This is a genomic window from Streptomyces sp. NPDC048258, assembly GCF_043201995.1.
GTDB lineage: Bacteria > Actinomycetota > Actinomycetes > Streptomycetales > Streptomycetaceae > Streptomyces.
Genome location: NZ_JBICZH010000024.1, coordinates 56,410 through 111,556 on the forward strand (window position 1 = coordinate 56,410; position 55,147 = coordinate 111,556).

The following is a 55,147-nucleotide window of genomic DNA, read 5'->3' on the forward strand; positions in this document are numbered from 1 at the left end:
GCTCGCGACGCCCGTACCCGCTGGCTCCGGCGGCTCCTCGCGCAGTCCGGCACGAGGAACCGGCCCGACGCCGACGCGGTCGCCGCCCACATCGGCGAGCGCGATCCGGCGCCCACCGCCGGAGGTGAACCCGAGGCCCGTTCGTCCGCGGCCGGTGTCCTCGGCCGGCCGTAGTGGTGCAGCCGCCCGGGGCCCCGGGCAGCAGCGCGGGGCCGCCACCCGATGCGGTGACGGCCCCGTCCGGCGGCAACGGACGGTGTCGGCGTCAGCCGCTGGGGGCGGCCTTGTCCTCGGGGCCGCAGGGCGCGGTGATACAGACCCAGGAGTCGCTCTTGGGCTGCTTGACGCGGGTGTCCGAGCCAGGTCCGCCCTTGTGGCGGTTCTTCTCGCCGATCCGGGGGCCGCCCTGGCCGATGGGGTTGACCTGGTCGCCGGAGTCGTCCTTGCCCTGGCCGGGCCCGATGCGGATGTTCCCGTCCCCGTCGCGGACGATGAGGAGGAGCGTGGACTTGTTGTCGGTGCCGCCCTGGTCGTCGGTGGCCGCGACGCTGTCATCAGCCACGACCGCGTGCGGTGCCGTCGGGACCGCGGCGAACGCGCCGGTCGGAACCAGCACGCCTCCCGCGACCACGGCGGTCGAGGCGGCCAGCATAAGGAATCGCGGTTTCCGGAACGGGTGCGTCATGGGAATCTCCTGGGGTGCGGGGGGGGTGAAGGGGTCCGTCCAGTAAGCCCCGCCCGTCCCACCCCGGTCACGCCCCTGAATCCCGTGGCTTGACACACGCCCTTCACCGCGTTCTCCGCCGTCCCGACCGGCGAGGTGGTGACCAACGACTTCCCTCAGATCACGATCGACATGTCGCTGGAGTGGACGCCCTACCACCGCGACGGAGCGCCCGCGCTCTACCCGCCGGCGCTTCGGCCGCAGATCGACGCGGTCGACCGGGTGGTCTGCCGGGACGTGAACAACGGCGTCTACCGGGCCGGGTTCGCCGGGTCCCAGGAGGCGTACGCCGACGCGTACGAGCGGCCGTTCACCCGACTCGACCGGCTCTCCGCCCGGCTCTCGCAGTGCCGGCGGGCCCCGACCTCTCGGGATGGCTCGCACCGCACCACCGCGCCGCTCCGGGCGGACGGCCCTTCGGCCACGGCACCCCGCCGGAACCGGTCGTTCCCAGCGAAACGGTGCCGGCCGGCCATACCCCGCTCACCTCCGCAGGTGGCAGGTGAAGAACGACCGTATGAGATCGCGCACGGCGGGCACGGTGACGCGCGGATCGGCCCGGCCCATCATGGCGGCGCGTCCGGAGGCGGTCATCAGGCCGGCCGCTTGGAGCTGGGGGACGAGGGCCGCGTAGTCGGTGAAGACCCAGTGCGCGGTGTCGTCGAGCTGCCGCCGGGCGACAGGGCCCGCGTGAGCGAGGAGCGCGCCCCAGGACCGGTCCAGCCGGGCGTCGCGGAAGCCGTCGGTGCCGACCAGGAGCAACGGCCGGTCCGTCCCCTGCCGGGCCACCGGCAGGAGTTCGCCGTCCATCTGGTCGAGATACCCCTCCAGGTCGACGGCGGCGGCGATCCGCCGGTCCTCGTGGAACGCCTGTGCGGCCGCGGTGCCGCCCGCGGAGTGCCCGTAGACGCCGACCCGGTCGAGGCCGAGGGCGTCGAGAACGAAGCGGAGGTCGGCGACGCGTGTGTCGATCATGGTGCGGAAGGTGGCCGCGTCGGGCGGGCCGTACAGCGCGGTGTCCCGGATGCGTTTGCGGCCCGGCCGCTCGTCGGGGAACTCCACCTCGCTCGCGTCCCCGGGATGATCGACGGTGAGGACCGTCCAGCCGTGGGAGGCGAGGTCCACCGCGAGGGAGCTGCCCATCGTACGGGCGTCGCCGCCGCCGGGGCTGTAGAGCAGCACGGGGCGACGGCCGGGCAGGGGCGGGGCGCCGACACGGGCATGGGTGAGAGTGGCCGCCCAGTCGACTCCGGCGGCCGGTAGCGGCGGGTGGATCCGGGGGCCGATGTCGGTGAAGAGTGCGGCGGCGCCCGGGGTCAGCTGCGGGGCGCGCGGGTAGCCGCGGCCGGGTACGGCCGGCCGCAGGACGGTGACCATGAGCTCGCGTACGCCGATCCGGGGCTCCCACGGGTCGTTTCGGGAGGGGTCGACGAGGTGGAGCGTTGTGGCACCGACGGGGTAGGGCCCGGTGGGCGCCGGCAGACGCAGGACCGGCGCGGCGGCGCGGGCGGCGGAGGCGGAGGCGGGCGCGGCCGGGACGGCGCCGAGCAGCGTGGCGGCGGCCCCGGCGAGGACGCCCTTGGCGAGGGAACGGCGACCGGGTGTGAAGGTATGGGTCATGGACGGCATCCTGGGGGCGGGATTTGCGCCGGAACGAAGGTTGCGGCCTGACCCGAAAGGCTGGCGCGGAGCGGGGAGTTGTGCATGATCCGGATCCATTTCACGGCGGACGATTTTGCCCGGGTGCGGTTCGCGCGGCGGCCCTCGCCCGTACCCGAGCTGCACGCCGCCCTGATGATGCTGGGCGCCCGGCATGAAGAGCTGCTGTTCGGGCGCTGGCGGAACCGGCTTCTGCGGGCTGTGCCGGGCGCGGTAGAGCCGCTCGCGGACCTGGTGCCGGACGGGGTGGCTCCCGATTTCCTCGATGTTCTCGGCGACACGCCGGACGAGGGGTTCGCGCTGATCAGGGCATCCCGCCCGGAGGTCGTACGGGCCGGGATCGAGCAGGTGCACGCGGGACGGCCGGCCCCGCCGTGGATCCGCGCCCTGCACCGCGGGGACACCGACGCCTGGCGGACACTGGGCCGGGCCCAACGGGCGGCCTACGAGACGGTCCTCGCGCCGGTGTGGCCCCTGGTCCAGGACCTGCACCGGGCGGAGTTCACCCGCCATGCCCTGGCCGTCGCCTCACACGGCCTCGGTGCCACCCTGAGCGACCTGGCCCCGGGGTCACGGGTGCGCGACGGAGTCTGGGAATGGCCCCTGCCGGGTGTCCCGGGTGTGCGGGAGGTCCGGCTCGGCGGGCGCGGGCTGGTCCTGCGACCGACCTTCCACTGGCGGCGCGGTCCGCTCCTCCAGGACCTGCCCGACCGTCCGGTGGCGCTCGCCTACCCGGCGGGCGTGGGGCTGCCGCCCATCCCGGACGGGGGCGGCCGGGCGGACGAGCCCCTCGCGGAAGTCCTCGGGCGCACCCGGCTCGCCCTGCTGCGCTCCTTGGACGAAGCCCGTACGACCACGGGCCTGGCCCGCCGTATCGGCGTCAGCAACGCCACGGCCTCCGCCCACGCCTCGGCCCTGCGCGCCGCAGGTCTCCTCACCACCACCCGCACGGGCCGGTCGGTGCACCACACGCGTACACCGTTGGCGGAACTGCTGCTGACCGGCGGCGCGGCCGACGGCTGACCGGCCGCGAGCCGGGGGGCAGCAAGGCCGACGGACTGCACCGCCGGCCCCGCGAGGCCGGGTCCGTCGGGTGACGGGCCCGGCCCGTCGGTGGGCGGTCGGTCAGACGCGGTCGGCTGCGATCAGGAGGTACTGGAACGAGCCGTCCTTGTAGGAGTTGATGAACGCCTCTTCGATGCCGGTGACCAGAGGAGACGTGGCCCGCAGCTCCCAGTAGGGCAGGGTCGCGGGAGTCAGGTCGATGACGGCCTGCGGTACGAGACGGTTGTCGACCATGGCGCGCATGTACTCCCGGCGGGAGTGGATGTTGCACTCGAAGTGCGCGTTGATCTGGGAGACCCACTTCGAGGGCTGGCCGTACCGCGGGTTCCAGCAGCCGGTGATGGTCACGTAGCGGCCGCCGACCGCGAGGATGCGGGAGTGCTCGGCGAAGAGGTCGTGCAGGTCGACGTACATGCTCGACTCGTTGTTCCACGAGGCCGCGGCCTGCCCGGTCTCGAAGGGCGTGCCGAGCATGTTGCAGACGCGGGCGTGGACGTGGTCCTCGATGCCGAGTTCGCGGGCGCGCTGGTTGGCGAAGTCGGCCTGCTTGGCCGACAGGGTGACTCCCTCGACCTTGCATCCGAAGCGCTGGTGGGCCATGACCATCGAGCCGCCGCGGCCGCAGCCGGCGTCCACGACCGTGTCGTCGCGCCCGATGTCGCCGAGGTGGTCCAGGAGGAGTTCGGCCTGCGCGGACTCCAGGCGGTGGAGCTCGGCGATCAGCTTCTTCTCGTATCCGCTGTCGTCGGCGTCGCCGAGAGCGGCGTGGTCGACGTCGCCGATGCCGTAGTGGTGGTGGTAAAGGCCGTCGACGTCGCCGAGACGCAGGTTCACGGGCCTCGCCTCGTGGTCCCAGTAACGGGCGATGTCCCCCTGGTAGGGCGTCGCCGGGGCGGGGATGATCACGGAAGTGCCGGCGGAGGTGCCGTTGGCGGTGGTGAGATCGGTGCCAGTCACGGATAAGTCCATCCTTACCAGAAGTCGGGCAGGCTGTAGCGATAGGTGTTGGTCTGGAGCCGGTAGTGGTTGCCGTCGACCCACACGGCGACTCCCGGCAGGAAGCGCAGCACGCTCGGGACGGGGCAAGCGGCGGCCAGGGCGGCGGCTTCGGCTTCGAAGTCGTGCATGAGGTCGTTGTGGACCTCGACCGCCTTGAGGTAGGCCTCCCGGTCGGAGATGCCCTCGCGTTCGGCGATCACCACGGGCAGGTTCAGGTGCCGGCCGGGGCTGGCGAGTTCCTTGGTGTAGGAGTACAGGTCGTTGACGATGGTGGTCGCGTTCCCGGCGAGCGCGATGACCCGCTGGATGTGGGGCCGGGCATGGAGGTCCGCCGGCAGTTCGTAGCCGCCGACGGTGTCGGTGATGGTGGGGCAGGGGCGGAAGTTGTTGAACTGGCGCATCGCCAGGTACTCCCACACCTCGGGAACGTGATCCGTCTGCGCCCAGGCGGCCTCGGCGAGGTACCCCAGGTGCAGACGGGCCATGTCGTGCCGGAACCGGTCGGCCTGGGAGGGGCTGGCCTCCCGGAGGAAGTACTCCATGGCGGAGCGGTAGGCACGCCGGGGGGCGTCCGCATGGAGCGACTCCGCCCAGTCCGGCTGGTACTCCTTCGTCGTGTGGAGGGGGTCGAGAGCGGTGTGCGCCAGCAGAAGCCGTCCGCCGAGGCCGATGGGCGAGCCGCCGTGGTCCTCGCAGTAGCAGTCGTCGACCGCGTTCTCGGCGACCATCAGCCGTGTGGCGAGCATCAGGTGCTCGATGCTGGGAGCGTCCGGATGGCAGGCGACCATGTAGCGCCCGACGTGGAAGCCGTCGAACTGGTCCTCCCAGTCCTCGGGGTACAGCTCGGCCTCGTCCAACGCCCAGGCCTTGATCCGGCGGCTGACCTCCTCCACCCGCGCCGGATCGGGCTCCGACACCGGGTGGTGGTAGAGACACGGGATCGGAATGCCCGCCACAGGTGGCACCGGTGCCTCGGGTTCCGAAGGCACCGGCGGCTCCGCAGGCCGGGCCAGGTGCAGGCTCGCCGTGCCCAGACCACTGCGGCCGCGCAGGATCCGCTCCAGGGCAGCGCTCGGTCGCCTCACCGCGGCAGCGCCCTCCCACACGTGCTGAGCGACCGGATCGCCACCCGGGCCGCCGTCGGGTACGGGCACGGCCCCCGCGGCGGGGACGGGGACGAAGGGCGGAGCGGGCGGGGAAGGCAGGGCGGAGCGCGCGCCGTCGGCGGATTGGACGCCGGAGGCGTGGGCGTGGGCGAGGACGTGGGGCCGTGCGCGATCAGGTGGATGTGCTCGGACGGGGCACCGCGCTCGACCAGCACCTCGCCGGCACGGAAATCGCGCTGGAGGCCGGCGAGCGCGGTCAGCACGTCCTCGTCGTCGAAGCCGCGCAGCAGGGCCAGTTCGCCGAGCTCGCGGGGGATCACCCGGACGGCGGCACCGTCCTGGACGAAGTCGAGGCGCCCGTCGCCGACGGTGTGGCTGAGCCGGCGGTTCACCCGGTAGGTGCCGCCCTTCGTCTCCACCCAGGGGAGCATCCGCAGCAGCCACCGGGAGGTGATCTCCTGCATCTGCGGGGCGGATTTGGTCGTGCTGGCAAGGTTGCGGGCGGCCGCCGTGCTCAGGCTGGACTGCTCGGGCGGCTCCAGCTGAGCTTCCGGGCTGGTGTCAACGGTCATCGGGCGAACTCTCCTTCATGAGGACGCGGTGATCGGCGGACATACGCGTCACCGGCGAAAGAAGGAAAAGGGGGTGAATATCCGGGAATGCATCCAGACTTCGGGAACAGTAGCGGCCGGTACGCCCATCCGACCCTGAGAGCCGTTGGCATTACCTCGATGCAGTGATCTTGCCCCGCACGGAGTTGCCGGGTGACCGACCGCATGCGGACTGTTCGAGAGGTCCTGGTCGGAGCGAGGATCTGGACCTCGCCGCCCGTGTCAGGCGGGGGACCGGGGATGTGCGATCGCCGGGTCACCCTGGGTCACCACCGTGGCCGGGCTGACCCGCGGGGGTCTGCGCACACTGGAAGCATGCCCGGGACGACTTTCGGCGGTACGGCGGAGCGTGAGGATCTGCTCTCCGCAGCTGCTGTCGAAGCCGTCGAAAGAACCAGAGCCTACGCCGGGAGTGTCTTTCTCCGTTCCCGCGACCGCCGGTCGATCGTGCTCGCCGCTGCGTGCGGGGTGCCGCCCTCCCTGCTCGGCGGCTGGCGCCTCATTCCGGTGAGCAGCCCCATCCCCGTTGCTGTGGCGTACAGCGCCGGGCGTACGGTCCACCTGGCCGACGCGGAGGAGACCATGCGCCGGTACCCCCAGGTCGCGGTGGCTCTGCCGCATTCCTTCGGCTCGTGCTCCGTGCCGGTGAGCGCGGGAGGAGAGACTTTCGGAACGCTGGCGATCGTCTGGGCGGCGTCCCCCGGGAGGGAAGGGCTTTCCAAGGCCGAGCGCCGCCGCGTGCGGACCATCGCCAGACGGCTCGGTGGTTCCCTCGCCGCCCTGCGGGCGCGGACCGGCGATCCCGTGGAATGCGACCCGGAGACGGTTCCCGTCGAGGTTCCGGCTCCCTCCGCGGCGGCCGTGGACGTCGGCTTGTTCGACTGGGACCTCGCCTCGGGCACCGTGACTCTGGACGATCAAGGCTGCGCGATCTTCGGCCTTGACCCTCGTACGTTCGACGGACGAGCCGAAACGCTCGCTGCCTGCCTGCATCCTGGCGATCTTGCCGCCTTCCGGGCTTGTGCTCGGGCGGCAGCCGACGAGGGCCGGCTCGTAGCGCGGCGTCTGCGCGTGCCGGATGACATGGACGGTGGCGGGAGGTACCGCACGGTCGAGCTGTGGGGCCGCGTACCGGAGGTCGACGACGCGTGGGCACGCACCCATCTGGTCGGCGCGGTCGTGGACGCTCGGGCCGGCCACGTGGCCGTCGCCGCGGTCGAGCGGCTGCGGGACGGGCTGTTCTCCCTCGCCCCCGACGGGCGGGTCACGTACGCCAACCACAGCGCCCTGAACCTGTTGGACGTCCCCCACGGCGCATTGCTGGGCCAGTGCCTCTGGGAGGCGCTGCCGTGGCTGTCCGATCCCGACATCGAGTACCGGCACCGCTCGGCGATGATCTCCCAGGCGCCGGTCTCCTTCCTGGCCTGTCCCTCACCCGACCGGTGGCTCGCCTTCTCCCTCCACCCCGCCCCGGACGGGGTGACCGGCCGGGTCGTGCCCGTCGGTCAACCGCCCCGGGGCTCGACGCCACCCGCCTCCCCGGCCCCGGCCTCGACCTCGACCTCGACCTCGGCCTCGACCTCGACCTCGGCCCCGGCCCCGGCCCCACCCGTCACGGCCCCGGCACGCATGGGCGTCATGTACCACGTGCTGCAGCTGGGCAGCGCGCTGACCGAGGCGGTCACCGCCCGCGAAGTCTGCGAAGTCGTCTCCGACCAGCTCCTGCCGGCCTTCGGAGGCCAGCAGCTGGCGATCTACGTGGTGCGCGGCGAAGCGCTGCACCTGCTCTTTCACACCGGCCGCCACGAGGACTTCCTCGACTGGCTGGAGGGCGTACCGCTGCACGCCCACCTGCCGGGCACGGAAACCCTGACCTCCGGCGCTCCGCTGTTCATCGAGTCGCAGCAGGACCTTGCCCGGAGCTACCCGGACATCCCCACGGGTGGGGTGAGCTCCTGGGCGTACCTGCCGCTGATCGCCTCCAGTCACCCGGTCGGCACCTGCGTCCTCGGCTTCGACGAGATCCATCAGTTCACCGAGAAGGACCGCGGCGTCCTGACCGCACTCGCAGGGCTGATCGCCCAGGCTCTGGAACGAGCACGGCTCTACGACTCGGAGTTCACCCTCGCGCGCGGCCTGCAGCAGGCGCTCCTGCCGCACCGGCTCCCGGTACTCCCGGGTATCCGTACCGTCATGCGCTATCTGCCCGGCACCAGAGGAATGGAGATCGGCGGTGACTGGTACGACGTCATCCCCACCGACAGCGGGGTCCGTCTCGTCATCGGGGACGTGGAGGGCCACAGCATCGCCGCCGCGGCCACCATGGCCCAGTTGCGCAGCGCGGTACGAGCCTTCGCGGCCGTGGGACATACGCCCGCCGATGTGATGGCGGGGGCCAACCGAACCCTCATCGACCTCGACCCCGGGCTGCTGGCCAGCTGCTGCTACATCCACCTCGAACCCCACAGCCACCACGCCCACGCCGTGACCGCCGGCCACCCCCCACCCCTGCTGCGCCACCCCGACGGGACGACCGACGTCCTTGACCTGGCCGTCGGCCCCATCCTCGGTGTGGAGCGCACGAGCGTCTATCCCGAAACCCGGATCACCCTGCCGCCTGGATCGGTCCTCGCCCTCTACACCGACGGCCTGGTCGAGGAACCCGCGGCCGACATCGACGTGGGGATCGACCGACTGCGCGCATCCCTGGCCCACACCCGTGCCGACTCACTGGACGAACTCGCCGACCGACTCCTGCACAACGCGCGCGGCTCCCCCTACCGGGCCGACGACATCGCCCTGCTGCTCACCGAGATCCGCGCACCGCACCCTGAGGCACACACCGGTGAAGCAGGAAGAGCGCAGCACTCCGGCGACCTGTAGCGGCAACGGCCGTACGGGTGGCTTTTGCTTCCGGAGCGGGAAGACTTGCCCCGCGTCCGTACGAGGGCAGGGCATCCGGAGGGGGAACCACAGTGAAGCTGGGACTCGCGGAAACCATCGCGGCATTGCGTACCGAGCTGAACGAGGCGGTCGCAGCGGCCGACGGCGGCGGCATCCGGTTCGAAGTCGGGCCCATCGAGCTTGAGTTCCACGTCGGAGTGACCCGTCAGGGCGGAGGAAGGACAGGGGTGCGCTTCTGGGTCGTGGAGATGGAGGCCGAGGGCTCGTACGCCAAGGAACAGGTACAGCGGATCACGCTCACACTTCAGCCTCCCGTGAACAGCCAGGGGGAAACCGTCAAGGTGTTCGACGAGAGTCACCAGAAGCCCTGACCGTGCCGACGGACGGGACGATGAACGGTGAACCTGACGGGTCACGCCGTGGAGGTACTGCGCCGACGCCCGGGCGGGGTCGGTGGATCCGTGTGGACCGTGGGCTCGGGCTACGCGGTCGGTGCCTCGTACGTGCTCACGGCCGCGCACAACGTGATGACCGGCCCCGCCCCGGACGAGGAGGTTCTGGTCCGCCGACTCGATCACCGCGAGTACAGGGCGACCGTGGTGGCCGCCGGGCCGCCGGGCGGGCCCGACATCGCCGTGCTCGACGTCGCCGCCGAGGACTTCCCCCGGCCCCCGTTCACGGTGGGCTTCGCCCGGATCGACCGGAGCGGGATCGGCCCCGTACCGGACTGCTGGGCGATGGGCTTTCCGGGGTTCAACACGCACCCGGCTCATGCTCCCGACCTGCCTCGGCTACGGGACAGCGTCGAGGTGTACGGCAGTGTCCTGCCCGGGTTCCACATCCGGCGCGGACTCCTGCACCTGGCGACCGGGGCCACCCCGCCGGCCCCGCCTGCCGGATCGGCGCGCAGGTCGCAGTGGCAGGGCATGTCGGGAGCCGTGGTGTTCGTACAGGATCCCGTGCACGGCCCGCTCGCCGTGGGGGTGATCTCCGGGCACCACGGTCCGGAGGGCCCTTCGTCGCTGACCGTCGTGCCGGTGACCGAGCTCGCCGCCCTCGACGACAGCCGCAGCAGCCGGTGGTGGCGGCAGCTCGGCCTCGGGACATGGGTCACGATCCGCCCGCGTTCCCCGTCCGGCCCCGCGCGTCCGGCCACCCCCACCGGCGGGCGGCTGGCGCTGGGCCGGCCCAGCGCTCATTTCACCGACCGCGAGCAGGAGGCCGCCGAGGCCACCGCCCTGCTCACCCGGGAGCTCGGCGAGTCGGTCCCGGTCGTGGTCCTGTACGGCATGGGCGGTGTCGGCAAGACCACGCTCGCCCGGCAGCTCGGCCACCGGCTGGGGTCCGTCTTCCCGTACGCACGTGTCCTGGTCGACCTCGGCGGAGCCTCCGAAGCGGCCGTCTCCACCGACGCCGCCATCGTCCAACTCCTCGGCCACCTCGGTGTGAAGCCCGACCGGATTCCTCACGAACCGGACGAACGGCGCCGTGAGCTCAGGCGCGTCCTGCGCCAGGGCCCCTGCCTCGTCGTCATCGACAACGCGGTGAGCGCCCGGCAGGTCGAACCGCTGCTTCCCGACGCGCCGGGCAGCGCAGCCCTTGTGACGAGCCGTTCGGCGCTCACGGCGCTCGAAGGGGCCGACCTCCTGCCGCTCGACCCGCTGCCCGATGACGAAGGACTGCGCCTGTTCGAACGGATGGTGGGCAGCCGGGTGGTCTCCCGCGACCGCGAGGCCTGCCGCTCCATCGTCTCGCTGGTGGGCGGACTGCCGCTGGCGATCCGGGTCACGGCGGCGGCCGCCGCCTCGCCGACGCTGCGCCGTCGTCCCCTGTCGGTCCTGGCTGACAGACTCGCCGGCAACAGAGCATCGTTACTCGGCCTACGGAGCGGAGACACAGGATTGCGCAGCAGTTTCGACCTCAGCTACCAGCTTCTACGGGAGGAGACCCAGGGCTTCTTCCGCTGTCTCGGCCTCCTGCCAGGTGCCGACTTCAGCGCCGAGGCCGCCGCCGGGGCCACCGAGCTGTCCGCGCGGCACGCGGAGGAACTGCTCGCCGAACTCGCCGACCAGCACCTGGTGGAGGTCCGGGGCGAGGCGGTCGCCCGGTACCAGCTCCACGACATGCTGCGGCTCTACGCGCGCGAACGGGCGGAGAACGAGGACCCCGAAGCGCACCGGAGGGCCACCCTGCGCGGTGCGGTCCGGTGGTACGAGCGCTCACTGGCCGCGTGGATGTCCTTGCCCGGCGCGCACGAACGGCCGCCCGAGGACGCGCTCGCCTGGTACGCCCAGGAGCACACCAACGTACAGGCAGGCCTGCGCGCCGCCCACGAGAGCGGCGAATGGGACCTGGTGACCGCGCTGGCGACGTCGCTGTACGGGCTGCTCGCGTACCGCGGAAGGTGGGAGGACCTCGAAGCCGCCAAGGCGTGGGCGGTGGAGGCAGCACGGGAACAGCGCGACCGCCCCGCCGAACTGGGCTCGCTCATCCATCTGGCCGAGGCGCGGCGCCTGCTCGGCCGCACCGACGGGATCGCCGTCCTGTACGAGCGGGCCCTGGAGATCACCACCGAGCTGGGGGACGACGGCCGCCGTGGCTGGGTGCTCACGCACTACGGCGACTTCGCGTGCCAGCTGGGCCGCCCGGAGCAAGGCATGCTCCGGTACGCGCAGGCAGGCCGTATCTACGACGCGCAGGGCGACACCGCGGCGCGGATCTGGCTTGCGGCCCACATCTCGGACGCCCAGTTGCAGAGTGGGCGTCCCGACGATGCCGTGCGTACTCAGGAGGAGGCACTGCGGCTGAGCCGGGGCCGGGACAATCCCGGCGAGGAGGCCTGGTGCGCGTGGCATCTCGCTCTCGCTTACGACGCGGCGGGCCGCTATCCGGAGGCCGAGAGCACGCTCGGCGCTGCGATCGCCTTCCACCGGTCCGAGCAGGACCGCGGCGCTCTCGCCACGATGCTCGTCGCCCTCGGCCGCGTCCATGAGCACAGCGGTCGGCCGGAACTCGCCCGCGAGGCGCTCCAAGAGGCACTCGCCCTCGTACGCAGCCTCGACGCCCCGAGCCGCGAGGAGGAGATCCGCGCCGAACTCGCCCGCCTGTCGTGATGCGGGATCTGACGAAGAGAAAGACGAAGACAAAGAGGAGTCCCCACTCCTTGCCACTCTCAACTTATAGCGCACCAGGGGGCTTGCGGCAAGATCCAGTTCGTGGTGCAGAATCGCGGACCGAGGTCAGAACTCCGCAAATTTAGGAGAATCACGAAGTGTGTTTTTTGTTGTCGGTTTATGGGTCGTGCGGTGCCGTCGACCCGATCGTGGGACGCGCGCTGCGGTTGCGAGCCCTCGACACCGAGGTGCGGGTGTGCGACCCGCTGGACGTCGCGGCGGCGACCGCGGACCGGAGCTGATGACATGAACTCTCTGACCACCAGCGCGTTCGAGCTTCCCGACCGCCTCTCCCCCAAGGCCGATCCGGCGCTGATCCACGGCGACGAGCAGCACTTCGCCGACATCGCGGAGAGCCTCGAGCAGGCGATCTCCGAACTGTCCGACCGCCTCGAAGCCGAGCGCAGGGCTCCCGGCGGCATCGGCCGGGAGGCGATGGAGCGGGACATGGAGATCCACCGGCTGACCGGTCGTCTGCGTGCCTTGCGTCGCTTCGGTCTGGACCTGTGCCTGGGACACATCGTCAGTGCGGACCATCCCGAGCCCGTGTACATCGGACGCCTCGGCCTCACCGACAGCACGGGGCGTCGGCTGCTGCTCGACTGGCGCTCCCCCGCGGCCGAGCCGTTCTTCGCGGCGACCCACGCCAACCCGATGGGTCTGGCGAGCCGCCGCAGGTACCGCTGGACCCGTGGCCGGATCAGCGACTACTGGGACGAAGTGTTCACCGCCGACGGACTCGAGGGGCACGCCGCGCTCGACGACCAGTCCGCGTTCATCGCCAGTCTGGGCAGCAACCGTTCGGCCCGGATGCGCGATGTGCTCGCCACCATCCAGGCCGACCAGGACGCCGTCATCCGGGCGGGATCCCGCGGCGCTCTCGTCGTCGACGGTGGTCCGGGTACGGGCAAGACCGTCGTCGCTCTGCACCGCGCCGCCCATCTCCTCTACTCCGACCCCCGACTCGGTCACCGTCGGGGCGGCGTTCTGTTCGTCGGTCCGCACCAGCCCTACCTGGCCTATGTCGCCGATGTCCTGCCCAGCCTCGGCGAGGAGGGTGTGCAGACGTGCACCGTGCGCGACCTCGTCGCCGAGGGAGCCGGAGCGGCGATCGAGACCGACCCGGACGTGGCCCGTCTGAAGTCGTCCGCGAACATGGTGAAGGCGATCGAGGCGGCCGTCGGCATCTACGAGGAGCCGCCCACCGAGGGGATCACGGTCTCCAGCCACTGGTCCGACATCTGGCTGAGCGCCGACGACTGGGCGGCGGCGTTCGAAGCAGTGGAACCAGGCACTCCGCACAACGAGGCGCGTGACCAGATCCGCGAGGAGCTGCTCACGATCCTGATGGACAAGGACGACAGCGACGTCGCGCCCGAGCTGCTCCGGAAGTCGCTGCTGCAGGACCGGGAGCTGATCAGGACCCTCAACCGTGCGTGGCCGATGCTCGAAGCCGGTGACATCGTCGGAGATCTGTGGTCGGTGCCCGCCTACCTCCGCAAGTGCGCTCCCTGGCTCGGCCCCGATGACGTTCGCGCATTGCGGCGCAAGGACGCCCAGGCCTGGACGGTGTCCGACCTGCCGCTCCTGGACGCGGCACGGCAGCGGCTCGGCGACCCGGAGGCGTCCGTACGCAAGCGCCGCCACGACGCCTCCGTCGCCGCCGAACGTGCGCGCAGGGCCGATGTCATCGACGGCCTGCTGGAGGCCGACGACGACGGCGAAGGCGCGGTGACGATGCTGCGCGGACGGGACCTGCAGGACACCCTGATCGACGAGAGCGCACTCCCCGGCACCGAACCGGACCGCCTCGTCGGCCCGTTCGCGCACATCGTCGTGGACGAGGCTCAGGAACTGACCGACGCGGAGTGGCAGATGCTGCTGCTGCGCTGCCCGTCCCGGAGCTTCACCATTGTCGGGGACCGCGCCCAGGCCAGGCACGGGTTCACGGAGTCATGGCAGGAACGGCTCGAGCGGGTCGGTCTCGACCGGATCAACGTGGCATCCCTGAGCATCAACTACCGCACGCCGGAAGAGGTCATGGCGGAAGCCGAACTCGTCATCCGAGCCGAGCTCCCGGACGCCAACGTGCCCACCTCCATCCGCAGCAGCGGCATCCCCGTCGTCCACGGATCCGTCGCGGATCTGGACGCGGTCCTCGACACCTGGCTCGCTGCGCATGCCGACGGGATCGCCTGCGTCATCGGCACCGGTGACATCGGCGAGGGCACGTTCCGGGCGAGGTCCCGCGTCCGGTCGCTGACCCCGGAGCTCTCGAAGGGGCTCGAGTTCGACCTGGTCGTCCTCGTCGATCCGGAGGAGTTCGGCAAGGGTGTCGAAGGAGCGGTCGACCGCTATGTCGCGATGACCCGGGCGACCCGGCAACTCGTCATCCTCACGAGCTCCTGACGAGCTCGGACAGCGGTGCCGGCGCTCGTACGCCCGGCACCGCACGTCGGCCGTGCGCGTCACGGATCCCGGGTCATTCCACGAAACCGCTGCACTGGGTGTGCTCGTTGCCCTGCGACACGCTGTACTTGGCGTTCTCCACGTTCAGCATCTGGAAGCCGCCGTCCTGACCGATGGTGAACTGCCCGCCCGCGGCGGTGGGCGAGGACAGGAACGCGGGCCCGGGCGTGAAGCCGCCGCCGGAGAGGTGCACCTTCCCGTTGTCCAGGACGCCGGAGATGGAGCAGGTGGCGGCGGGAACGGCAGCGGCCGCCGGGGCCCATGCGAGGGCGGCCGGCGCGACGAGGAACGCGGCGGCGACGAAGGGAGCGAGTGCGGACAGACGTGTGGTGCGGTTCATTGTTCTTCCTCCCAGGAGGAGAGATCTCCGTCCACTCCATCGTCTGCCCACCGCCCTCGGGCGTCGACCGGGATCCCCACGCCTACCGCTACGGTCCGCAACCATGTCGATACACGTCGTTTCCCGAAAAATGGGCGCGCCAGAATCCGGAAAGGGCCCTGAGCTGGCCAAACGCGCGTGAAACGCACATCTCGCCCTGGCCGGGTAGGTTCATAGGCGCGGGGTGCGGTCCTGGCCACCATGGCCGCGACGGGGGACCGCACCCCGCCACTGATCCCGAACGGACCTGGACTAGTACCAGTAGCTGAGCCCCGACTTGTACGGCGTCAGGCTCCGCTGCCCCACGACGCCGCGGTAGGTGTACCAGCCCCACTTCTTGCACATGGTCTGGTAGCTGAGGGTGTTGTGCGCGCCGGTCCCCACGCGAACGCGCGGGTAGATGACGTTGTCACCCCAGTCGCCCGTCGCCGGACCGCTCGAATAGGCGTCCACCCCCCAGTAGACACCGACCACCGAGCCGCCGGCCGGGCAGTTCCAGTTGCCGAAGTTCACCCAGACATTCCCCCCTGTCCACGCGCTCGCGGGTGCGGCGCTGAGTCCGACGATCCCGGCTGTCATCAGTGAGCCCGCCAGCACTCCACGAGCCTTCCGCCACAACGATCCAGGCATGGAACCTCCCCTACGCGGCTGCGCACCGTCGCGCACCTCGCCTTCGTGGGCAGAGCTTCCCACCGGAACCAGGTGATTGTCCGACTTACGAGGAGATTGATTGAAAGTCGAACAGATGGCCGACGGTCGATGGTTTGGCCTCCCTCTCTCAGAGGGATTCCCTGGCGACGTCCTCGGCCGCGCGGCTCTCCGCGGTGTGCGGGTCGAGTTCGCTCAGGGTCAGGAGGGACACGTCGTCACTGAGGCGCTTCTCCCATGCGGCGGCCATGGCCTCCTGCTGTTCACGGGGCAGCTGCCGCACTTCCTCCTGTCTGGCCGGGGCGAGGGCTTTGAGGAACCGCGTCAGGGGATCGGTGTCCATGGATACGTCCTTCGGGTCCGCGGCCGCGCGGACCGCGCGCCCGGTTGGTGGGTCCTGGGCATCCCTTCCCGGCACTTCGGCCGGGGGATGCACCGGGCGCCGCCGAGTCACCCTCCGGAGCCGCGCCCGCGGGCAGGGGCCGCACGGCTCAGTCGATCCCCACGGTGTACGCGGCCCGGTAGCCGGCGCCATCGGGTACGGGGGCCAGGGTCAAGGCGGTTCCGGAGTCCCGGTAGCGGTCGTCCCGGGCGTTGGGGTGCTCCGGCACCGGGCGGCGCGCGTAGGGCTGCTTGGCGTACAGCCGGCGCAGCAGGTCCTCGGGGAAGAAGAGCTGCGACGAGGTCTCGGTACGGGTGTCGGGGCGACGCACCTTGAAGTGGATGTGCGGGGCCAGTCCCGCGTACCAGCCGGGCACGATCGTGCGGAAGACGCACCTGCCCGCACTGTCGGTGACCTGCGTGCCGCGCAGGAACACGTCCTGGCCGCTCGAGTAGGTGCCTTGGGCGTCGGCATGCCACACGTCGATGGCGATGCCCTTGAGCGGACGGCACCCTCCGGAGACCCGGACCACGGTCAGGTCCAGGCGCAACGGCACGCCTTCGCGGCCGTCCGTGATGTCCGACCGGACCCGGTCGAGGTCCAGGTAGTACGGTCCGGTGCCCCACTCCGTGGTGAGGACACAGCCCGGAGTGGGCGTTCCCGGAGGTGGGGACGCGGGCTCCGAAGTCTGCTGCGGCGCCGTGCGCAGCGCCACTGCGGAAGTGCCGCAGGCCGCGGTCAGCGCGCCGACCGCGGCCGACCCGGCGGCCAGCAGCACCGCGCGGCGGGTGGTGGGGGAGGTTTCCTTCTCGGCCATGCACAGCCCCTCACACGTACTTCCGTCCTCGGGCCGCCGCCTGCGGACGGCCGCGACCACCGTGCCGGAACCCGGGGACACCGGCCACGGCCGACACGCTCCCTCACCCGGTCGGCAGAGAAGATCACCCTCGGGACACGCCCCGCGGGCTCCTGCCCGCGCATCGTGCAGGCCCCTCCCCTGCCGCCGGCCCGACCGGCCGCACCCGGTGGCGCAGCAACCGCTCCGCCGCGGGCTCAGGCGTGCCCGTCCGCCGAGTCGTAGCGTGGCCCCATGCAGACGATGCCGGTGTCCTGGACCGCCGCGAGCGCCCGCCGGATGGACCGGCAAGGACTCCTCGCCCCCGCCACGACCGCCGGGACCTCGCCCGCCGACATCGCCGGGCGGATGCTCGGCGCGCACGCCCAGGTGGCGTCCGCGGCGGAACTCTCCATCGCGCTACGCCTGGACGGCGCGACCCGCACGGACGTACGCGATGCGCTCACCGGCGCAGAAGGGCCGGCCCGAGGACAGAACCCTCGCGAGGGGCCGCGACCGGGCACGCTGGTCAAGACCTTCGGGCCGCGGGGCACCATCCATCTGCTGCCCGCCCAGGACCTGCCCTGGTGGACCGGGGCCCTCTCCGCCCTGCCCGCGCGCCCCAGCCCCTTCGGCCCCGAGGCCCGGATGACGGCCGCCCAGACGGACGAGGTGATCGCCGCGATCGGCGACGCGCTGACCGGCGCCGAACTGACGGTGGACGAGCTCACCGAGGCGATCGTGGCGCGGACCGGATCCTGGGCCGCGGACCCGGTCATGCCCGCCTTCCAGACCATGTGGCCGCGCTGGCGCCAGGTCACACACGCCGCCGCCCACCGCGGAGCGCTGGCTTTCGGCCGCGACCGGGGGCGCAGGGTCACGTACACCAATCCCGGCTGCACCCCCGCCTCCCCCACCCGGTCGCTTCACGAGCTTGTGAACCGCTATCTGCGCGCCTACGGGCCCGCCACCGCCGAGGACTTCGCCGCCTGGCTCGCCGCACCCAAGGGCTGGGCCGCCGAGCTCTTCGCCTCCCTCTCCCAGGAGGGGCGCATCGAGGAGACGGCCTTCGCGTCCGGCCGGGCATGGCTCGCCGCCGGGGACACCACCTTCCCGGACGAACCCGCGCGCGGCTTGCGACTGCTGCCCTACTTCGACGCCTACGTCGTCGCCGGCCGCCCGCGCGAGCTGCTCTTCCCCGGCTCCGCGGCCACCCGCGCCCTGGCCGGCGGCCAGGCCGGCAACTACCCGGTCCTGCTGGTCGGCGGCACGGTCGCCGGTGTCTGGCACCAGCGCCGTACAGGTCGGCGCATCGCGCTCACCGTGGAGCCGGTGGGGCGGCTGAGCGCGGCCCACCGCCGCGCACTGGACGAACAGGTCGAGCGTACGGGCGCGATGCTCGAGGGAACCGCGGAGCTCACCCTCGGCAAGGTCACCGTAGGACCCCACGCCTGACCCCGAGCCGACCCGCGCCCGGCGCCGCGGGACACCCTCCCTCCTTCGGTCGTCATCCCACCGGGTGCGCACCGGATGCCTACCGGCCCACGGCACGCCAGGCTGCGGTCAAGGGCAGCCATCACTGGACAGACGAGGACCGAACCATGTCCCATCTCCGGCACATCGGCGTCATCACCGGGGCGGCGCTGCTGCTGCTCACGGCCACGGCCTGCTCGGCCGGCAAGACCACCCTGGGCACACTCAGCTTCCGCGCCCACGACTCCCCGATCGAGGTCACGTACACGAACACCCCCGTCCAGGGCTGCCACAAGATCGGCCTCCTGCGCGGCGCGGCCCACGTGGAGAACAACAGCCACACCGACGTCATCCTCTACCGGACACCGATGTGCCAGAAGACCGAGGAAGCCGCCGGAATCTACGTCCCGCAGTCCACGTCGAACGTGACCGCCCCCCACACCCTGCCGTGGCGCAGCTTCACCGTCGTCCACTGACCGGCTCGCGGCCCGGTCCCGGCCCGTCTCAACTCTGGCGGGTGAGTGGGCCGGCCGGTCGGAACGGGCCGGCGAGGGCTGCCCATTGGAGCAGCATGATGGTTTTCGCATCGGCGATCGTGCCGTCGCGCACCATGTCGAGTGCGTCGGCGAAGGCGAGTTCGACGGTGGTGATGTCCTCGCCCTCGGCGGCGATTCCGGTCGCCCCGGTGGGGGTGTCCGCCGGGTCGTAGGGGGCGGCGTAGAAGTGCAGGCGTTCGGTGACGGAGCCGGGGCTCATGTAGACGTCGAAGACGTGCTCGGGAGTGCCGATGACGTGTCCGGTCTCTTCGGCTGCTTCTCGGCGGATCGCTTCGTGCGGGCTGTCGCCGTCGAGGAGTCCGGCGGCGGTTTCCAGGAGCATGCCGTCGGGGTGTCCGTTGACGTAAGCGGGCAGGCGGAACTGGCGGGTGAGCAGCACGGTGCGGTGGTCGGCGTTGTGGAGCAGGACCGTCGCCCCGTCGCCGCGGTCGTACGTCTCGCGCTGCTCGCGGCTGACGTGCCCGTCACCGTGCTCGTAGTCGAACGTGGTCTTGCGCAGGACGTACCAGTCGCAGGAGAGCACCTCCACGTCGCGGATCCGCACGTGCGGGTTGCCGGTCAGGTCGCGGCCGTGCCGGTCCAGGCCGGTGCGGCCGCGGCGGTCGGGGGTGTCGAGGCCGGCGGTCATCGGGCGGCCGGCACGTCGGCGAGACCGGTGTAGACGTCCTTGCCCTGGGCGCGGGCCTGGGCGACCATCCGGTCCGCTCCCTCGGAGGGGCCGCCGATCCGCAGAACGGCGTCGCAGCGGGTGAGCAGTTGCTCGGCGACGGGGTGGAAGATCTCGCGGAAGAGCGGGTCGCCGGGCCGGGTGCTCCCCGCGGCCTCCATCAGCGGCAGGGCGAGGGCCTCGCCGGTGACGGGGAGGTGCCCGGCGCGGAAGAGGACGAGGGCGGTCTGGTTCATCGCCCGGACATTGGCTTCGAGCTTGTGCGGGTCGTCGCCGGTGCCCGATCGGTAGGGACCGGCGACGAGGATCATCAGCGAGCTGGGTTCGGTGGCCACGACGGACACTCCTCGGTACGGGGGCGGGGACGAGGTTCAGGCCAGGACGGTCTCGACGCCCGCCTCACGCAGGGCGTCCAGGGTCTGCGGGCCGCTGGGATGTGTGCCGGCGTCTTCGGCGGCTCGGTCGGTGACGAAACGGTGCACGGCGTCGAGGGGGGCGACCCGGCTGAACGCGCGCACCCCGAGCTTCGTCGCGTCCGCCACCGCGACGGTACGGGCGGCCCGGGCGAGTCCGGCCTGTTTGACGGCGGCGTCGTCCAGGGAGAACTCCGACCAGCCGTGCTCGGCGTGCACACCGCCGATGGACATGACGAAGCAGTCGAAGGCCAAGGACTCCAGCGTGCGCAGCGCCAGCGGTCCGACGAAGGAACGCTCGCCGGGACGGGAGCGGCCGCCCACGACCAGGAGCTCGATCCCCGGCCGGTCTGCCAGGCAGACCGCGGCCTGAAGGCTCAGCACGGCGACCGTCAACGGGGCCCGGGCCGCCAGGTGCTCGGCGACGTGCACCGTCGTGGTCCCGGCGTCCAGCAGTACCCGCGATCCCGGCTCCACCAGCGCGGCCGCGGCGGCGCCCAGGCGGTCCTTGGTGGCGGCCTGCCACGGCTCCCGTGCCGCGAACCCGGCGTCCTCCGCCCGCGAGCGCGTTGCCACGGCTCCGCCGTGCACGCGGCGCAGCAGACCCTGGCCCTCCAGAACGTCGAGGTCCCTGCGCACGGTCATCTCCGACACGCCCAGACGCTGGGAGAGCTCCGACACGGAAACCCGGTCGGAGCCCTGCACCAATCGCAGGGTCAGATCCAAACGATTGGCGACACCCATGACTACTTTCTACCATCCTGACGTTCGAATGGACAATCACATGTGCGAAATCACCAGGACCGGATGGAGCCGCCCGGTGGGCTCGCGCTAGTGTTCGTGCGTGAGCCTTCATGTCGTGATGGGATTCGGGCCCGCCGGGGCGGCCACCGCTCGGCTGCTGGCCGAGCAGGGGCACTCCGTACGGGTCGTCACCACATCGGGCCGACGCCCGGAACCCGGCATCGAACACATCGCGTTGGACGCGACGGACAGCCGGCGGCTGATCGAGGCGTCGCGGGGCGCGGCCGCGATCTACAGCTGTGCGGCACCGCCCTACCACCGCTGGACGAGTGAATGGCCGCCGCTGGCCTCGTCGGCGTGCGCGGCGGCCGAGGCGGCCGGGGCCGCCCTGGTCATGCTGGGCAATCTCTACGGCTACGGTCCGGTGGACGGCCCCATGACCGAGAAGCTGCCACTCGTGGCGACCGGCCCCAAGGGAAGGGTGCGCGCCGCCGTGTGGGAGCAGGCGCGCAACCTGCACGAGCAAGGTCGTATCAAGGCGGTCGAGGTGCGGGCCTCGGACTTCTTCGGGCCGGGCGTGACCGACGGCGGGCACCTGGCCGCGCGGGTCATGCCACGGCTGCTGCGCGGCAAGCCGGTCACCACGCTCGGGGATCCGGACGCCCCGCACAGCTGGAGCTACCTCCCTGATGTGGCCAGGGCCCTGGTCGAGGTCGCGGGTGAGGAACGGGCCTGGGGACGGGCCTGGCACGTCCCGACGGGACCCGCGCTGACGACCCGGGAGATGGTCGACCGCCTTGCCGCTCGGTCCGGAACGGGCCCGGTCGCGGTGCGCGGGCTCTCGCCGGCAGTCCTGGGCGTCCTCTCGGTCTTCTCCCCCCTGATCCGCGAACTGAAGGAGATCCGCTATCAGTTCGACCGTCCGTTCGTCGTTGATTCAAGCGCTTACGAAGCGGAGTTCACGGTACGAGCCACCCCGGTCGATGAGCAGGTGAAGGCGACGGTGGACTGGTGGCGTGAGCGGCTCAGCGGAGCAACCGACGTCTGAACCAGCCGCCGAACACCTGCTCCTCGGCCCCGGCGGATCGCTGCTCGGCCCTCTCCAGGGCACGCTCGGCCTCCGCCCGCCAGGTCGCCGGGTCCGCGCGGGGCGGGGGCACGAACGGACCTCGCTCCGGCGCTTCGGCGGCGGCTCCGAAGAAGTCGCCGCCCTTGCGCTTGAAGTCGTCCGTTCCCCACGCGCGCCCGCGGCCGCGCGGGGGCACCTTCTGCAGATGGGGAATGTGCTTGGCACAGTGGATGTACGCCTCTTCGACGGCGATCTCCACCCACACCTGGGCCCGGCGGCCGGGCACGGCGTCGACCGCGAGCCCGAAGTGGGCCCGGCGCATGTCGTCATCGGCCACGATCCGTGCCCTGCCGTTGACGTGGAGCCCGACGCGGTCCCGGAGGAAGTCCACGACGAGGATGCCGACGTGGGGGTTCTCCTCGATGTTGCCGAGGCTGGCCTGGACACCGTTGCCCCGGTACTCGGGGTAGGCGAGGGTCCGGTCGTCGAGGACGTGGAGGAAGCCGGGCGGGCCGGCGCGGAAGGTGTTGTCGCACTCGCCGTGCCGGTCGGAGGTCGCCAGGAAGAACATCTCCTGTCGTGCCACGAACTCCCGCATCCGGGTGTTGAGCCGGTCGAGGACCTGTTCGGCGTAGAACGTGTCGGCGCGCTGGGCGGTGCCCGTGCGCTGCTGGACCAGGTGTTCGCCGTCACTGCCCGGACGTGTGGTGCGTACAGGCGCCACGTGCGGGTGGCCGGCCTGTTCGGATGTGCTCAATTCCTTGCCCCGACCAGTTCCTCGATGGAGTCGTGCCGTATGCGGTGCGTGGGCATGCCGATGCCCACCAGGGTGTCGACGCCGCGGCGGATCATGCCGGGCGGGCCGGACAGGTACGCGTCGTAGGTGTGCCATGGTCCGTACTGGCAGACCGCGTCCGGGAGTTGGCCGCACAGATTGCCGGCGAGGCCGTCGTCGACGACCGGACGGACCAAGAGCCAGGGGTGCGACTGCTGCATGCGGAGCATGGTGTCGATGTCGTACAGGTCGTGGTCGCGGCGGGCTCCGTAGAACACCTGGACGGAACGCCTCCGGCCGTGCTGGGCCACGTCCTCGATCAGGGCCTTGATGGGCGCGATGCCGGTGCCGCCGCCGAGGCAGAGCAGCCCGTTGTCGGTGCTGTGGTCCACGGTCATGGATCCGGCGGGGGGACCGAGACGGATCACGTCCCCCGGGCGGGCGCGGCGCACGAGGGCGCTGGAGACCCAGCCCGCCGGCACGGCCTTGACGTGGAAGGAGAGCAGGCCGTCGGAGCGGGGCGCCGAGGCGAAGGAGTAGTGCCGCCAGACGCGCGGCCACCAGGGCGTCTCCAGGGCCGTGTACTGCCCGGCGAGGAAGGGATAGGGCGCGTCGGGCCGGACCGTCACGACCGCGATGTCGGGCGTCCGCATCTCATGGGAGACCACCTCCGCCTGCCACCAGGCGGGTGCGCGCAGCTCGTCCTGGGCCGCCGCGTCGATCATGATCTGGGAGATCGCGGTGTAGGCACCCACCCAGGCGGCCTCGGTCCGCGGACCCCAGCTCCGCTCGGCGTACTGGGAGAGGGCGCCGATGAGGCACTCCCCGACGGCCGGGTAGTGCTCGGGAAGCGTGCCGTACTTCCGGTGCCCGCGGCCCAGATGGGTCAGGTACGCGGTCAGGGTGTCGGCGTCGTCCACATGTGTCGCGGCGGCGAGCAGCGCCTTGAAGAGGCGGTCGCGCTGGGTGTCCATCGCCGCGGGGAACAGGGCCCGCAGGTCCGGGTGCCGGAGGAAGAGCAGGGCGTAGAAATACGACGTGACCTTGTCGGCGATCGGCTCGATCTCGGCCATGGTGCGGCGCAGCAGCGCGGCGTCCGACGTGTCCTCGGGCGCCGTGGTCCGTCTGTCCTCCGCTGCCGGTACGGACTCGCGGGCTGCCGGTACGGACTCACGGACCGTCGGTACGGACTCACGGGCAGGGTCCGGGGGCGCGGCCGGCCCGGGCGACGGAGCAGGCGCGGGCGCCGGAGCAGGCGCGGGCGTCTCGGGTGCCGTACGGCTTCTGTCGGCACCGCTGCCCACAGGGCGTATCGGCGTGACGGGGCGGCTGGGTATTCGGTCCTCGACGTCCCGGTGCTGCGCGCCGGTCCCGGCCGTTCCCCTGCCCGGGCTCCGGCCGAACCAGCCCCCGTCCCGACTCGTTCCGCCGGAGCTGTGGCCATCGGCCGACGTGTTGGTCGGAGCATCCATCGGTTTGCCTCGCCTCGAACGTCTTTCGGTCGGTCTTCGGACGCGGAGTCCGAGTGTGCCCCGATTTCCCTCGCCCTATCGGAATTCCCGGCGATTCACACCCATCTCTTCAAAGCTGCTGACACATGCCGCACTTGATGCCTTGACGGGCATCCGGGCGGGCGAACGGGCTCGACCATACCCCGCCCGCGCGAATTCACGAACGCGCCCCTCAAGCATCAGTCCTGCGCCGGATTCTGGCTGGTCAGAGCATCGCACAGGTCAGGAACTCGGGTTTCGCGGGAAAGTTACCAATGAGTTGGACCGATGCCACAAGCCGTTCTCCACGCGGTTATGAGGGATGCGCCGAAGTGAACTCGCAGGGCGACCCGAACTCCTCACAGAGCTCTCGCGGGGTCTTCACATCTCCTCCCGTTCGACAAGGCCCGTCGGCAGTCACCCGCGGCGAGGGCCGGGCGCCGGCAGCCGACCGGCGGCCCGAGATCACGGTTTGGTCATGTACATGGGGGGCCCACGAGATGCAGAGTCGCTTAGGTTAGCCTGCCCTTATGATCTCCATACCTCTGGCCGCCGAGGCCGGCTACACCGTGCCTCCGCTGTGGCGCATCCTCACCAAGTCCGGTTACTTCATCGGCATGTCCGGAGCCATCGGCGCCACGGTGACCTACGCGGCGTCCATCCGCCCCGCCCTGCGCGCACCGGAGAACAACAGCGGTGACGTCGACGTCATGAGACGAAGAACGGCCGGGTACCTCGCCTGGGCGGGGGTGGTGCTGTTGGTCGCGGGCTACTTCCAGCTCGCCGCCCGCCTGGCCCGGGCCGGCAAGGGCATGCCGTTCGGTGACGCTCTCGCGCCGGGACGGATCTGGGACTTCCTGCTCGCGCCGGCGGCGAAGGGGGCCTGGGTCGCGCAGGGCACGATCTACCTGGTCCAGAACCTCGTACTGGTCCTCGCGTCCGTCGTCCTGATCTCGCTGTTCCTTCCCCGAGCGCGCCGGCACGTGAACGCCCTCGCGCTGACCGCCCTGCCCCTGAGCCTCGCGGTGACGCTCGTCGCAGCGGTTCCGGCCACCAAGCCGAAGGACGCGGACAAGTGGCTGGACCTCGTGTTCACACAGACCCACATCGTCAGCGGCGTGGTCTGGGTCGGCGGTCTGGCCCTGCTCGCCGCCCTCGCCGGCGGCCGCAGCCGGATGAGTGAGAACGCGGGCGCGCTGTGGGCCGACGTCTGGCGCCGCTTCGCCTTCGTCGCCCTGGTCTGTGTCGGCGCGGTGTTCACCTCCGGCCTGTGGATGAGCTGGAAGCACGTAGGCTCCATCAGCCAGCTCTGGACGACGACCTACGGACTCTTCCTGCTCGTCAAGATCCTGCTGGTCCTCGGCATGGTCGCGGCCGGCGGCGTCAACCAGTTCTGGCTCATGCCCCGTATCGCCCGGGCCCGCCGCGACGATGCCACGTCCTCCCTCCTGCACCTGACGCTGCGACACTTCCCGAAGGTGGTCTGGGCCGAGGTGGCCCTCGGGATCGCCGTCCTGGCCGTCGTCCCCTTCCTGGGCGGCTCGGCCCGTTCCGAGGCGGGCAGCCCCCCGGCCGTGTCGAGCGGCAGCGTCTTCGCCATGGGCGCCGTTCTCGTCCTCGCCCTCGCGGCTTCCCTCTACATCACGGTCAGGACCTCGGACGCGCTCGCGCGGCGCACGGCTGCGGCAACGCCTGCGGCTCCGGCTGCGGCTGCGGCGACGTCATGACGCCGGCTGGAACGCGGTGGAGATCATCGGCGGGTTGAGGCGCGCGAAGCCCTCCTGCCGCTCGTACGGGAAGTACGGGTACGGCGCCGGCTTGTGACTCGCCGCGTCGAGCCGCGCCGTCTGCTCGGCCGTCAGCGTCCAGCCGACCGCGCCGATGTTCTGGCGGAGTTGTTCCTCGTTGCGCGCGCCGATGATGACGGAGGACACGGTGGGACGCTGCAGCAGCCAGTTGATGGCCACCTGCGGAATCGTCCTGCCGGTGTCCTTCGCCACCTCGTCGAGCGCGTCGACGACGTCGAAGAGGTACGCGTCCTCCACCGGCGGCCCGTAGTCGGCGGTCTGGTGGAGCCGGCTCTCCGGCGGCAGCGCCAGGCCCCGGCGCACCTTCCCCGTCAGGCGCCCCCAGCCCAGGGGGCTCCAGACCATCGCGCCGACGCCCTGGTCGTGGCCGAGGGGCATCAGCTCCCATTCGTAGTCGCGGCCGACGAGCGAGTAGTAGACCTGGTGCGCCACGTACCGGGGAAAGCCGCCCTCGTCGGCCGCGGCGAGGGACTTCATCAGCTGCCAGCCCGCGAAGTTGGACACGCCGACGTACCGGATCTTGCCGGCCCGCACCAGCTGGTCGAGCGCGGAGAGCACCTCCTCGACCGGAGTACCGGCGTCGAAGGCGTGCATCTGGAAGAGATCGATGTAGTCGGTGCCGAGCCGGCGCAGGGCGTCCTCCGTCGCCTTGATCAGGCGCGAACGGGACGACCCGGCATCCCCCGGCCCGTCGCCCGTCGGCAGGCCGGTCTTGGTCGACAGGAGCACCCGGTCCCGCCTGCCCCTGATCGCCTCCCCCAGCACCTCCTCCGACGCTCCCGCCGAGTAGACATCAGCGGTGTCGAACATCGTGATGCCCGCTTCGAGGCAGATGTCCACGAGCCGGCGCGCCTCCTGCGCGTCCGTAGTACCCCAGGCGCCGAACAGCGGCCCCTGGCCGCCGAACGTGCCGGCCCCGAAGCTCAGAGCGGGAACCTTGAGACCGGACGCACCGAGCTGCCTGTATTCCATGACGAATCCCTCCAGCGAGCGTTAACAGCACCACAGACCCTTTAAGGTGGATACAACGTAACAGCGAACGACGACTAATGGAACCGGAGACCCGTTATGGCGACCAGAGATCCCGATCCGGGGACCGTACGTCCCGGGGGGCGTACGGCACGGGTTCGGGCGGCGGTGCTGCAAGCGGCCGGGGACACCCTGGCCGAGGCGGGCTTCCACGGACTGGATCTTGGCGAGGTCGCGCGGCGTGCCGAGGTGGGGAAGACGACCGTGTACCGCCGCTGGGGAACGGTGGCCGCCCTTGTCGCCGACCTGCTGACGGACATGGCCGAGCAATCGCTGCCGCACACCGAGACGGGCTCGCTGCTCGACGATCTCCGGGCCAACGCCGAGCTCGTACGGCGCACGTTGGCGGACTCCCGCCAGGGCCCGCTGTTCAAGGCGGTGATCGCCGCGGCCACGACCGACGAGAGGACGGCCGAGGCCCTGCACCGGTTCTACGAGGTACGCGTCACGGAGTGGGCGCCCTGCGTCCGGCAGGCCGTCGAACGGGGCGAGTTGCCGGCGGGCACCGACGCCGAAGAAGTGATCCGCGCGGTCTCGGCCCCGCTCTACTACCGGTTCCTGACCACCGGCGCCCCCCTCGACGAAGCCGCGGCGGAGCGGGCGGTACGAGCAGCCGTGGCTGCGGCGCGCGCGGGGGCCTTCACCTGAGACACCGTTCCCGGCGGGGAACGGAGCTCGTCGCGGTGCCGCCGCACGCGAAGATCTGATTTCGCCTCCTGCCTTCGAGGGGGCCTGCCAGGCTGGGGCAGAACGCGTGAGTTCTGTTTTCGGGAGGACCAGTTGACCACTCCGGAGGCCAAGGGGCCCAAGGTCCCGCCGTCGTACCCGCCGAGGACACCACCGCCGCAGAGGAAGCCGGTGGAGGCTCCCCGGCCGCAGCCGGCCACACGACCGACGGCCGGCTGAGCCCGCGCCGGCCCCGCATGGACGTCAGGAACCCGTGGCCGGTCCGACCGGATGCCGGCCCGGGCGGCGGGCTTCACCGCCCTTCGCGCGGTTGGTGATCACTCGCTCCAGGACCCAGAGCGCGTCGTCGCTGTCGCGGAGACGAGCAACTTCACCCGCGCCGCCGAGCAGTGCCTGGTCGTCCGGTCCGCGCCGAGTCACCAGATCGCCCGCCTGGAACGCGAGTTGGGCGCCAAGCTGTTCGACCGCACCAGCCGCCGCGTCCGGCTGACCCCCGCCGGCGAGGCGTTCCTCCCCGCGGCCCGTCAGGCTCTCGACGCAGCAGAACGAGCCCGCGCCGAAGTGGCGGCCGCCGTCGGGGAGATCCGGGGCCGGCTCGCCATCGGCGCCATCCCCACCGTCGTGGCGGTCGACCTCCCGGCTGCGCTGAAGCAATTCCACTCGCGCCATCCGGAGGTACGGATCAGCCTCCGCGCGGGCGCGAGCGAGGAGCTGATCGAGCGGGTGCGGCAGGGCACGCTGGACGCCGCCTTCCTGGGGCTTCCCCTGGGGGTACGCCCCGAGGGCGTACGCGGCCGCGAACTGGCGCGCGGTGACCTCGTCGCCGTGGTGGCGCCCGGCCACCCGCTGGCGGACAAGGAATCCGTGGGCCTGCGGCAGCTGCCGGACGAACCGTTCGTCGACTTCCCTCCGGGCACCGCTGCGCGGGTCCAGTCGGACGAGGCGTTCGCAGCGGCCGGAGTCCGGCGCGAGGTCGCCTTCGAAGTGACGACCGTGGACTTCATGGCTCGCCTGATCCGACAGGGCCTGGGCATCGGAATGCTGCCCGCCGCCTTCGTGTTCGAACTCCCCGATCTGTCCGTCCTCCAGCTCCGCGACGCTCCCGCCCGCGTGGAGCACCTCATCTGGAGTCGCTTCCCTCCCTCCCCTGCCGCCGCGGCCTTCATGTCCGCCCTCGGCATCCCGACGGCGGAGTCCTCCAGCTCGCCGGGCACGTGACTTCCCTGGTGGGTTCGGCGTCAGGTGCGGGGTGGATGGAGGGTCATGGTCCAGGTGTGGACGGTGTGCCGGCTCGGGCGACCGGGGTGCGGCTCGGCGATGACCGCGGTGATGTACTCGCCGTCGCGGCGCAGAGCCTCTGTGCGGCCGGAGGCTTCGTCGGACGCGGAGGGCAGGAGCTCCGCGAGGACCGTGGCGCCGAGTCCGCGGTCAACGGCGCGCAGCACCCCCGCGTCGAGGACGAGGATGGTGCCGTCCTCCAGGACGAGCGGACGCGGGGCCGTGGGGCTGGTCAGGTGCGGGCCGCGTTCGACGACGCCGCCGGGCAGCAGGCGGACCACCCGGCTGCCGGTCGGAATGTTGCGGTCGGTCTCGACGACCCGGATGCCGGTGCCGACGACGTAGTGGCCGTAGCTGCGCCAGGAATCGGTCAGGACACCGCCGCGGTCGTACTCCCAGGTGTCGAAGAAGTCGTAGCCCTCCAGGCCGAGCAGGAAGCGGCCGCCGCGGAGGGCCGCACCGCGCTCGCCGCGCAGTTCGGCGATCTGGGTACCGTCCGACAGGTCGAGCAGCAGGGCCGGGCCGAGGTGGCCCCAGGGGGTGTACTCGAGCGAGTCCGTGGTGACCAGGACCCGGCCTCCGGTGATGTGGGCGGCGTTGGGCCGGCCCTCGCAGTGGTGGGTCCATCGGGTGCGGCCCGAGGCATCGACGCAGCGGACGCGCCCCACCCCGCCGTGGATGCGCAGACCGTCCCGCGAGGCGAGCGGCCGGACGTCTCCGGCACCGTACTGCTCGTACGGCGGACGGCCGGTTCTCCGCGCGTGGCCGACCACGCTGACACGCCAGTGTGCGGAGAACGCCTCCGCGCGGCCGCCCTCCCCCAGGTTCACCATGACCGCGATGCTAGGGGGTGTCCGGGCCTGGCCGCTGCCTCCGCGAGGACCCGCACGGCCGAGATCCGCTGACGTACACGCGTTCCGGCCTGCGGAGTCAGGCAGCTCGGCGACGTCGGTAGTAGGCGTAGGTGAGGGCGAGCACGATCGGGCCCCACAGCATCGCCGGGCTGATGCACACACGCGCCAGGACCATCCACCACCCGTTGCTGAAGCCGATCTCGTGGAAGCCCAGCAGACCGAACCAGGCGAGCGGCATGGTGTCCCACATCGCGACCAGGCCCAGTCCGCCCAAGGTCGCGGGAATGATCGCGGCGAGCGGCGCGACCCGCCGGCCGCCGATCAGCGGCACCCGGTCCGGGACCTTCTCGCCCCACCCGCTGACCAGGCCGGTGCAGAGCAGGGCCAGTGCCTCGGTGAGCACGCTCAGCCCGAAGACGTACGGCGTGCCCCACCACGGGAACGGCGGTGCCAACGGATCGACCATGCCCATCGAGAAGTTGAAGGCGAACGGCAGCCGCCACAGGCAGTGCGGCAGGACGATGAACGGAAGGGCCTTCGCGAGTCGGAGCGCCCAACGCGGGACCGGACGCTCGGTGTCGCCCAGAGAAAGGTTGATCGGCATGAGTCCACCGTCGCCGAACCCCGGCAACAGGGCGTCGGCCGCGCGGACGATCATGCTCCCCCGCGCGGGGGAGGCGCGTGCGCGTGCGGCCGGTGACGGGCCGGCCGCCCCCTGAGCGGCGGCCGCGCGCCGCCCACGGCCTCCGGATCACGCAGCGACCGCCGGGCCCCCGGGAGTTCGACCGGCTCGCCCACGGCGCTCCGTCATACGCCTTCGCCCTGGACCCGGGCCTGGACCCGGACCCCGAGCGCCTTCTCCTCGGCATCCGCCAGCCAGAAGAACAGCGGCGACAGCACCAGTTCGACGACCGCCAGCACCACCTGGAACCAGTGCGGCCACCCGAGCACGGCCAGGGACAGCAGCCGCCCGAGCGCACCCAGCAGGAACACCCCGGCCAGCCATCGCACCGCCCTCGCGGGGATCGGCGACTGCCGTGCTGCCCAGAGCCAGCCGAGGCCGTACCCGGCGAAGACCGCACCGAGGAACCGACCAAGGCTGTCGACCGTCGGGCCGGCCGAACCCGCGCCCGGGATCGCGGCGTTGCCGAGCAGCACGTGGAAGAGTCCGATCGCCACGCAGGCGTACCCCATCGTCCGTACGAGCCCCCGAAGCACCTTGACCCTGGTCATGGTCAGCCACCGCCCCTCCGCTAGTAGACATGCGTCCACCAGGCTACGGTCAACTAGTAGACCCATGTCAAGTAACATGCCCCCGTGTCTCCCCGTCAGCGGCTCAGCCCCGCCGAACGCCGCGCGCAGCTCCTCGCCGTCGCCGCGCAGCTTTTCGCCGCGCACCCCTACGACGACGTGCTGATGGAGGACGTCGCCGTGCGCGCCGGGGTCTCCCGCGCGCTGCTCTACCAGCACTTCCCCGGCAAGCGCGACCTCTTCGCCGCCCTCTACCAGCAGGTGGCCGAGCAACTGCTCTCCAAGACACGGCTCGACCCCGCCGACAGCCTGGTCGAGCAGCTCGTCGAGGGCTTGGACGCCCATATCGAGTACTTCGCGGAGAACCGCCACACCGTCCTGGCGGCGAACCGGGTACTGGCCGGCGACCGCCTGGTCCAGACGATCATCGCCGACGAACTGGACGCCCTGCGCGAACGGTTGCTCGGCGTGCTGCCGCTCGCCGACGACGGCACCCGGGAGGCCGTGTCGGGTGTCCTGAAGAGCTGGCTGGTGTTCGTCCAGGTGCTGTGCGTGGACTGGCTCACCGAGGAAACCTGCACCCGCGTCGAACTGCGCGACGTGTGCATCGGCGCCGTGCTGGGCGCCATCCGGCCGCTTCTCGACGAAGACCCGGCCCCGGACTGGCCCCCAGCCCCACAGCCCGTACGGAACAGCACATGACCGAACCACCCGAGAGCGGTACGAAGTCCCACGTGAACGAACATATCCAGGTCTCGACGGTGCGCGTGTTCATCGCCCTCGCCCCGCCCGACGACGCGAAGGAAGAGCTGGCACGCGAGCTGCGGCCCGCCTACGACGCGTACCCGCGCATGCGCTGGAACCGCATCGAGGACTGGCACATCACCCTGGCGTTCCTCGGCGAACTCCCGGTGACGGCCGTTCCCCTCCTGCAGCCGCCCCTCGCCGACCTCGCGGCCACACGCCGACCCCTACGACTGGCCCTGCGCGGCGGCGGTCACTTCGACGAGCGGGTGCTGTGGAGCGGGATCGACGGAGACCTCGAAGGGCTTCACCTCCTCGCCACCGAGGTGCGCACCGTGGCCGAGGAATGCGGCGTCGCCTTCGAAGCCCGGCCGCTGCGCCCCCATCTGACGCTGGCCCGCGCCCGCCGCAACGATCCCTCCAGCACGGTGGAAGCCGCGGCCGCCCTCGCCGCGTTCACCGGCCGCCCCTGGCAAGCCGAACGCCTGCACCTGGTCGGCAGCAACTTCAGCCGCGGCCCCGGCCCCATCCGCTACCGCGACATCGAAGCCTGGGACTTCGGCGGCGGGGTCTGAAAGCCCCGTGGACGGTCAGTGCGGGAGTTCGACCGACAGGTACGGGGCCAGCGCCCGGAGGAAGTCCGCCGCGTCGAACATGGCGCCGGCCGAGGCCACGCCCGTCGTCCTCGTGCGCCCGGCCAGGATTCGCTCGACGGCCTCCACCGCCAGCGGTGCGGTGACGGCGTAGATGTCCTGGCCGCGCGCCGTGGCGCGGCGCTCGACGCCACCCGCCCTGACCAGGACGTCGACGACGAACGTCTGGTCCGACCGCCCCAGGGCGTCGACCGGCTCCGGCGCCGGCGTGCTCTCCTCGGCCAAGTCCCTCGCGGCTTCGACGGTCATGTGGGTGCGGACTTCGGGCACGGCCAAGTGGCTGGGAACGGTGACGACATCGGCCATGGTGAACTCCGCGATCACCGCTCGTCGGCCCAGCGGCTCCGGAAAGAACCAGTCCTGCTCCGATGCCTTGTCGTCGTGGTACTGCAGCGCGCCGTCCGCGAACCGCACCCGGCGGCCCGCGCGACGCTCATGCGACACCTGACCCGCCGCCCGGGTGCCCGGTGTGGGATGCCAGCTGGTCAGCCCGTACGCGACGTGCACCACGTCCGCGGCAGTCCACTCCCCCATCGCCGCGGTCACCAGCAGGTCACCCAGTCCACCGTAGAAGGCCATCGCCGGCACCACGGGGACGGCCGCCTTCCGGGCTGCTTCCGCATGGTCGGCGAACATCGAGACGTTCGCCTCGATCTCCGCCGCGACGTCGACGTACGGGATCCCCGCGCGCAGGGCTGCCTCGACGACCGGGCCTCCCGTCACCGCGAACGGTCCGGCGCAGTTGACGACGGCCGCCGCGCCGGCGAGGGCCCGGTCAAGTGAACTCGCGTCGTCCACGGTGGCCGGCCGCACCACCACACCCGGCCACTCGGCCGCCAGCACCTCCAACTGAGCCGCGTCACGGCCGGAGACGACAGTGGCCAAGCCACGCCTTCGCAGTTCGGCGACGATGAAACGACCGGTGTGCCCCGTCGCCCCGTAGACCACAACCGCAGCCGCTGTACTCATGGTTCCCCCGCATCTCGATGTGCTGACGAGTCCAGTCTCGCCGCGGGCGGGCCCCGGCCGTGATGGTCCGGAACGACAGCACACGTACACTTTCGGACATGCCCACTGTCGCGCTGCTGACCGCCGGTCACCTGCTCCACTTCGAGCTGGGGGTGGCCTACGAGATCTTCGGCAATCCCCCGCGCGAAGCCACGCAGGGCTGGTACGACGTACTGCTCTGCGGGCCCGGGCCGGTGCGGGTCGGCCCGTTCGTGGTCGAGCCCGACCACGGGCTGGAGCGCGTGATCGGCGCCGACACCGTGATCGTGCCCGCCTGCGCCGACATCGATGATCCGCCGCCGCCGGAAGTGATCGAAGCCGTACGCGCGGCCCACGCGGCGGGTGCCCGGGTCGCCTCCCTGTGCACCGGAGCGTTCGTACTCGGCGCCGCGGGCCTGCTGGACGGCCGGCGGGCCACCACCCACTGGGCGCACGCCGCGGAGCTGAGCGCACGCCATCCGCGGGCCGTGGTCGACCCGGACGTGCTGTACACGGACAACGGCAGCGTGCTCACGGCCGCCGGCAAGGCCGCCGCCGTCGACCTCTGCCTCCATCTCATCCACCTCGACCACGGCGCCGCCATCGCCAACTCGGTCGCCCGCCGCCTCGTCATGCCGCCACACCGGCCCGGCGGTCAGGCCCAGTTCGTGGCCACGCCGATGCAGGTCACGGGCGACCACACGCTGGCCCAGTTGCTCGCCTGGGTCCGGCAACGGCTGGACCAGCCGCTGACCGTGACCGACATGGCGCGGCAGGCGAACACGAGCCCGCGCAATCTCGGACGGCAGTTCCACTCGGTGATCGGGCAGACGCCGATCCAGTGGCTCATAGCCCAGCGCGTACGTCGCGCCCAGGAGCTGCTGGAGGCCACCGACGAGACGATCGAGGCGGTCGCCCTCGCCACCGGCATGGGTACCGCCACGACACTTCGGCGCCAGTTCAAACGGATCGTCGGGGTCCCGCCAGACAGCTACCGCCGCTCGTTCCACAACGGAGAGCCGGCCTGCACCTGATCACCGGCGGGTGGTGTTCGGCGGCCGGGGTCAGGCTCCGCAGAACGGCATGTTCCGCACGTATCCGCCGGCGTTCTCGTCGTCGGTTCCCAGGAGGGCGTCGGCGGACCCGGGCAGACACTCCACCCCCTCGACCTTGTACCCCGGGAACGTCCCGAGAACGGTCGGGGACGACGCGGGCGTGACCCGTACCCGGCCCGCGGCGGACACGGTCACCCGGCCCGCCTCGCTCACCGCGGAGTCGAACGGGCCGTCGTCACCGGCGTCCGCCGCCGAACTCACGATGATCCGGCCGGAGTCGGTCACCGAGATGTCGGAGATGTGCCGCGAGCCGTCGTCGGTCGGGTACGCCGCCCGGTAGGCCCGGCGCGTCACGGCGCCGAACAACGGCTGCCCCCACGGCGCGAACGTCAGGGGCGCCGCGTACAGCGTGGCGGGACGATCCGCGCCGGCTCCCCGGTCCGCCCACAGGGCGGCGAGCTTCCCGTTCTGGGCGACGACCGCAAGGCTCTCGAAGTCGTCGCCCTCGCCGATCGCCGGCAGCGGCGCGTAGTCGACGACCGTCGCCGTGGACCCGGTGACCTTCAGGCGGTAGACGATGCCGCGGCCGACGACCGCCAGGTACTCCCCCGGCATCCCGGGGATGGCTTCGACGGCCTCCAGGTCCTGGGGTTCCGCCCCGTCCCAGGTGATCGGGGAGATTCCGTCGGCGCCCTCCCGGTGGCTGATCCGGGACAGACGCGGCTGCCCGGACCGCTTGTTGTCGTGCACGACCAGCACGTGCACCCCTGCTCCGTCTTCGGTACGGCCTTCGAACGCCAGGCCGCTGACACCGCCGCGGGCGTCGCCGCCCACCTTCTGCCATTCGCCGGCCGCGCCCGCCGGGGCGGTGCCGAGCACCGTCACCAGCGCGGTCGCCGCGGTGAACCAGGCCATGCGCTGCAACATCGGGAGTTTCATCGGGCCGCCCGCCTTACCCGTCGGAGGACGAATCCGGGTGGACGGCCCAGCACGCCGGATCATCGTCACCTACTGAGCCGGGCCGCCCTCCAACCGATCAGGAATGGAGAAGCGTCGGCCCCCGAGCCGCAGCTAGCGTGAAGGCCATGGGCATCACCGCTCACGCGAGTGGTGGTCCGCCTCCCTCACCCCACCACTTCAGGAGTGATCATGACCAGCTCTTCCACCCAGGGGATCAAGACCGTTCTGCATCCCGTTTCCGACCTGGCGAAGGCCAAGGGCGTGTACGCCGCCCTGCTCGGCGTGTCGCCGCAGACCGACGAGTCCTACTACGTCGGCTTCGAGGCCGCGGGCCAGCACATCGGGCTGGTGCCCGGCGGTGCGGCGCAGGGCATGACCTCACCGGTGGCCTACTGGCACGTGCCGGACCTCGAGGCGAAGCTCGCCGAGGTGACCGCCGCGGGTGCCACCGTGAAGGAGCCCGCGCACGACGTCGGCGGCGGCCGCCTGGTGGCCACCGTCACCGACCCCGACGGCAACGTCCTCGGGCTGCTCCAGGACCGATGAGCCCCGGCGCCGGGGCCCAGAGGCTCCACGTGCCGAAGCGAAGGAAAACCGGACCTACTGCCTGAGACTGGTTGGATCGAGCCAGGCGACGCCGACGGAGACCGCGACGGGCGGCCCCGCGCAACGGATGGAGACACGATGAGCAAGGCCACGAGGACGGACACGCGGCCGCCTGCGCAGCACGTTGCCGACAGCCACGACCTGATCCGCGTGCACGGCGCGCGCGTGAACAACCTCAAGGACGTCAGCATCGAGATCCCGAAGCGCCGGCTGACGGTGTTCACCGGTGTCTCAGGGTCGGGCAAGAGCTCGCTGGTGTTCGGCACGATCGCCGCGGAGTCGCAGCGGCTGATCAACGAGACCTACAGCGCCTTCGTGCAGGGCTTCATGCCGACACTGGCGCGGCCGGAGGTCGACGTACTCGAAGGGCTGACGACCGCGATCCTCGTCGACCAGCAGCGGCTGGGCGCCGATCCGCGCTCCACGGTCGGCACCGCCACCGACGCCAACGCGATGCTGCGCATCCTCTTCAGCAGGCTCGGGAAGCCGCACATCGGCTCGCCCAACGCGTTCTCCTTCAACGTCGCCTCGGTCCGGGCGAGCGGTGCGGTCACGGTCGAACGGGGCGCGGACAAGACCAGGACCGTGAAGCGGACCTTCACCCGCACCGGCGGCATGTGTACGCGCTGCGAAGGCCGGGGCACGGTCTCCGACATCGACCTCACCCAGCTCTACGACGACTCCAAGTCGATCGCCGAGGGCGCGTTCACCATCCCCGGCTGGAAGTCGGACAGCTTCTGGACCGTGCGGGTCTACGCCGAGTCGGGCCTCCTCGACCCGGACAAGCCGATCCGCAAGTTCACCAAGAGGGAGATGCAGGACTTCCTCTACCGGGAGCCGACCAAGGTGAAGGTCGAGGGCGTCAACCTCACCTACGAGGGGCTGATCCCCAAGATCCAGAAGTCGTTCCTGTCCAAGGACAAGGAGGCGATGCAGCCGCACATCCGGGCGTTCGTGGAGCGGGCGGTCACCTTCACCACGTGCCCCGAGTGCGACGGCACCCGGCTCAGCGAGGCGGCCCGGTCGTCACGGATCGGCAAGATCAACATCGCCGACGCCTGCGCGATGCAGATCAGCGACCTGGCCGAATGGGTCCGCGGCCTCGACGAGCCGTCGGTGGCGCCGCTGCTCGCCGCGCTGCGGGGGACCCTCGACTCGTTCGCGGAGATCGGCCTCGGCTACCTCTCGCTCGACCGGCCGTCGGGCACGCTGTCGGGCGGCGAGGCGCAGCGCGTGAAGATGATCCGCCACCTCGGGTCCTCGCTCACCGACACGACGTACGTCTTCGACGAGCCCACCATCGGCCTGCACCCCCATGACATCCAGCGGATGAACGACCTGCTGCTGCGGCTGCGGGACAAGGGCAACACGGTGCTCGTCGTCGAGCACAAGCCCGAGGCGATCGCGATCGCCGACCACGTCGTGGACCTCGGCCCCGGCGCCGGTACGGCGGGCGGCACCGTCTGCTTCGAGGGCACCGTCGAGGGACTGCGGTCCGGCGGCACCGTCACCGGCCGCCATTTCGACGACCGGGCCGCGGTCAAGGAGGCGGTACGCAAGCCCACCGGCACGCTGGAGATCCGCGGTGCGACGACGCACAACCTGCGCGACGTCGACGTCGACATCCCGCTCGGGGTGCTCTGCGTCGTCACCGGCGTCGCCGGCTCCGGCAAGAGCTCGCTCGTGCACGGCTCGATCCCTTCCGGCGAAGGTGTGGTGTCGATCGACCAGGGCGCCATCCGCGGCTCGCGCCGGAGCAACCCGGCGACGTACACCGGACTGCTCGACCCGATCCGCAAGGCGTTCGCCAAGGCCAACGGCGTGAAGCCGGCGCTGTTCAGCGCCAACTCCGAGGGCGCCTGCCCCACCTGCAACGGCGCCGGCGTCATCTACACCGACCTGGCGATGATGGCCGGCGTCGCCACCCCGTGCGAGGAGTGCGAGGGGAAGCGGTTCCAGGCAGCGGTGCTGGACTACCACCTCGGCGGCCGCGACATCAGCGAGGTGCTCGCGATGTCGGTGACCGAGGCCGAGGAGTTCTTCGGTGCCGGCGAGGCGCACACGCCGGCCGCGCACCGCGTCCTGGGCCGGCTCGCCGACGTCGGGCTCGGCTACCTCAACATCGGCCAGCCGCTCACCACGCTGTCCGGCGGCGAGCGGCAGCGGCTCAAGCTGGCCACCCAGATGGCCGAGAAGGGCGGCGTCTACGTCCTCGACGAGCCGACCGCCGGACTGCACCTGGCCGACGTCGAGCAACTGCTCGGCCTGCTCGACCGGCTCGTCGACTCGGGCAAGTCGGTCATCGTCGTCGAGCACCACCAGGCGGTCATGGCGCACGCCGACTGGATCATCGACCTCGGCCCCGGCGCCGGCCACGACGGTGGCCGGATCGTCTTCGAGGGCACACCCGCCGACCTCGTCGCCGCCCGCTCCACCCTCACCGGCGAGCACCTCGCGGCGTACGTCGGCAGCTGACCCGCCCGCGCCGCCGCCCGTTGACCGTCAGGTGGACGGCTTCAGGTGGACGGCTTCGGACGGGTGGTGCCGGGAAGGCAGGTCACCTTCGGGTTGTACGTCTGGAACGCGCCCATGGGGTTCTTCTTCCAGAGCCACAGGTGCAGGGCGTAGTGGACCGGCTGGCCCGGGAAGTTGCCGCGCTGCGGGCCCTGGAAGGGGGTGTCGAACAAGGTGGGCCGGTCGTCGTCCGTCGCCGTGTCCTGGTCACGGTCGTAGACCAGCCACTGGACCCCGACGAGGCGTTTGCCCCCGTGCCCGTCGTCCTCGTAGAATAGTGCGGCGGGCTTCGCCGGGTCGAGGGAATTGTCGAGCGAGTGGTTGAAGTGCGGGTAGCCGAGCGCCCCCGGCCCCGCCCGGTTGGCCACGCAGTACTTGTCCGGCACGTAGCCGGCCTTCACCGCGTTGGAGTGCTGGTGGAACCGGGCGGTGGCCTCGTACGTGAGGGCGCGGGCGAGCGCGGCTTCGCCGGTATCGGCTCCAGCCGCGGGAGCGGCGACGAGCGCCAGGGCCAGCGAGGCAGCGGTCGTGAGGACCGGGGCGAGACATCGGACCATGCGCGGACTCCTTGGGGCGGGCTGGCTTCACTGGCAGCAGCCTGACCCGCGATCCGTCGGCCCGCCACACGGCCCGACGGCTCGGCTGACGGCCGGTCGGGTGACGGCGGACCGGGCCCCGCAGACCCCGTCGGTACGGTCGACCGCCGGGCCTGTCGAGCCCCCTCCCGATCCGGCCGGGGCAGCCCGGGACGGTGACGTACGCCGGAAACGGCTCACCCCATCGAGCCAAGGGTGGTTTCACGCCACGCTCCCGCAGGGAACCCGTGTGTCCGCAGAACTCGAGTGTCACGGAGGGTGCGGAACATGACGCAGGAGAACGCGGCACCGGACAGCGGCGGTGCGCCGCTGCAGGACCTCGTGTCGGCCGTGTCCAGGGGTGCGCCGGAATACCGGGCATGCCCCCACCCCGTCTACGCCGCGCTGCGCGAGCAGGCCCCGGTGTGCCTGCTGACGCCTCCGCACGGGGTCGACACCTATCTCATCACCCGCTACGAAGACGCCCGGGACGCCCTGTCGGACCCGCGCTTCAGCAAGGACATGCGTGGGGCCATCGACACGTACCACGCCGTGTACGGCAGCTTCTTCGACGCGCTCGACGACAACGTCCTGTTCTCGGACCCGCCCCGGCACACGCGGCTGCGCCGAGCCCTCCGCAGCGGCTTCACCCCCCGCCGCGTGGAGGAGATGAGGCCGAAGATCACCGCGATCGCCGAGAGCCTCCTAGGCGCATGCAGGAAGAGCGACACGGTCGACCTGATGTCGTCGTTCGCCTTCCCGCTCCCGATCGCGGTCCTGTGCGACCTGATGGGCATCCCCGAGGGGGACCGTCCCGAGCTCCTGGGCCACTTCGCGGTGGTGACGCGCGCGAGGTTCGATCCCCGGATGCGGGAGGAGCTGCAAGCGGCCGAGGAGTGGCTGCGGGACCGGTTGGCACAGCTCATCGCGTACACCCGCGCCCATCCGTCGGATTCGTTCCTCAGCGACCTCATCCAGGCGGACGAGGCTCTGGACGACGCGGAACTGACCTCGTCGTTGTGGGTCCTCTTCTTCGCCGGCCACAAGACCACCGCGTTCCAGATCGGCAATTCCGTGCTGGATCTGCTGCTCCATCCGGATCAGCTGGAGAAGCTCCGGAAGGACCCGCTGCTGATTCCGCAGGCGGTCGAGGAGATCGTACGGTTCGAGGGGTCCGTGGAGACGTCGACCTTCCGGTACGCGAAGGAGGACGCGGAGATCCGGGGAACGGTGATCCCCAAGGGCTCCCTCGTCCAGATCGCCATTTCCTCGGCGAACCGCGACCCCGAGAAGTTCGACTCCCCCGACGTCCTGGACGTGACACGCGAGGGACTCCAGGGCACGCACCTGGGCTTCGGCCACGGCACTCACTACTGCCTGGGCGCTCCGTTGGCACGGCTCGAACTCGAGATCGCCCTCTCCTGCCTCCTGCGGGAGTTCCCGGAGATGGAGCCGGCGAACACGGAGGACGGGAAGAAGGGGGCTTGGCTCACGGGGCCGGTGGCGGCATTCCGGGGGCTCCAGGAACTCCGGCTCGTCCTGGAACCGTCCCGGCCGGCCATGTCCCCCGCCCCGGGGTCCGTGCCCGCGATGACGTCCTCCGTCGCCGCGGTGGTCACCGTAACCTCCGCGACCTCTCCGACCTCTACGACCTCCGTGAACGCCGGAGACCGACCGACCACCAACTGACCGAGTGACCGACTGACCGACTGACCGACTGACCAACTGACCAACTGGCCCAGACCCGACGGACGGTGGATTTGGCATGACGGATTCCGCAAGCACTTCCAGGCTGAGTCTCCTCGGAACGTCGGCGGACGAGCCGCTGGTCTCTGCCGCACACGGCACACCGTCGAAGATCGACATGCATCAGCACTTCTGCGCACCGGAGTGGCGCGAGTGGGCCGGGCGCCACGGGCTGATCAAGCCCGAAAAACTGCCTCCGTGGTCACGGCTGGACACCGATGCCGCGGTCGGCTTCATGGACAGGGCGGGCATCGCGACAGCCGTCCTCAAGCCCATGCTGCCGGCGCGCTACCGTTCATCGGCACAGCTGCGTGAAGCGATCAACATCACGCTCCAGTCGGCGCTGGAGGTCGCGAGTTCCCATCCGGGGCGGTTCTCGTTCTACGTGCCGCTGTTCCTCGACGACCCCGACGCGTCGTCCTGGGCCGTACGTCGCGGACTCGGGCAGCTGGGCGCCGTCGGCGTGAACGTGACGGCCAACTACGGGGGCGTCTACCTGGGCGATCCCACCTATGACCGCGTGTTTCACGAGCTGAACGACCTTTCCGCCGTGGTCGACACCCATCCGCACAACCTCCCGGACGGCGCGCCCGGGGCGGTGACGGTTCCGGGCATTCCGAACTTCATGTGCGACTTCCTGCTGGACACGACGCGGGCCGCGGTCAACATGATCACCCATCGGACCCTCGACCGCTTCCCGAACATTTCCGTCATCCTGCCGCACGCCGGCGGCTTCCTGCCGTACATCGCGGGGCGCTTGGAGGCTCTCGGACGGTTCTGCGACCCGCCCCTCGAACCTGCCGCGGTACGCGACCACTTGCGACGCTTCTACTACGACACGGCGGGCCCGATGGCAGGCGCGGCAACGCTCCTCGACCACGTGCCCGCCGACCACATCCTCTTCGGCACGGACTATCCCGCCGCTCCCGCCGACACCGTCACGAACCTGGCGATCCCCGCTCTGGAGACGGACCCCGCCTTCAGCCCGGGGCAGCTGAAGGGGATCTACCACGACAACGCACTACGCCTGATTCCGCAGTTGGCAAGCGTCTGACCGCCGCCGGCCCGCGCATCAGCGGTGGATCCACCATTCCTCGTTCCCTCGAGGAACCGGGCCACGGCCCCTGCCCTCGTCCGCGCGACCGCCGACACCGCCACGTAGCTGCGGCCGGAGCTCGTACGTCCGAGGGCCACGTCGCCGAACGGGTTGAACGCCCAGCCGAATGCCGTTTCGACCGGGGAGTCCTGGGCGGGCGGCCTATAGCCGGAGGGGACCGTGCGCGGGATCGCGGGCAGTGGCCGCGGATCGTCCGACCGCCATGAGCCGTTGCTGAGGCGCAGCTGGTACACGAGGAGCTGAAGGCGGTGCGAGAGGGCGCAGACGGTCGCGACCAACGCAGCCGGTTTCTCGGCGCACGTGTAGTCGGGGCCGTCGCCCAGGGCCGTGACGAAACCGAGGTGGGCGCTCTTGAGCCGGGTCAGCCCAGGATCGTGTCCAAGGTCCCGGGGTGCGCGGGCGCAGCCGCCGCTCCGACCGCGGTGGCGGGGTCGCCCGCCGGGGGGGCGCCCGCCGGAGGGGAGGACCTGATCCGGAAGCGATCCTCGACCGCCTCCCCGGGCCGGATGACCGTGAAGCGCAGCAGCTCATCCATGGCGTTCTCCTGACCTGACCCGGCACGGGGAGTGAGCGACACGAGAGGCGGGCACGGGGGCCGGTGGGACCGCGGAAGCTCCGGCGGCGATCGAGGAGACATCGGTGGCGGCAGGCGAGGTGACGGACTGAGGAAAATCACCCGAGTGGGGGACGCCATTCACTGCGGAAACGGCACTGCACCGACATTCGCCGACGAAGCGCTGGACGCGGACGCATGCGCGGACCGCACGTCGTCCGCGATCGGTGGGACGACGGGGTCAGAAGTCACCGCTCCAGCTGCTGCCCGTACTGTCGGAACCCCAACTGTTGCCGGTGTTGTCGGAGTTGTGCCAGATGGCGGGATCGCCACTGCTCCCACCGGTCGCATCGCGTCGCCGCCGCCTCGGATAGGGGGAACGCGCATCCGGGCGCCCCGCGCCCCCGCCGGGCGTGAGGGTCCGAATGTGGCGGGCCCGCAGACCCGCGACGGCCGCCGCGACGCCGGCCACGCCGACGAGGGTCCACGCGACTGCCTTCTTCTGCATGCCCATGCCGTCCTCCGGAAGGTTCGAGTGGTCGGTCAACCAGCTGTGGTGCGCGTCCTCGACACCATGACGGCGATCGCGCCCCGGAGCAAGTGCCGCCCGTGGGCCACGGCTCGTTCGCGGCGAGGCCGTGGCGGACACGACGCGCCCCGGCTCGCTTCGCCGCTCTCACCCCGGTCCCCCGAACCGGGAAGACCGGCGACGGGCTCAGGAATCCGGGTGTGTGGCCACGTACTCGCCGGCCTCCCGCAGGGCCTGGTGTGCGGTGCGCCGGCCCATCATGACGCACAGCGTGTAGGCCGCGTCGTCGAGCGCCTGCCGGGCCTCCGCTCCGGACGGATCCGCCCGGAGCCGGGCATGGGAAATACGGAAACGATCCAGCACCTCGGTCACCCGGCCGAGGCCGGGCAGCAGCGCGCAGGACGGCTCGGTGACCGGGGCGCGGGCCGCTTCGACCGCCAGCCGCAGCGCACGCTCGATCCGCCGCGGCGGTTGCCCGCCTCGCGAACGCTCCACCAACGCCGTCACCATCTGCCGCGCCGTGACGGCGGCCATGCTCGCCGCCGCGTCGAGGATCTCCCGCGCCGCCGAAGCGGTGCACGGGGTCGCCGCCATGAGGATCCCGAGCGCCCACCCCGTCGTCGGCTCCTCGACGACAGGCCGTACGGGACTTCGACCAGCATCTGCGCATACTCCCACCGCGTCAGGTGGCCACTGCTCGGAAGCAGCAGGAAGCGTCACGTGCCATCTCCTCGTCTGGGCCGGGTCCGTGCTGGCAAGCAGTATGGGAGCTGCGCGCGCACAGGGGGACGCGGCACACCCACGCAGCGTGTCGAGTCCCCCCGGACAGTGAAGTCGCCGCGGTGGGGCGGGCAGGCGCACATGGACGAACCCGACGGCTGCGGACGGGATCGCCCGGCGCGGTGACACGCGGTGGTCGACGCGGACGACGTACAGTGCGCGGGCCGTCCTCGGACCCCGACGGCGGAGGACGGTGATGCCCCCATGAACGCGCGTACGGACACCGGCGATGGCCGCGACGCCGCCGCGGGAACGCAATACGACGCCGGCCCCTACGTCCCCCGCCGGGGCGGAATCGACGACCTCCGCCGAGCCGCCGCCTCGTGCCGCGGCTGCCCGCTGTTCGCGGAGGCCACGCGGACGGTCTTCGGAGCCGGGCCGCCGGAGTCCCGTGTGGTACTGGTCGGGGAGCAGCCCGGCGATCAGGAGGACCGCAAGGGCGAACCCTTCGTCGGGCCGGCCGGAGCACTGTTGCGCAAAGCACTGGACGAGGCCGGGATCGACGACGAACCCGTCTATTTCACCAACGCCGTCAAGCACTTCAAGTTCACCGTCTCCGAGCGCGGCAAACGGCGTATCCACAAGGCGCCGAACCTGCGCGAGATGAAGGCTTGCCGGCCCTGGCTCGCCGCGGAGCTGCGCCTCATCGAGCCCGAGCTGGTGGTGGCCCTCGGCGGTACGGCCGGCAAGGCGCTCCTCGGCAGCTCCTTCCGGGTGAACGAGCAGCGCGGCGTACTGCGGCCGATGCCCGCGCCGGACGCCCTGGGCGAGGATGCGGCCGAGCCGGGGCACGCGCAGCTGCTCGCCACCGTGCACCCCTCCGCCGTACTCCGTGCCGCCGACCGGGAGTCGGCCTATCAGGGCCTGCTCGCCGATCTGCGCGTCGCCGCGACGGCCCTGGGCTGATCCGGCGGACGCGCCTGGTCGGGCCGAAGGCCGGAGGGGTGGCGCGTGCGCCGGGGCCGACAGGGAAGGCGCAGGCGTATGACGCAGACAATTGCCCCACTACGACAGTTCGTACGGCGGCGACAGGAGCCCGCCGTCGCCCAGGCGCTCCGCTCCACCGCCGCCGCCGTCGTCTCGTACGTCGTCGCGCTCCAGCTCAGCAGCGAACCGGCGCCGCTCACCGCACCGCTCACCGCGCTGCTCGTGGTGCAGGTGACCCTCTACACCACGCTCACCACCGGGGTCCGCCGCGTCAACTCCGTCGTCGCCGGGGTCCTCATCGCGATCGGCTTCAGCGCCCTGGTGGGGCTGACCTGGTGGAGTCTGGGCCTGATCATCCTTGCCTCGCTCGTCATCGGTCGCGTGGTCAAGGCGGGCGAGTTCGTCCCGGAGGTCGCGATCAGCGCGATGCTGGTCCTGGGCGTGACCAGGGTGGCGGACACCGCCTGGGACCGGGTTCTGGAGACGCTGATCGGCGCCGCCGTCGGTCTTCTCTTCAACGTCCTGTTCGTTCCGCCCGTCTGGGTGCGGCCCGCCAGCGACGCCATCACCGACCTCGCCGCGCGCATGCGGACCCTGCTCCAGCACATCGGCGGCGAACTGGGCGGCAGCACGACGGTGGAGGAGGCGGCCGCCCGGCTGCACGAGGCGCGCCGCCTCGACAACGACATCGCCCAGGTCGACGGTGCGCTCAGGCAGGCGGAGGACAGCCTGCGGCTGAACCCCCGCGTGCGCGAGGGCGCCCTGTTCAGTCTGGTTCTGCGCACCGGGCTCGATACGCTGGAGATCTGCGCGGTCGTGCTGCGCGTGTCCTGCCGTACGCTCACCGATCTCGCCAAGGTGAGGGTGGAGCAGCCCCTTCTGCCGCCTGCCATCAGCGGAGCCCTGCACGACCTGTACGGCCACATGGCCATGGCCGTGGAGGCCTTCGCCGAGCTGATCACGGCGCAGGTCAGCGCCAACGCCGAGGAAGCCGAAGCCAGGCTGACCAAGGAGCTGAGCACGGCGCGCTCCAGCCGTGAGCGCCTCGCCGTGCTCCTGCTGGAACAGGTCCGCGACCATCCCGGGGAATGGCAGCTGCACGGGGCGCTGCTCGCCGAAGCGGACCGGGTGCTGGACGAACTCGGGGTCGAGAAGCGTTCGGAACGGCTCCTGGAGGAGCTCGACCGGCACGCGCGCGAGCAGCGGGAACGCTTCCCGCGCCTGCACGGGCTGGCCCAGCGCCTGCGCCGGGAGCCGTCCCGGTTCGAAGACGGTTCGGGCGGATAGCCGCGCGGCCGCGCGACGGCACGGGCTGCCGATCGGACCGGCCTCGCTCCCCCGGGCGTGACAGCGAGGGCGGCCTCGTTCGCCCCGGGCGTGACAGCGAGGGCGTCTCGCGCGCCTACGGCCGGGAGCCGGCTAGCTGCTCGGCCAGTTCGTTCTCCTCCGCGGCGTCGAGCGAGGTCTTCAGCACCGTGCCGCCGTGCCGCCGCATGGCTTCGGTGAACCTGTCCTCCGTGACCACCAGACCCATGATCGCCACGGCCGCCGACCCGGGCCTGAGGAGGTCCTGGACCCGGCCACGAAACCGCTCGTCGATGCCGGACTTGCCGAGCTTGCCGAGTAGCCCGCCCACCGCCGCGCCGGCCACGAGCCCCACGCCGGGCAGGAGGAACAGGACCCCGAAGACCATGCCCCACAGCGCCCCCGCCGCGGCCGACGGCCCGATGAGACGGCTCGGCGTGTCCACGTGCGTCTCGCCCTGCGCATCCACCGACACCACCGCCAGCCCGCTCACGCTGATGACGTGATCCCGGTGGAGCTCCTGCACGGTGGCGTAGGCCTGCCGGGCCGTCTCGGGATCGTCGTACCCGATCACCATCAGCTCCGACATGAACACCTCCCGGTTGGCGACTGGACCTCAACGCACGCTAAGCCTTCGTGGGGGCTCCGGCATCCCGCCACTGCGGGAAGCGCCGAACGACAAGGTCAGCGCCGGTCCTCAAGCTCCCGGTGACGCGGGAGGGGCCATGGGCGTCGTAGGCCGGAATGCCGATGGAGAACCGCCGTGACACGCTGAAACAGGGGATCCCGCCGGTCCCGGCACGCCAGGCCGGCTCTGCAACCCATGGAGATCGAAATGGCCAGTGACGCCAGCAGACCCCGAGCAAGCAGCGCACACCCGAGTCCCTGGCATGCGCCCACATCCGGTACCACCGTCCTGGCAGCATCCTTCATGATCTTCGGTGGCGCGATGGCGATCTTCGAAGGGATCGCGGCCATCGCCAAGGACGACCTGTTCCTCGCGACGCGCCACTACGTGTTCGAGTTCAGCCTGGCGGGCTGGGGCTGGGTTCACCTCATCCTGGGCATCCTCCTCGTCGTCGCCGGCTGCGCCGTGATCAGCGGAGCACTGTGGGCGCGCTTCTTCGGTGTCGCCGTTGCGGGGCTGGGCGCGATCGCCAACTTCCTGTGGTTGCCGTACTACCCCTTGTGGGCCTTGGTCCTGATCGCGGTCAACCTTTTCGTCGTCTGGGCCCTGTGCAGGGGCATGCACCGGGAAGCGGACGCGGCCTGACTCCTCGAACCGGCCGTGCCCCGGTCGTCCAGGCGGCCACCCCCTTCAGGGCAGGCGTGCCTGAGGTTCGTCCGGGCGTCTGCTCCGGCGGCTGCGCAGGATGGCCGTCCCGGCGAGGCCTGCCGCGACGAGGACGACGGCCGACACGGCGTAGGCCGCGTGGGTACTCGTCCGGGGGCGGTCGGGAGCGGTGGCGCGAGCGGCCGCGACGCGTGGCGTCCTGGATGACGCCGGCGGGAGCAGTGATCCGACCGGATCCACGTGTCCGGCCGCGGCGAACCCCCAGTCCAGCAGGGACCAGGCTTCCTCGTACACCGCGTTCCCGCCGCCCCGCTGAGGGTTCATCACGGTCACCAGGAGGGTGCGGCCGCCACGCCGGGCGGCCGCGATCAGCGTGTAGCCCGCCCGGGACGTGTAGCCGTTCTTGACACCGACGATCCCCGGGTACCGCCCCACCCCGTCTTCACCGGTCACCAGCCGGTTGGTGTTCTCGATGCCGTACGTCCAGGTGGGACTGCCGTCGCTGTGGGTGCCGCCGGGAAAGCGGGCGTCGGCGGTCGCCGCGTACGCGGCGAAGGCAGGGTCCGCAAGGCCCGTACGTCCGAAGACGGCGAGGTCGTAGGCGGAGGAGACCTGGCCCTCCGCGTCGTAGCCGTCCGGGGAGACGACGGTGGTGTCCCGTGCGCCCAGGACGCGCGCCTTGGCTTGCATCTGGGCCGCCGTGGCTTCCCAGCCGCCGTTCATCTCGGCCAGCACGTGCACGGCGTCGTTGCCCGAGCTGAGGAAGACGCCCCGCCACAGGTCCGCCGCCCGGTAGGTGTGATCTGCGGAAACACCCACCACACTGCTCCCGTCCGCCACCTCGTCCAGCTCGGCCTCGGTGACCGTGTGCCGGCTTGAGCCGGGCAGGTGCGGGAGCGTGGTGAGGGCGAAGAGGGTCTTGAGGGTGCTGGCCGGAGGCAGCCGGCGGTGTGCGTCGTGGGCCGCGAGCACCTCACCCGAGCGCACATCGGCCACCAGCCACGACAGGGCGGAGACATCGTCCGGCAGCTCGGGCGCTCCCTGCCGCGCCCGCACGTGGGTCCCGGAGCGGTGCAGCAGCGATGCGCTGACGGACGAGGGGGGTCGTGGCGGCAGCGGATCGGCTCGCGGGACGCCCACGGCCGTCGGTGCGAGGAGGACCGACGCACCGATGGCGAGAGCTGCCGCGCCGGAGCCGGTTCTGCGCCGAGAGGATCTGATGCTCATTCAGCCAGCGTAGAAACGGATCGGCCCGTCCGCAGCGACGTGTAAGCCGACCGGCGGTAGGTGGAACCGCCCCTCGGGCTCCCTTCGGACCTTCGGTGGGGCGTCATGGTGCCTTCGTGACCGCCGGGAGGAATTCGCCCGCGAGCGTGCGGTGCCACCACGTCCGGTTGCGGAGGAGTTCGCGCCGGTCGGTGAACCTGTAGCGGTAGAGGCGTGCGCGGATGCAGGCGGGTGGGGAGGTGGGGAAGGGGTTGCCGCGCAGGAGCTTGAGGGTGGCCGGGTCGTTGTCCAGGAGCCTTGCGACGAACGCCCCGAACCAGGGAGCCGCGTAGGAGGGTGAGATGGCGGCGAACCACAGCAGCCAGTCCAGGCGCAGGTGGTACGGGGCGACCTGCGCTGGGATGCGGCGTACGTCGCCGGGTTTGCCCTTGAAGCGGTACTCCTTCCACACCGTGTCCTCGGTGATCTCCCGCTCGTCGGTGCCTTCGATCACCACTTCGTGGCGGACCCGGCCGACGCTGCCGAAAGCGCCGTAGGTGTTGACCAGGTGAAGCGGGTTGAAGGACGCGTTCATCACCTGGTGCCGGGAGAGCAGGTTGCGGACCGGCCAGTAGCTGAGCACGGCCACGACCACGGTGACCGCCAGCACGGTGCCCTGGTACCAGGCGGGCGGGGCGGCCGGCGCCGGAGCCTGGGGCAGCGGCAGGACGTCGGCGGCCCGCCCACCGTCGATGGCGGTGAGCGCGAGCAGCAGGGCCAGCCAGTTGAGCCAGGCGAAGTTGCCGGACGCCACGAGCCACAGTTGCGTGACGACGATGACCCCGGCGGCCACGCTCGCGACGGGCTGCGGCGCGAACAGGGCCAGGGGGGCGGCGAGCTGGGCGAAGTGGTTCGCGGCGGTCTCCACCCGGTGCAGCGGCCCGGGCAGGTGGTGGAAGAGCCAGCTGAGGGGGCCCGGCATCGGCTGGGTCTCGTGGTGGTAGTACAGGCAGGTCAGGTCGCGCCAGCACGGGTCGCCGCGCAGTTTGATCAGCCCGGCGCCGAATTCCAGCCGGAACAGCAGCCAGCGCAGCATCCACAGCACCAGCACCGGGGGCGCCGTCCGGGCGTTGCCCAGGAAGATCGCCAGGAAGCCCGCTTCCAGCAGCAGTGACTCCCACATGAAGGCGTACCAGGTCTGGCCGACATTGACGATCGACAGGTACAGCGCCCACAGGAGTGCCCACAGGAGCATCGACGCCCACAACGGCACACGGTCGGCCGCGCCCGCCACCAGGGCGGCGGACAGCGCCGCACCCGTCCACGCGACGACCGCGAAGAACCGGTCGGAGTAATGGAAGTGGAAGATGCTGGGCGAGTGACGGAAGGGCACGGCCGCCACGAAACGCGGCACCGGGAGCATCCCCCGTGCGCCGATGAGCGCCCGGAACTGGTTGGCGGAGCTCAGGAAGGCGACGAAGTACAGGGCTGCCAGGCCACGCTGGAAGACCAGCCTGCCCAGCCAGTACGTGTCATCGGTGAACCACTCCACAGCAGTCCTCCTGTGGTGGCCCCTGCCCTCGGATCGCGCCGGTCATTCGGAAGCGGCGGTGCGCGCCCGTTCGGGTGGTTCGCTGACCGCGACCTGGGCCGGGCGCAGGAGGTGCTGTCCGACGCGGTAGCCGGGGCGTAGCACGGTGGTGCAGGTCGGACGGTCGACCTCGTCGGACAGCTCGTGTGTGACCGCTTCGTGGCGGGTGGGGTCGAACGGTTCTCCCGGGGTCCCGATTTCCTGCAGGCCGAGGGCGGCGAGCCGGGTTTCCAGCAGGGCGGCGACCGCCCGCAGGCCGGGGTCGGGGTCGCCGTACTCGCGAGCCTGGTCGATCGCGTCCAGCACGGGGAGCAGCCCGGCCAGGACGTTGGCGACGGCGATCTCCCGTATCGCGAGGCGGTCCCGCCGCACCCGCTTGCGGTAGTTGTCGTACTCCGCCTTCAGTCGCTGCAGGTCGGCGGTGCGCTCGGCGAGCCGCGCCTGGGGTGCGGTGGGCGACCCGTCCGTGTCCGGTGCGCCGGGAACTCCGGGCTCGCCGGCCCGCGCCTTCGTCTCCTCCCGCTCCGGAGGGCCCTCCGGTGGCCCGAGCCGGCGGGTGGCGGGGTCGATGCGCCGCTCGTCCCGGACCACGATGAGCGGTGGCTGCTTTCGCGGCCCGCCGGAACGTGTCGGGTGGCTCATCCCGTGCCTCCCTTCGGACTCTCGTCGTCGACGATCTCCGCGTCGACGACTTCCTCATCAGCGCTGGACGTCCCGGCGCCGGATGCCGGCCCGCCACCGCCCGCGGCGGCCCCTTGGGCGTCGGCGTAGAGTGCGGTACCGATCTTCTGCGCGGCCGTGGCCGCCTTTTCGGTCGCCGCCCGGATGGCGGTGGTGTCCTCGCCCTTCAGCTTCTCCTTCAGCTCGGCGACGGCGCCCTCCACCTCGGTCTTGAGGTCGGCCGGGATCTTGACCTCGTTATCGTGCAGGAGCCGCTCGGTCTGGTAGACGAGCTGTTCGGCGCTGTTACGGGTCTCGGCGGCCTCCTTGCGGCGGCGGTCCTCCTCAGCGTGCTGCTCGGCCTCGCGGACCATCCGCTGGATGTCGTCCTTCGGCAGCGAGGAGCCGCCGGTGACGGTCATCTTCTGCTCCTTGCCCGTGCCGAGGTCCTTGGCCGTGACGTGCATGATGCCGTTCGCGTCGATGTCGAAGGAGACCTCGATCTGCGGGACGCCACGCGGGGCCGGCGGCAGGCCGGTCAGCTCGAACATGCCGAGCTTCTTGTTGTACGCCGCGATCTCGCGCTCGCCCTGGTAGACCTGGATCTGCACGGACGGCTGGTTGTCCTCGGCCGTCGTGAAGATCTCCGACCGCTTGGTCGGGATGGTCGTGTTGCGCTCGATCAGCTTGGTCATGATGCCGCCCTTGGTCTCGATACCCAGGGACAGCGGGGTCACGTCGAGGAGCAGGACGTCCTTGACCTCACCCTTGAGCACACCGGCCTGGAGCGTCGCGCCCATGGCGACGACCTCGTCCGGGTTCACGCCCTTGTGCGGATCCTTGCCCGTCAGCTCCCTGACCAGCTCCGTCACGGCGGGCATGCGGGTCGAGCCGCCCACGAGGATGACGTGGTCGATGTCCGAGAGCTTGATCTTCGCGTCCTTGATCGCGTCGTGGAAGGGCCCCTTGCAGCGCTCCAGCAGGTCCGCGGTCAGCTGCTCGAACCGGGTGCGCGTGAGCTTCTCGTCCAGGTGCAGCGGGCCCTCGGCGGAGGCGGAGATGTAGGGCAGGTTGATCGAGGTCTCCGTGGCGGAGGACAGCTCGATCTTCGCTCTCTCGGCGGCCTCGCGCAGACGCTGGAGCGCCATCTTGTCCTTGGACAGGTCGATGCCGTAGCCGTTCTGGAACTGCTTCACGAGGTGGTCGACGACGCGCTGGTCCCAGTCGTCGCCACCGAGGTGGGTGTCACCGTTGGTGGCCTTGACCTCCACCAGTCCTTCGCCGATCTCCAGGAGCGACACGTCGAAGGTGCCGCCGCCGAGGTCGAAGACGAGGATCGTCTGGTCGTTGCCCTTGTCCAGCCCGTACGCCAGGGCGGCCGCGGTCGGCTCGTTGATGATCCGCAGCACCTTCAGCCCCGCGATCTCACCGGCCTCCTTCGTCGCGGTGCGCTGGGAGTCGTTGAAATACGCGGGAACGGTGATCACCGCGTCGGTCACGTCCTCACCGAGATACGCCTCGGCGTCCCGCTTCAGCTTCTGCAGGACCCGCGCCGAGATCTCCTGGGCCGTGTACCGCTTGCCGTCGATGTCGCCGGCTTCCGGGAAGCGCCAGTCCGACTCCCCGACGTGGCGCTTCACCGACCGCGCGGTGCGGTCGACGTTGGTGACCGCCTGCCGCTTGGCCACCTCCCCGACCAGGACCTCTCCGCCCTTGCCGAAGGCGACCACGGAAGGGGTCGTCCGGTTTCCTTCGGTGTTCGCGATGACCGTGGGCTCTCCGCCTTCCAACACCGCGACGACGGAGTTGGTCGTGCCCAGGTCGATCCCCACTGCTCGTACCATCGTCCGCTCCTCTCAGCGCCCGGTACCGGTATCCAGCGTCTCACCGTGGAACAGTCGGTGGCTGAACACGGCGAACCGACCCCTCCTCTATAGCGCTCCTCAATAAAGTTGACAAGACCTGACTCAATTCGGGAGTCAAACCTGCCGCGCCCCTCTTTCCTCCTGTTGGCCTATGTCCGTTGGCCTCTTTGGCCCAGGGGCACTCTCATGGATATCGGGCCGGCGTCTCGACCGGCCGCACCGGCAGAAAGGCACGCCCATGTACGAGATGCGCGCCGAGTCCACTCCCGGCCGATCCGAAATGCTCTGGCACGTCATAGCCAAGGACCCGGCAACCGGCACCCTGTGCGGCTACACCCTGGCTCCGGACCAGACCGTCACCGCGCTCCTGTCCGAGGGAGCGGCGGAACGCTATTGCGTTCCCTGCATGAGCGCCTTCCGCACCGCCATGGAAAGGCACACGCCGCCCGACGGGGCGAAGCTGCTTTCCTTCGGCGGGCCCTGACGCGATACGCGAGCGGCTCCGGGCACACGTCGCGCCGGCCGAGTCATCGACCGCATCCGCATGCGCACTCGACGCACACGAGCGGATGGCCGGCCGGCCGCGACTGCCCATGTCGTGTTCGACGTCGTACGCTGCCATAAAAGCGCTCCGAATGCTGTCGAGGCATCCGGCATCCGCTACGGCGGCATATCGATCACATAGGGCGACGCGAACTGTCGCGATCGCGATGGAAAAGCGTTGGAAATCCGAGAGGGGGCGAGAACAAATGATCACGGGACTTGCATTGGAGCGAGTGGAATTCACCTGCGGCCGGTGCTGGTACGAGTGGAGCATCGACTACGACGTCCAGCAGTACACGGATGATCAGGGCGGCGTCTGGGAGTACTTCTCGCGCGACGGCATCGCCGTGCCCTCCCCGTACACCCCCTCCGGAGCCTCTCCCTGCCCGGCCTGTGGCCGCCACTGGGTCGGCCGCCTCCTTGCCCGCAGGCTCATCCCCGCGGCGCCCGGACCGGACCACACGCCGCGCCAGGAGATCACGGACGCGGCCGGTCACCGGCCCGAGCGGCAGCACGCCCCGCTGCTCGGCGCCACCGCACACACCCAGCCGCAGCAGTTCGAGCCGCCCGCGATTCTCGGCAGCTGATGATCATCGGCGGCACGGCAGCGGCCAGGGACCGGTGTACCACCGGGGGGCGGGGGCAGCCGACCAGCAGGAACGGCTTCCAGCGGCAGGAGGAGCCATGACCCGACAGGTCCACGAGGTGATGACCGAGCGGCCGGTGGCCGTCGAAAAACTGACGTCGCTGGCGGAAGCCGCACGCCTCATGCGAGACGCCGGCATCGGGGACGTGCTCGTGGTGGACGAGGGCCGTCTGCGCGGCATCCTGACCGACCGGGACCTCGTCATCCGCGGCGTGGCCGAGAACAGGGATCCCGGGGAAACCACCGTGCACTCCGTCTGCAGCACCGAGCTGGTCACCGTCCGGCCCGGCGACGACGTCGACCACGCCGTCGATCTCATGCGTCGGCATGCGCTGCGGCGTCTGCCCGTGGCGACCGAGGACGGGGAGCTGGTCGGCGTCGTCACCCTCGGTGATCTCGCGGTCGAACAGGATCCGGGTTCCGCTCTCGCGGCGATCTCGGCCGCGGAGCCCGACAGCTGACCCCGAGTCGATCTCGGTGACCGACTCACCCGTACGGACGATCCCGTCCCGCGGAGACGACCCGGCAGCACTGTCAGCCCTGGTCGAGGTCACAGGCGCAGGACGACCAGCGCGGTGTCGTCGGTGATCCCGGCGGGCGGGATGAGGTCGGCCAGCAGGCCGTCGGCGAGGGTGTCGGGGTCGGCGGCCCGGTGCCGTGCGAGGGAGCCCGCGAGCCTCTGCATGCCGGTGTCGATGTCTTCGCGGCGGCGTTCGATGAGTCCGTCGGTGTAGAGGACGAGGACGGAGCCCTCGGTGAACGCGGTGTCCGTTTGGGGACGGGGAGCGTGTTCGGGGCGGGCGCCGAGTGGCGGGTCGGTGGCCTGGTCGAGGAAGGTGACGGTGCCGTCGGGGTGGCAGAGCGCGGGCGGGGGGTGGCCGGCGCTGCTGTAGGTGAGAGTGCGGCTGTTCCAGTCGATGAAGACGGACACGACGGTGGTGGATTCGGCGCCGTCGACGAAGCGGGCGTACAGGCCGAGCACTTCGAGTGCCCGGGCGGGGCCGTCGGCGACGCGGGAGGCGGCCGACAGTGCGCTGCGGAGCTGTCCCATGACGCCGGCCGCGCGTAGTCCGTGGCCCACGACGTCGCCCACGGCGATGGCGGTACGGGCGGCCTCGGGCAGGTCGACGATGTCGTACCAGTCGCCGCACACGTTCAGGGATCCGGTGGCGGGCCGGTAGCGCACGGCGGCCTGATGGTGGCCGAGCGGGCGGGGCGCGGGCAGCATCGCCTCCTGGAGGT

Annotated in this window: 53 protein-coding genes and 3 pseudogenes (2 of these 56 running past the window's edge); 26 read left to right on the top strand and 30 right to left on the bottom strand. The window is 71.2% G+C overall.

Annotated elements, in window-relative coordinates; translation table 11 throughout:
• Positions 1-48: pseudogene (locus tag ACGFYQ_RS35820) on the top strand (alpha/beta hydrolase) (its annotated part extends 971 nt beyond the left edge of the window); the annotation flags it as partial.
• A gap of 217 nt (positions 49-265) precedes the next feature.
• On the opposite strand, the gene ACGFYQ_RS35825 reads toward ACGFYQ_RS35820, so the two are convergent.
• Positions 266-685, bottom strand: a complete 420-nt coding sequence (locus ACGFYQ_RS35825; protein WP_393750436.1) for a hypothetical protein — start codon at positions 683-685, stop codon at positions 266-268.
• 120 nt (positions 686-805) lie between these two features.
• On the opposite strand from ACGFYQ_RS35825, the pseudogene ACGFYQ_RS35830 reads away from it, so the two are divergent.
• Positions 806-1,230: pseudogene (locus ACGFYQ_RS35830) on the top strand (hypothetical protein); the annotation flags it as partial.
• Here the strand turns inward: ACGFYQ_RS35830 and ACGFYQ_RS35835 are convergent.
• Positions 1,208-2,344 carry an alpha/beta fold hydrolase gene (locus ACGFYQ_RS35835; RefSeq protein WP_393750438.1) on the bottom strand — a complete coding sequence of 379 codons (1,137 nt, stop codon included), beginning with the start codon at positions 2,342-2,344 and terminating at the stop codon, positions 1,208-1,210. The pseudogene ACGFYQ_RS35830 and the gene ACGFYQ_RS35835 sit on opposite strands and share 23 nt — an antisense overlap.
• Before the next feature lie 84 nt (positions 2,345-2,428).
• Here ACGFYQ_RS35835 and ACGFYQ_RS35840 point away from each other — a divergent pair, with 84 nt between their 5' ends.
• Complete coding sequence (locus ACGFYQ_RS35840; protein ID WP_393750440.1) at positions 2,429-3,406, top strand: ArsR/SmtB family transcription factor; 978 nt, start codon at positions 2,429-2,431, stop codon at positions 3,404-3,406.
• Positions 3,407-3,508: 102 nt separating this feature from the next.
• On the opposite strand, the gene ACGFYQ_RS35845 is transcribed toward ACGFYQ_RS35840, so the two are convergent.
• The 3 genes and pseudogenes from ACGFYQ_RS35845 to ACGFYQ_RS35855 form a co-directional block, all read right to left on the bottom strand.
• Entirely contained in the window at positions 3,509-4,405 is an 897-nt protein-coding gene (locus tag ACGFYQ_RS35845) for a geranyl diphosphate 2-C-methyltransferase (protein WP_393750442.1), read from the bottom strand.
• A 14-nt stretch (positions 4,406-4,419) separates the two neighbouring features.
• A complete protein-coding gene (locus tag ACGFYQ_RS35850; RefSeq protein WP_393750546.1) occupies positions 4,420-5,652 on the bottom strand; it encodes a family 2 encapsulin nanocompartment cargo protein terpene cyclase in 1,233 nt (410 codons plus the stop codon).
• A 53-nt stretch (positions 5,653-5,705) separates the two neighbouring features.
• Positions 5,706-6,125: pseudogene (locus tag ACGFYQ_RS35855) on the bottom strand (Crp/Fnr family transcriptional regulator); the annotation flags it as partial.
• 354 nt (positions 6,126-6,479) lie between these two features.
• On the opposite strand from ACGFYQ_RS35855, the gene ACGFYQ_RS35860 reads away from it, so the two are divergent.
• From ACGFYQ_RS35860 to helR, 4 genes are all read left to right on the top strand, one after another.
• Positions 6,480-9,047, top strand: a complete 2,568-nt coding sequence (locus ACGFYQ_RS35860; protein ID WP_393750444.1) for a SpoIIE family protein phosphatase — start codon at positions 6,480-6,482, stop codon at positions 9,045-9,047.
• Positions 9,048-9,139: 92 nt separating this feature from the next.
• Positions 9,140-9,439, top strand: coding sequence for a trypco2 family protein (locus ACGFYQ_RS35865; RefSeq protein WP_393750446.1), 300 nt, complete (start codon positions 9,140-9,142; stop codon positions 9,437-9,439).
• Between the two features lie 27 nt (positions 9,440-9,466).
• Complete coding sequence (locus tag ACGFYQ_RS35870; RefSeq protein ID WP_393750448.1) at positions 9,467-12,181, top strand: tetratricopeptide repeat protein; 2,715 nt, start codon at positions 9,467-9,469, stop codon at positions 12,179-12,181.
• A 306-nt stretch (positions 12,182-12,487) separates the two neighbouring features.
• Positions 12,488-14,650, top strand: coding sequence for an RNA polymerase recycling motor ATPase HelR (gene helR, locus ACGFYQ_RS35875; protein ID WP_393750450.1), 2,163 nt, complete (start codon positions 12,488-12,490; stop codon positions 14,648-14,650).
• Between the two features lie 73 nt (positions 14,651-14,723).
• Here helR and ACGFYQ_RS35880 read toward each other — a convergent pair whose 3' ends face one another.
• The 4 genes from ACGFYQ_RS35880 to ACGFYQ_RS35895 all read right to left on the bottom strand — a co-directional run bounded on the left by ACGFYQ_RS35880 (position 14,724) and on the right by ACGFYQ_RS35895 (position 16,936).
• Positions 14,724-15,050: a hypothetical protein gene (locus ACGFYQ_RS35880; RefSeq protein WP_393750452.1), complete on the bottom strand. Its 327-nt coding sequence runs from the start codon at positions 15,048-15,050 to the stop codon at positions 14,724-14,726.
• Between the two features lie 291 nt (positions 15,051-15,341).
• Positions 15,342-15,602 carry a hypothetical protein gene (locus tag ACGFYQ_RS35885; RefSeq protein WP_393750454.1) on the bottom strand — a complete coding sequence of 87 codons (261 nt, stop codon included), beginning with the start codon at positions 15,600-15,602 and terminating at the stop codon, positions 15,342-15,344.
• A gap of 265 nt (positions 15,603-15,867) precedes the next feature.
• Positions 15,868-16,080, bottom strand: coding sequence for a hypothetical protein (locus ACGFYQ_RS35890; protein ID WP_393750456.1), 213 nt, complete (start codon positions 16,078-16,080; stop codon positions 15,868-15,870).
• Between the two features lie 148 nt (positions 16,081-16,228).
• Positions 16,229-16,936: an intradiol ring-cleavage dioxygenase gene (locus ACGFYQ_RS35895; RefSeq protein ID WP_393750458.1), complete on the bottom strand. Its 708-nt coding sequence runs from the start codon at positions 16,934-16,936 to the stop codon at positions 16,229-16,231.
• Between the two features lie 273 nt (positions 16,937-17,209).
• Between ACGFYQ_RS35895 and ACGFYQ_RS35900 the strand changes: the two genes are divergently transcribed.
• Both ACGFYQ_RS35900 and ACGFYQ_RS35905 read left to right on the top strand, forming a co-directional pair.
• Entirely contained in the window at positions 17,210-18,409 is a 1,200-nt protein-coding gene (locus ACGFYQ_RS35900; protein WP_393750460.1) for a winged helix DNA-binding domain-containing protein, read from the top strand.
• 146 nt (positions 18,410-18,555) lie between these two features.
• Positions 18,556-18,903, top strand: coding sequence for a hypothetical protein (locus tag ACGFYQ_RS35905; protein ID WP_393750462.1), 348 nt, complete (start codon positions 18,556-18,558; stop codon positions 18,901-18,903).
• A gap of 28 nt (positions 18,904-18,931) precedes the next feature.
• Here the strand turns inward: ACGFYQ_RS35905 and ACGFYQ_RS35910 are convergent, their stop codons facing one another.
• From ACGFYQ_RS35910 to ACGFYQ_RS35920, 3 genes are read right to left on the bottom strand one after another with little or no spacing between them, the layout of a single operon-like run.
• Positions 18,932-19,612, bottom strand: coding sequence for an NUDIX domain-containing protein (locus ACGFYQ_RS35910; protein ID WP_393750464.1), 681 nt, complete (start codon positions 19,610-19,612; stop codon positions 18,932-18,934).
• A complete protein-coding gene (locus ACGFYQ_RS35915; RefSeq protein ID WP_393750548.1) occupies positions 19,609-19,962 on the bottom strand; it encodes a DUF4406 domain-containing protein in 354 nt (117 codons plus the stop codon). Before ACGFYQ_RS35915 ends, ACGFYQ_RS35910 begins: the two co-directional genes overlap by 4 nt.
• 60 nt (positions 19,963-20,022) lie before the next feature.
• Entirely contained in the window at positions 20,023-20,808 is a 786-nt protein-coding gene (locus tag ACGFYQ_RS35920) for a DeoR/GlpR family DNA-binding transcription regulator (RefSeq protein ID WP_393750466.1), read from the bottom strand.
• A gap of 100 nt (positions 20,809-20,908) precedes the next feature.
• Between ACGFYQ_RS35920 and ACGFYQ_RS35925 the strand changes: the two genes are divergently transcribed.
• Positions 20,909-21,856, top strand: a complete 948-nt coding sequence (locus ACGFYQ_RS35925) for an NAD-dependent epimerase/dehydratase family protein (protein WP_393750468.1) — start codon at positions 20,909-20,911, stop codon at positions 21,854-21,856.
• Here ACGFYQ_RS35925 and ACGFYQ_RS35930 read toward each other — a convergent pair.
• Positions 21,834-22,634, bottom strand: a complete 801-nt coding sequence (locus ACGFYQ_RS35930) for a pyridoxamine 5'-phosphate oxidase family protein (RefSeq protein WP_393750470.1) — start codon at positions 22,632-22,634, stop codon at positions 21,834-21,836. The genes ACGFYQ_RS35925 and ACGFYQ_RS35930 overlap by 23 nt on opposite strands.
• Positions 22,631-24,124, bottom strand: a complete 1,494-nt coding sequence (locus ACGFYQ_RS35935; RefSeq protein ID WP_393750472.1) for a globin domain-containing protein — start codon at positions 24,122-24,124, stop codon at positions 22,631-22,633. The genes ACGFYQ_RS35930 and ACGFYQ_RS35935 overlap by 4 nt, the downstream gene beginning before the upstream one ends.
• A 548-nt stretch (positions 24,125-24,672) precedes the next feature.
• Here ACGFYQ_RS35935 and ACGFYQ_RS35940 point away from each other — a divergent pair.
• A complete protein-coding gene (locus ACGFYQ_RS35940) occupies positions 24,673-25,869 on the top strand; it encodes a copper resistance D family protein (protein ID WP_393750474.1) in 1,197 nt (398 codons plus the stop codon).
• On the opposite strand, the gene ACGFYQ_RS35945 is transcribed toward ACGFYQ_RS35940, so the two are convergent.
• Positions 25,864-26,922 (bottom strand): aldo/keto reductase, encoded by a 1,059-nt coding sequence (locus ACGFYQ_RS35945; protein WP_393750476.1) that lies wholly within the window; start codon positions 26,920-26,922, stop codon positions 25,864-25,866. The two genes, ACGFYQ_RS35940 and ACGFYQ_RS35945, sit on opposite strands and share 6 nt — an antisense overlap.
• Positions 26,923-27,018: 96 nt before the next feature.
• Between ACGFYQ_RS35945 and ACGFYQ_RS35950 the strand changes: the two genes are divergently transcribed.
• Together ACGFYQ_RS35950 and ACGFYQ_RS35955 are read left to right on the top strand one after the other, a co-directional pair.
• Positions 27,019-27,627, top strand: coding sequence for a TetR/AcrR family transcriptional regulator (locus ACGFYQ_RS35950; protein WP_393750478.1), 609 nt, complete (start codon positions 27,019-27,021; stop codon positions 27,625-27,627).
• A 309-nt stretch (positions 27,628-27,936) separates the two neighbouring features.
• On the top strand, positions 27,937-28,884 hold the full coding sequence (locus ACGFYQ_RS35955; protein WP_393750480.1) for a LysR substrate-binding domain-containing protein: 948 nt from the start codon (positions 27,937-27,939) through the stop codon (positions 28,882-28,884).
• Positions 28,885-28,904: 20 nt separating this feature from the next.
• On the opposite strand, the gene ACGFYQ_RS35960 is transcribed toward ACGFYQ_RS35955, so the two are convergent.
• The 3 genes from ACGFYQ_RS35960 to ACGFYQ_RS35970 form a co-directional block, all read right to left on the bottom strand.
• A complete protein-coding gene (locus ACGFYQ_RS35960; protein WP_393750482.1) occupies positions 28,905-29,777 on the bottom strand; it encodes a hypothetical protein in 873 nt (290 codons plus the stop codon).
• Positions 29,778-29,874: 97 nt separating this feature from the next.
• Positions 29,875-30,402 carry a hypothetical protein gene (locus ACGFYQ_RS35965; RefSeq protein ID WP_393750484.1) on the bottom strand — a complete coding sequence of 176 codons (528 nt, stop codon included), beginning with the start codon at positions 30,400-30,402 and terminating at the stop codon, positions 29,875-29,877.
• A gap of 203 nt (positions 30,403-30,605) precedes the next feature.
• Positions 30,606-31,031, bottom strand: coding sequence for a DUF4345 domain-containing protein (locus ACGFYQ_RS35970; protein ID WP_393750486.1), 426 nt, complete (start codon positions 31,029-31,031; stop codon positions 30,606-30,608).
• A gap of 84 nt (positions 31,032-31,115) precedes the next feature.
• Here ACGFYQ_RS35970 and ACGFYQ_RS35975 point away from each other — a divergent pair, with 84 nt between their 5' ends.
• Both ACGFYQ_RS35975 and thpR read left to right on the top strand, forming a co-directional pair.
• Positions 31,116-31,751: a TetR/AcrR family transcriptional regulator gene (locus ACGFYQ_RS35975; RefSeq protein ID WP_393750488.1), complete on the top strand. Its 636-nt coding sequence runs from the start codon at positions 31,116-31,118 to the stop codon at positions 31,749-31,751.
• Positions 31,748-32,368 carry an RNA 2',3'-cyclic phosphodiesterase gene (gene thpR / locus ACGFYQ_RS35980; protein ID WP_393750490.1) on the top strand — a complete coding sequence of 207 codons (621 nt, stop codon included), beginning with the start codon at positions 31,748-31,750 and terminating at the stop codon, positions 32,366-32,368. Before ACGFYQ_RS35975 ends, thpR begins: the two co-directional genes overlap by 4 nt.
• A gap of 15 nt (positions 32,369-32,383) precedes the next feature.
• On the opposite strand, the gene ACGFYQ_RS35985 is transcribed toward thpR, so the two are convergent.
• Positions 32,384-33,415 (bottom strand): saccharopine dehydrogenase family protein, encoded by a 1,032-nt coding sequence (locus ACGFYQ_RS35985; protein ID WP_393750492.1) that lies wholly within the window; start codon positions 33,413-33,415, stop codon positions 32,384-32,386.
• A 98-nt stretch (positions 33,416-33,513) separates the two neighbouring features.
• Here ACGFYQ_RS35985 and ACGFYQ_RS35990 point away from each other — a divergent pair, with 98 nt between their 5' ends.
• Entirely contained in the window at positions 33,514-34,467 is a 954-nt protein-coding gene (locus ACGFYQ_RS35990) for a helix-turn-helix domain-containing protein (protein WP_393750494.1), read from the top strand.
• A gap of 30 nt (positions 34,468-34,497) precedes the next feature.
• On the opposite strand, the gene ACGFYQ_RS35995 is transcribed toward ACGFYQ_RS35990, so the two are convergent.
• A complete protein-coding gene (locus tag ACGFYQ_RS35995) occupies positions 34,498-35,427 on the bottom strand; it encodes a hypothetical protein (RefSeq protein WP_393750496.1) in 930 nt (309 codons plus the stop codon).
• 210 nt (positions 35,428-35,637) lie between these two features.
• On the opposite strand from ACGFYQ_RS35995, the gene ACGFYQ_RS36000 reads away from it, so the two are divergent.
• Complete coding sequence (locus ACGFYQ_RS36000; protein WP_393750498.1) at positions 35,638-35,994, top strand: VOC family protein; 357 nt, start codon at positions 35,638-35,640, stop codon at positions 35,992-35,994.
• A 138-nt stretch (positions 35,995-36,132) separates the two neighbouring features.
• A complete protein-coding gene (locus ACGFYQ_RS36005) occupies positions 36,133-38,529 on the top strand; it encodes an ATP-binding cassette domain-containing protein (protein WP_393750500.1) in 2,397 nt (798 codons plus the stop codon).
• Between the two features lie 41 nt (positions 38,530-38,570).
• Here the strand turns inward: ACGFYQ_RS36005 and ACGFYQ_RS36010 are convergent, their stop codons facing one another.
• The gene (locus tag ACGFYQ_RS36010) at positions 38,571-39,125 is read right to left on the bottom strand and encodes a hypothetical protein (protein WP_393750502.1); all 555 of its coding nucleotides are present in this window, start codon (positions 39,123-39,125) and stop codon (positions 38,571-38,573) included.
• Between the two features lie 306 nt (positions 39,126-39,431).
• Here ACGFYQ_RS36010 and ACGFYQ_RS36015 point away from each other — a divergent pair, with 306 nt between their 5' ends.
• Positions 39,432-40,832: a cytochrome P450 gene (locus ACGFYQ_RS36015; protein ID WP_393750504.1), complete on the top strand. Its 1,401-nt coding sequence runs from the start codon at positions 39,432-39,434 to the stop codon at positions 40,830-40,832.
• A gap of 76 nt (positions 40,833-40,908) precedes the next feature.
• Complete coding sequence (locus ACGFYQ_RS36020) at positions 40,909-41,943, top strand: amidohydrolase family protein (RefSeq protein ID WP_393750506.1); 1,035 nt, start codon at positions 40,909-40,911, stop codon at positions 41,941-41,943.
• 424 nt (positions 41,944-42,367) lie between these two features.
• On the opposite strand, the gene ACGFYQ_RS36025 is transcribed toward ACGFYQ_RS36020, so the two are convergent.
• The 3 genes from ACGFYQ_RS36025 to ACGFYQ_RS36035 form a co-directional block, all read right to left on the bottom strand.
• Complete coding sequence (locus ACGFYQ_RS36025) at positions 42,368-42,541, bottom strand: hypothetical protein (RefSeq protein WP_393750508.1); 174 nt, start codon at positions 42,539-42,541, stop codon at positions 42,368-42,370.
• 259 nt (positions 42,542-42,800) lie between these two features.
• Entirely contained in the window at positions 42,801-43,106 is a 306-nt protein-coding gene (locus ACGFYQ_RS36030) for a hypothetical protein (RefSeq protein WP_393750510.1), read from the bottom strand.
• A gap of 168 nt (positions 43,107-43,274) precedes the next feature.
• Positions 43,275-43,682 (bottom strand): DUF5133 domain-containing protein, encoded by a 408-nt coding sequence (locus ACGFYQ_RS36035; RefSeq protein WP_393750512.1) that lies wholly within the window; start codon positions 43,680-43,682, stop codon positions 43,275-43,277.
• A gap of 390 nt (positions 43,683-44,072) precedes the next feature.
• Here ACGFYQ_RS36035 and ACGFYQ_RS36040 point away from each other — a divergent pair, with 390 nt between their 5' ends.
• Together ACGFYQ_RS36040 and ACGFYQ_RS36045 are read left to right on the top strand one after the other, a co-directional pair.
• Positions 44,073-44,774: a UdgX family uracil-DNA binding protein gene (locus tag ACGFYQ_RS36040; RefSeq protein ID WP_393750514.1), complete on the top strand. Its 702-nt coding sequence runs from the start codon at positions 44,073-44,075 to the stop codon at positions 44,772-44,774.
• A gap of 78 nt (positions 44,775-44,852) precedes the next feature.
• A complete protein-coding gene (locus tag ACGFYQ_RS36045) occupies positions 44,853-46,082 on the top strand; it encodes an FUSC family protein (protein ID WP_393750516.1) in 1,230 nt (409 codons plus the stop codon).
• A 115-nt stretch (positions 46,083-46,197) separates the two neighbouring features.
• Here ACGFYQ_RS36045 and ACGFYQ_RS36050 read toward each other — a convergent pair whose 3' ends face one another.
• A complete protein-coding gene (locus ACGFYQ_RS36050; RefSeq protein WP_393750518.1) occupies positions 46,198-46,689 on the bottom strand; it encodes a DUF1269 domain-containing protein in 492 nt (163 codons plus the stop codon).
• A gap of 246 nt (positions 46,690-46,935) precedes the next feature.
• Between ACGFYQ_RS36050 and ACGFYQ_RS36055 the strand changes: the two genes are divergently transcribed.
• Entirely contained in the window at positions 46,936-47,373 is a 438-nt protein-coding gene (locus ACGFYQ_RS36055; protein ID WP_393750550.1) for a hypothetical protein, read from the top strand.
• A gap of 45 nt (positions 47,374-47,418) precedes the next feature.
• Here the strand turns inward: ACGFYQ_RS36055 and ACGFYQ_RS36060 are convergent, their stop codons facing one another.
• The 4 genes from ACGFYQ_RS36060 to dnaK all read right to left on the bottom strand — a co-directional run bounded on the left by ACGFYQ_RS36060 (position 47,419) and on the right by dnaK (position 52,695).
• Positions 47,419-48,621, bottom strand: a complete 1,203-nt coding sequence (locus tag ACGFYQ_RS36060; RefSeq protein WP_393750520.1) for a D-alanyl-D-alanine carboxypeptidase family protein — start codon at positions 48,619-48,621, stop codon at positions 47,419-47,421.
• 103 nt (positions 48,622-48,724) lie between these two features.
• A complete protein-coding gene (locus ACGFYQ_RS36065; RefSeq protein ID WP_393750522.1) occupies positions 48,725-50,152 on the bottom strand; it encodes a lipase maturation factor family protein in 1,428 nt (475 codons plus the stop codon).
• A 42-nt stretch (positions 50,153-50,194) separates the two neighbouring features.
• A complete protein-coding gene (grpE, locus tag ACGFYQ_RS36070) occupies positions 50,195-50,833 on the bottom strand; it encodes a nucleotide exchange factor GrpE (protein ID WP_393750524.1) in 639 nt (212 codons plus the stop codon).
• Positions 50,830-52,695, bottom strand: coding sequence for a molecular chaperone DnaK (gene dnaK / locus ACGFYQ_RS36075; RefSeq protein ID WP_393750526.1), 1,866 nt, complete (start codon positions 52,693-52,695; stop codon positions 50,830-50,832). The genes grpE and dnaK overlap by 4 nt, the downstream gene beginning before the upstream one ends.
• Positions 52,696-52,954: 259 nt before the next feature.
• Between dnaK and ACGFYQ_RS36080 the strand changes: the two genes are divergently transcribed.
• The 3 genes from ACGFYQ_RS36080 to ACGFYQ_RS36090 all read left to right on the top strand — a co-directional run bounded on the left by ACGFYQ_RS36080 (position 52,955) and on the right by ACGFYQ_RS36090 (position 54,366).
• A complete protein-coding gene (locus ACGFYQ_RS36080) occupies positions 52,955-53,200 on the top strand; it encodes a hypothetical protein (RefSeq protein ID WP_393750528.1) in 246 nt (81 codons plus the stop codon).
• 292 nt (positions 53,201-53,492) lie between these two features.
• Positions 53,493-53,846, top strand: a complete 354-nt coding sequence (locus ACGFYQ_RS36085) for a hypothetical protein (protein ID WP_393750530.1) — start codon at positions 53,493-53,495, stop codon at positions 53,844-53,846.
• 97 nt (positions 53,847-53,943) lie between these two features.
• The gene (locus ACGFYQ_RS36090; protein ID WP_393750532.1) at positions 53,944-54,366 is read left to right on the top strand and encodes a CBS domain-containing protein; all 423 of its coding nucleotides are present in this window, start codon (positions 53,944-53,946) and stop codon (positions 54,364-54,366) included.
• A gap of 89 nt (positions 54,367-54,455) precedes the next feature.
• Here the strand turns inward: ACGFYQ_RS36090 and ACGFYQ_RS36095 are convergent, their stop codons facing one another.
• On the bottom strand, positions 54,456-55,147 hold the 3' portion of the coding sequence (locus ACGFYQ_RS36095) for a PP2C family protein-serine/threonine phosphatase (protein ID WP_393750534.1). 556 nt of this gene lie beyond the right edge of the window; the window shows 692 of its 1,248 coding nt (coding positions 557-1,248); its start codon lies off the right edge, out of view — the gene reads right to left on this strand; its stop codon occupies positions 54,456-54,458.

Bases quoted from the DNA above. Each gene is read 5' to 3' on its own strand.
- ACGFYQ_RS36010 (WP_393750502.1), bottom strand. From the start codon at position 39,125: ATGGTCCGATGTCTCGCCCCGGTCCTCACGACCGCTGCCTCGCTGGCC.
- ACGFYQ_RS36050 (WP_393750518.1), bottom strand. From the start codon at position 46,689: ATGTCGGAGCTGATGGTGATCGGGTACGACGATCCCGAGACGGCCCGG.
- ACGFYQ_RS35835 (WP_393750438.1), bottom strand. From the start codon at position 2,344: ATGACCCATACCTTCACACCCGGTCGCCGTTCCCTCGCCAAGGGCGTC.
- ACGFYQ_RS36080 (WP_393750528.1), top strand. From the start codon at position 52,955: ATGTACGAGATGCGCGCCGAGTCCACTCCCGGCCGATCCGAAATGCTC.
- ACGFYQ_RS35985 (WP_393750492.1), bottom strand. From the start codon at position 33,415: ATGAGTACAGCGGCTGCGGTTGTGGTCTACGGGGCGACGGGGCACACC.
- grpE (WP_393750524.1), bottom strand. From the start codon at position 50,833: ATGAGCCACCCGACACGTTCCGGCGGGCCGCGAAAGCAGCCACCGCTC.
- ACGFYQ_RS35970 (WP_393750486.1), bottom strand. From the start codon at position 31,031: ATGACCAGGGTCAAGGTGCTTCGGGGGCTCGTACGGACGATGGGGTAC.
- ACGFYQ_RS35950 (WP_393750478.1), top strand. From the start codon at position 27,019: ATGGCGACCAGAGATCCCGATCCGGGGACCGTACGTCCCGGGGGGCGT.
- ACGFYQ_RS35990 (WP_393750494.1), top strand. From the start codon at position 33,514: ATGCCCACTGTCGCGCTGCTGACCGCCGGTCACCTGCTCCACTTCGAG.
- ACGFYQ_RS35840 (WP_393750440.1), top strand. From the start codon at position 2,429: ATGATCCGGATCCATTTCACGGCGGACGATTTTGCCCGGGTGCGGTTC.
- ACGFYQ_RS35860 (WP_393750444.1), top strand. From the start codon at position 6,480: ATGCCCGGGACGACTTTCGGCGGTACGGCGGAGCGTGAGGATCTGCTC.
- ACGFYQ_RS36005 (WP_393750500.1), top strand. From the start codon at position 36,133: ATGAGCAAGGCCACGAGGACGGACACGCGGCCGCCTGCGCAGCACGTT.
- ACGFYQ_RS36055 (WP_393750550.1), top strand. From the start codon at position 46,936: ATGGCCAGTGACGCCAGCAGACCCCGAGCAAGCAGCGCACACCCGAGT.
- ACGFYQ_RS36000 (WP_393750498.1), top strand. From the start codon at position 35,638: ATGACCAGCTCTTCCACCCAGGGGATCAAGACCGTTCTGCATCCCGTT.
- ACGFYQ_RS35960 (WP_393750482.1), bottom strand. From the start codon at position 29,777: ATGGTGAACCTGGGGGAGGGCGGCCGCGCGGAGGCGTTCTCCGCACAC.
- ACGFYQ_RS36025 (WP_393750508.1), bottom strand. From the start codon at position 42,541: ATGGATGAGCTGCTGCGCTTCACGGTCATCCGGCCCGGGGAGGCGGTC.
- dnaK (WP_393750526.1), bottom strand. From the start codon at position 52,695: ATGGTACGAGCAGTGGGGATCGACCTGGGCACGACCAACTCCGTCGTC.
- ACGFYQ_RS35880 (WP_393750452.1), bottom strand. From the start codon at position 15,050: ATGAACCGCACCACACGTCTGTCCGCACTCGCTCCCTTCGTCGCCGCC.
- ACGFYQ_RS36060 (WP_393750520.1), bottom strand. From the start codon at position 48,621: ATGAGCATCAGATCCTCTCGGCGCAGAACCGGCTCCGGCGCGGCAGCT.
- ACGFYQ_RS36040 (WP_393750514.1), top strand. From the start codon at position 44,073: ATGAACGCGCGTACGGACACCGGCGATGGCCGCGACGCCGCCGCGGGA.
- ACGFYQ_RS35955 (WP_393750480.1), top strand. From the start codon at position 27,937: ATGCCGGCCCGGGCGGCGGGCTTCACCGCCCTTCGCGCGGTTGGTGAT.
- ACGFYQ_RS35825 (WP_393750436.1), bottom strand. From the start codon at position 685: ATGACGCACCCGTTCCGGAAACCGCGATTCCTTATGCTGGCCGCCTCG.
- ACGFYQ_RS36090 (WP_393750532.1), top strand. From the start codon at position 53,944: ATGACCCGACAGGTCCACGAGGTGATGACCGAGCGGCCGGTGGCCGTC.
- ACGFYQ_RS35895 (WP_393750458.1), bottom strand. From the start codon at position 16,936: ATGGCCGAGAAGGAAACCTCCCCCACCACCCGCCGCGCGGTGCTGCTG.
- ACGFYQ_RS35900 (WP_393750460.1), top strand. From the start codon at position 17,210: ATGCAGACGATGCCGGTGTCCTGGACCGCCGCGAGCGCCCGCCGGATG.
- ACGFYQ_RS35995 (WP_393750496.1), bottom strand. From the start codon at position 35,427: ATGAAACTCCCGATGTTGCAGCGCATGGCCTGGTTCACCGCGGCGACC.
- ACGFYQ_RS35915 (WP_393750548.1), bottom strand. From the start codon at position 19,962: ATGATCCTCGTCGCCGGTCCCTACCGATCGGGCACCGGCGACGACCCG.
- ACGFYQ_RS35940 (WP_393750474.1), top strand. From the start codon at position 24,673: ATGATCTCCATACCTCTGGCCGCCGAGGCCGGCTACACCGTGCCTCCG.
- ACGFYQ_RS35920 (WP_393750466.1), bottom strand. From the start codon at position 20,808: ATGGGTGTCGCCAATCGTTTGGATCTGACCCTGCGATTGGTGCAGGGC.
- ACGFYQ_RS35890 (WP_393750456.1), bottom strand. From the start codon at position 16,080: ATGGACACCGATCCCCTGACGCGGTTCCTCAAAGCCCTCGCCCCGGCC.
- ACGFYQ_RS36045 (WP_393750516.1), top strand. From the start codon at position 44,853: ATGACGCAGACAATTGCCCCACTACGACAGTTCGTACGGCGGCGACAG.
- ACGFYQ_RS36035 (WP_393750512.1), bottom strand. From the start codon at position 43,682: ATGGCGGCGACCCCGTGCACCGCTTCGGCGGCGCGGGAGATCCTCGAC.
- ACGFYQ_RS36015 (WP_393750504.1), top strand. From the start codon at position 39,432: ATGACGCAGGAGAACGCGGCACCGGACAGCGGCGGTGCGCCGCTGCAG.
- ACGFYQ_RS35935 (WP_393750472.1), bottom strand. From the start codon at position 24,124: ATGGATGCTCCGACCAACACGTCGGCCGATGGCCACAGCTCCGGCGGA.
- ACGFYQ_RS35945 (WP_393750476.1), bottom strand. From the start codon at position 26,922: ATGGAATACAGGCAGCTCGGTGCGTCCGGTCTCAAGGTTCCCGCTCTG.
- ACGFYQ_RS35910 (WP_393750464.1), bottom strand. From the start codon at position 19,612: ATGACCGCCGGCCTCGACACCCCCGACCGCCGCGGCCGCACCGGCCTG.
- ACGFYQ_RS36020 (WP_393750506.1), top strand. From the start codon at position 40,909: ATGACGGATTCCGCAAGCACTTCCAGGCTGAGTCTCCTCGGAACGTCG.
- helR (WP_393750450.1), top strand. From the start codon at position 12,488: ATGAACTCTCTGACCACCAGCGCGTTCGAGCTTCCCGACCGCCTCTCC.
- ACGFYQ_RS35965 (WP_393750484.1), bottom strand. From the start codon at position 30,402: ATGCCGATCAACCTTTCTCTGGGCGACACCGAGCGTCCGGTCCCGCGT.
- thpR (WP_393750490.1), top strand. From the start codon at position 31,748: ATGACCGAACCACCCGAGAGCGGTACGAAGTCCCACGTGAACGAACAT.
- ACGFYQ_RS35905 (WP_393750462.1), top strand. From the start codon at position 18,556: ATGTCCCATCTCCGGCACATCGGCGTCATCACCGGGGCGGCGCTGCTG.